Origin of the sequence: Vibrio sp. (assembly GCF_050299255.1) — a bacterium.
Lineage (GTDB): Bacteria > Pseudomonadota > Gammaproteobacteria > Enterobacterales > Vibrionaceae > Vibrio.
On the sequence record NZ_JBNKVP010000003.1, the window covers coordinates 98164 to 141572 of the forward strand.

Consider the following 43409-nt stretch of genomic DNA (forward strand, 5'->3'; position numbering starts at 1 on the left):
AATAGCGCAGTTTGGTAGCGCATCTGGTTTGGGACCAGAGGGTCGGGGGTTCGAATCCCTCTTCACCGACCACCATTGAAAGCCTCGTCGCAAGACGGGGCTTTTTGTCTCTGACAGTAAATTCATTGGAACTGAGTGAAGGAACGCTGTGGGCCGGGACGCCGGACCGCGGACCATCAAAGTCCTCTTCACCAACCACTTTCGAAAGCCTTGTCGTAAGACGAGGCTTTCATCCCTCAGCCCGCCACATTGGCAGGCGATAGCAAGTTGCGCAGACTGATGTGGGTAAAACCGTTGAAATACGCCATTTCAACGCTGTTTGACGGAGCGGTTTTTGTGTCGCCTATCACGTTTAAACACATACTGAGGCGATCGACTGACTGCTGATGGCATTGACAGTGTGATCTGGCGTCGAGATTTAGCCGGGCCTGGCTGCAACGGTGTGATTCTGCACTCAGAAATTTCGTCAAAATAACGATGTCGAAATTAACGTTAAATTTAACCTATTGTTTAAATTGAATTTTATTTGATAAGAAAATCTAAAATTTGAACTTAATCACTTTCATTATCGATTAATTTTACGATGCGAAATAACTCAGGTTATGGTGTTTCATCTTAGATTTATGGCCAGTGTTGGCATGTTCCATATTTTACGGGGAAGTAAGATGATTAAACATAGTCTGATTGCAGGGGCGGTGTTAGCCACATTAGCCGGTTGCGCATCCTTTCAATCTTCTGATCAAGCAGTCGTTGACTCGTTGGCGGATAATCTTGATATTCAATATCAAGTGGTTACCAATCACGGTGCGAACAACGGTATTGGGTGTCAGCAGTTGAGCGCTGAGTGGGCGTCTTGTAACCAAGTCAACATGACCCTGGTCAACCAAGGCGAAGCGGTTGATGCTAAAGACTGGGCTATCTATTTCCACAGTATTCGTCTGATTCTGGCTGTCGATAACGAGCAGTTTAAAATCTCTCACGTAACAGGTGACCTACATAAACTGGAGCCAACCGAGCTGTTTGATGGGTTTGCCGCCGGTGAAGAAGTAGTACTGCCTCTGGTTGGTGAGTACTGGCAGCTATTTGAAACTGACTTTATGCCAGGTGCATTCGTCGCCGCGCCAAATGCCGAGCCTAAGATGATTGCATCGCTCAACACGGAAGAGGTCGCCTCTTTTGTCAGCGGGCTTGAAGGCGACAAGCTAAAACGCACACCCGATGACAACAACGTGTTTGCCAGTGCGGTTTCCCGTTTCGAGAACAACCAGGACCTGACAAAACAGGATGTATCCACCACACTGCTACCGACACCCATGTACCTTGAAGCTGGTAAAGGCAGAGTTAATATCGCCGCGGGTATTGCGCTGCCTGAAAACGTATTTGCTGCGGAGCAGTTTGCAGCGATTCAACAGCGTGGCAAAGTGGTCGGGGTGGATGTAGCTGGTGAGCTTCCTGTGAGCATCACTGTTGTTCCGGCGAGTTTTAGCGGTGAATTAGCAAAACCGGGTGCTTATCAGATGAGCATCAAAGACGACGGGATTGGCATCAAAGCGTTCGACCTGGCGGGTGCGTTCTACGCTGTCCAATCACTGTTTGGCCTGGTCGACAGTCAAAAGGCAGATTCGCTACCACAATTGTCGATCAAAGACGCGCCCCGTTTTGACTACCGCGGGGTGATGGTGGATGTGGCGCGTAACTTCCACTCCAAACAGGCCATCTTGGCAACGTTGGATCAAATGGCCGCCTACAAGATGAACAAACTGCATCTGCACTTAACCGATGACGAAGGCTGGCGTATCGAAATCCCGGGCCTGCCTGAACTGACAGATGTGGGGGCCAGCCGTTGTTTCGATATTGAAGAGAAAAGTTGTCTGTTGCCCCAGCTCGGCTCGGGACCCAGCTCGGACAACTTTGGTTCCGGCTATTTCAGTACAACGGATTACGTCGAAATCCTCAAATACGCCAAAGCACGTAACATCGAAGTGATTCCGGAAATCGACATGCCAGCACACGCTCGAGCCGCGGTCGTATCAATGGAAGCGCGCTTTGAACGTCTGATGGCGCAAGGTAAGGAAGCCGAAGCAAACGAGTACCGCTTGATGGATCCACAAGACCGCTCGAATGTCACCACGGTTCAGTTCTACGACAAGCAAAGTTTTATCAACCCATGTCTGGCTTCTTCAACGCGCTTTGTGGATAAAGTGATTGCTGAAGTCGCTGCGATGCATGCAGAGGCGGGCGCGCCACTGACCACCTGGCACTTCGGTGGTGACGAAGCGAAAAACATCAAACTGGGTGCCGGTTTCCAGGACGTTAACGCCGCGGACAAAGTCAGCTGGAAAGGCACGATTGAGCTGGCCAAGCAAGACAAGCCGTTCGCTCAGTCGCCACAATGTCAGACCCTGATTGCCGAGGGCACGGTCAGCGACTTCGCTCACCTACCGAGTCATTTTGCCGAGCAAGTGTCTAAGCTGGTCGCGAACAAAGGTATAGTGGGCTTCCAGGCGTGGCAAGACGGTTTGAAATACAGTGAAGGCGTCGAGGCGTTCGCCACTGAGCACAAACGCGTAAACTTCTGGGATACGCTGTATTGGGGCGGAACCGCCTCGGTCTACGAGTGGGCTAACCAAGGTTACGACGTGATCGTGTCAAACCCAGATTATGTCTACATGGACATGCCATACGAAGTTGACCCCAAAGAGCGCGGCTACTACTGGGCGACCCGTGCCACTGACACTCGCAAGATGTTTGGCTTTGCACCTGAGAACATGCCGCAAAACGCAGAAACATCGGTAGACCGTGACGGTAATGGCTTCAGTGGTAAAGGTGAAACCGAAGCAAAGCCCTTCTACGGCCTGTCAGCACAGCTTTGGTCTGAGACGGTGCGTAACGACGAGCAGTTCCAATACATGGTATTCCCCCGCGTACTGGCCGCGGCCGAGCGGGCATGGCACCGCGGCGCCTGGGAAAACGACTACCAAGCCGGTGTAGAGTACTCGCAAGACACCAACCGGGTTGATAAAGCGGCACTAAACCAAGACTACAACCGTTTTGCCAACGTAGTCGGTCAGCGTGAGTTGGCGAAGCTGGAAAAATCTGGCATCGACTACCGCCTGCCAGTACCTGGTGCGATGGTGGAAAACGGCACGCTGGCAATGAACGTTCAGTTCCCGGGAGTGGCACTGCAATACTCATTGGATGGTGAAAACTGGCTGACTTATACAGACCATGCTCGCCCGCAAGTCAAAGGTGAAGTATTTATCCGCTCGGTTTCGGCGACCGGTGAGAGAGCCAGCCGGGTGACCAGCATCAAATAACCAAGGCTAAACGACTACGCCCGACCCAACTGGTCGGGCTTTTTTGTTTTCATCTCTCTGCAATCTTTGTCGTCAATGCTGTGACTGATGGTGAACTTCATTCGACAGGGAAAGCTATGATGGTAAAAGTTGCGGTAGTGGGCACCGGATATGTGGGCCTGGCCAATGCGATTTTGCTGGCTCAGCACTGTGAAGTGGTGGCGCTGGATATCTCAGCGGAGCGGATAGCGCTGCTGCAACAGGGCAAGTCGCCGATTGCCGATACGGATATCGAACATTACCTGGCTCATAAGCCGCTCAATTTCAGCGCCACTCTGGATAAGCAGCGCGCCTACCAGTCGGCGGAGTATGTGGTGATTGCTACGCCAACCAACTATGACCCGGTCAGTAACCAGTTTGATACTCGCTCGGTAGAAGCGGTGGCCAGAGAGGTGCTGGCGATCAACCCAGCCGCCAATATGGTGATTAAATCAACGGTGCCGGTCGGTTTTACCGAGCAACTCAGAGCCGCACTGGCTTGCGACAATATCTTTTTCTCGCCGGAGTTTTTACGCGAAGGCCTGGCGCTGCACGATAATCTCTACCCATCCCGGATTATTGTTGGTGACGGCAGCCCGGCAGCGGAGCGGTTTGCGACGCTGTTGCAGCAGGGCGCGTTAACGTCACAGGTGGCGGTATTGCTGACCCAATCCAGTGAAGCTGAGGCGATAAAACTGTTTGCCAATACCTACCTGGCAATGCGAATTGCCTTTTTTAATGAGCTGGACAGCTATGCCGAAACACACCAGTTAAACAGCCGTCAAATCATTGATGGTGTCTGTCTCGACCCGCGCATTGGCAACCACTATAACAACCCGTCATTTGGTTATGGCGGCTATTGCCTGCCCAAGGATACTAAACAGCTGTTGGCCAACTATCAGGATGTGCCGAACAATCTGATTCAGGCGGTAGTGGAAGCCAATCGTACCCGGAAAGATTTTATCGCCGCCAGCATCCTGCGCCGAAATCCTCGCGTGGTGGGGATCTATCGCCTGGTGATGAAGTCCGGCTCCGATAACTTTCGTGCCTCAAGTATTCAGGGGATTATGAAGCGATTAAAAGCCCATGGTGTTGAAGTTATCGTTTATGAACCGGTACTGAAACAAGCGGAATTTTACCAGTCGGAAGTGATTACCGACCTGCAGCAGTTTAAATCACGGGCGGACATGATCGTCTGCAACCGAATGGCAAAAGAAATAGCCGATGTCGCGGAGAAAATTTATAGCCGCGATCTGTTTAATAATGATAAATAACCTTTTGATGCCGATTAGGGAAAACTATTTCAGTCGCTAAATTTTTAAATTAATTGGGCTTTAAAAGTTAATTAATCTGCCTGAACAATTAATTACCGTGATAATTGTTTGATTACTAAAGGTGCCATTATTCACCTGGTTACACAATAAATTGCGTAGCTGGTTTGATAATAGCGCTGAAGTAGCGGGGGATGTCGCCAATTAGCAGATTGGTGATATCTGTGATTACCAGATGATATTCTGTCTAGCTATAAATTCTAGTTGTTTTGTTTTAGGTGAATTTTTATCTGGCTTATTTGTGGTTTTTCTGGATTTTGGTTCTGTTTTTGTGCGTTTAGCTGGTGAATGTTTTTAAACTGTTAATGGCTGTTTTGTTAATAAAACTTGCCAATTTATGCGTTGATTAACATTGGTCAAATAGCCCCTTTAGTCGAATAAAATGCTGCAGAGCTAGGTATATTGCGGGATATTTAGGTGCCACAACATTTACACCAACAATAGGTCATGCAGGTGCAATGCATAAATATTTTGTTAAGCTGCTTTATTTCTGCGCGAATTCGATTTTTTATCCTCTATTTGTTGCTTTTCTGTGAAATATTTGCCAAATTGAGTGCCCTGTAAATTGCCAGTAGAAAATACTGGTTCGAATGGATTCAACTTTCAGACAGGGCAGAAAGCTGCCGAAGCTGTAGAGGTCTGGTAAATGTCACTTTTAGAAGTCAAAAATCTTCGTATCGAGTACCCCTCGCGCCATGGTGTGCACGCTGCGGTGAAATCACTGTCGTTCAATATTGAACGCGGTGAAATCGTCGGTGTGGTTGGTGAGTCGGGTGCAGGTAAATCTACCGTGGGTAACGCGGTTATTGATCTGCTCAGTCCCCCCGGGCGTATTGCCAGTGGCGACGTATACCTGGACGGAGAAAAAATATCAGGCCTGTCTCCGGAAAATATGCGCAAAGTCCGCGGCTCAAAAATCGGCTTTATTTTTCAGGATCCGATGACGTCGCTGAACCCGCTGTTTACCGTCGAGCAACAGCTGAAAGAAACCATCCACGCCAACATGAAAGTTTCCGATCAGGAAGCGTATCAGCGCGCATTAAACCTGATGAAACAAGTAGGCATTCCACAGCCGGAAAACCGCTTGAAACAGTATCCGCACCAGTTCTCTGGCGGGATGCGCCAACGGGTGGTTATCGCTATTGCCCTGGCCGGTGAACCGGATTTGATCATCGCCGATGAACCAACCACCGCACTGGACGTGTCGATCCAGGACCAGATCCTGAACCTGATCCGTGAACTGTGCGTGAAGCACAATGTCGGCTGTATGCTGGTGACTCACGATATGGGCGTAGTGTCTAACGTCACTGACCGTGTGGCGGTAATGTACCGTGGTGACCTGGTGGAGTTCGGCCCAACAGCGAAAGTGCTGGGCACGCCGGAACACCCTTATACCCACAGCCTGATTTCCGCGGTACCGCGCTCCGACGTCAAGCTGGACCGTTTCCCGCTGGTGAGCTACATCGAAGAAGCGACCGAGATGGAACCGCTCGATGTGAAAAACCACTGGCTGGGTCAGAGCCAGGATCAGCGCTCCTATACCGGGCCACTACTGAACGTCGAAAACGTCGATCTGCGTTTTGTCACCAAAGATTCCCTGTTTGAAAGCCGCCGCGAATATGTGCAGGCGTCAAACAATGTCAGCTTTGAAGTATTTGAAGGCGAGACGTTCGGTCTGGTGGGCGAGTCCGGCTCGGGTAAATCGACCATCGCCCGCGTGATTGCCGGCCTGTATCAACCGGATGGCGGTAAGGTGACGTTTGAAGGTATCGATCTGACCGCTCTGAAATCGGAAAACGAGCGCCGTCCAATGCGTCGTCAGATGCAGATGGTGTTCCAGAACCCGTATACCTCAATGAACCCGCGGATGAAAATCTTTGACATCATCGCCGAGCCAATCCGTTTTCACAAACTGACTCGCAATGAAGCCGAGACTCGTCAAATCGTCCATGACCTGCTCGACCACGTCGGTCTGGGCCGGATGGCGGCAGTGAAATACCCGCACGAGTTTTCTGGCGGTCAGCGCCAGCGGATTTCCATCGCCCGGGCGCTGGCGACCCGTCCTCGACTGCTGATCTGTGATGAACCGACTTCAGCACTGGATGTATCAGTCCAGGCGCAAATTCTTAACCTGCTGAAAGATCTGCAGGATGAGCTAAACCTGACTATGCTGTTCATCAGCCACGACTTACCGGTAATCCGCCAGATGTGTGACCGGGTTGGTGTGATGCAGATGGGCACCCTGCTGGAAGTGGCGCCAACCGAGCAACTGTTCAGCAACCCACAACACGAATACAGTAAACAATTGATTTCCTTAATGCCTGAATTTACAGGTTTAAGAGAAGATGTAAAAACGGCGTAAGTCGCAATTTTTCCAAGTTCACTTGGCATTTTTTTAACAGACGCAAATACAACAACTAGGGATTGGATTCCCGCATAAGGAGTTATGCAATGAAAACCATGAAAAGCAAACTAACAGTAGCTTTAATGGCAGCTGGCTTGAGCTTTAGTGCCGCTGCTGCAGACATCAAAGTCGCGTATGATGCCGATCCGGTATCGCTTGACCCGCACGAGCAACTGTCTGGCGGTACGCTGCAGATGTCTCACATGGTATTTGATCCGCTAGTTCGTTACACCCAGAAGCTGGATTTTGAACCACGCCTGGCAGAGAAGTGGGAACGTGTTGACGACAACACTTTCCGTTTCCAGCTGCGCAAAGGTGTTAAGTTCCACTCAGGTAACGAACTGACTGCCGACGATGTGGTTTGGACGTTTGAACGTCTGAAAGACTCGCCTGATTTCAAAGCCATCTTCGAACCATATGAAAAAATGGTCAAAGTGGATGACTACACGGTTGAACTGATCTCGAAAGGCGCTTACCCGCTGGTACTGCAAACCGCGACTTACATCTTCCCAATGGACAGCAAGTTCTACTCAGGTAAGACCGAAGACGGCAAAGACAAATCTGAAGTGGTTAAGCACGGTAACTCGTTCGCTTCAACGCACGTATCCGGTACTGGTCCATTCATCGTCACTGCTCGTGAGCAGGGTGTAAAAGTAGAATTTGAACGCTTCAAAGACTACTGGGACAAAGAGTCTAAAGGTAACGTTGACCACCTGACTCTGGTGCCAATCAAAGAAGACGCGACTCGCGTCGCGGCGCTGCTGTCTGGCGACGTGGATATGATTGCGCCGGTAGCTCCGAACGATTTGAACCGTGTTGACAATGCCAAAGGCGTTGATCTGGTGACTCTGCCAGGTACTCGTATCATCACTTTCCAAATGAACCAGAACAGCAATGAAGCACTGAAAGACGTCCGCGTTCGTCAGGCGATTGTGCATGCGATCAACAACGAAGGTATCGTGAAGAAGATCATGAAGGGCTTCGCTACCGCAGCTGGTCAGCAAGGTCCTGAAGGTTACGCCGGTTACTCTGCTGATCTGCAGCCACGTTTCGACCTGAAGAAAGCGAAACAGCTGATGAAAGAAGCGGGTTACGACAAAGGCTTCACCCTGTCTATGATTGCACCGAACAACCGTTACGTAAACGACGCCAAAGTGGCGCAAGCCGTGGCGGCTATGCTGTCTAAGATCGGCATCAAAGTTGACCTGAAGACCATGCCTAAAGCGCAGTACTGGCCAGAGTTCGACAAGTGTGCTGCAGACATGCTGATGATCGGTTGGCACTCAGATACTGAAGATTCAGCGAACTTCTCTGAATTCCTGACCATGACTCGTAACGAAGAGACAGGTAAAGGTCAGTACAACTGTGGCCACTACTCTAACCCAGAAGTGGACAAACTGGTTGAAGCGTCTAACGTTGAAACTGATCCAGCCAAACGTGCTCAGATGCTGCAGCAAGTAGAAGCAACTCTGTACAATGATGCTGCATTTGTTCCTCTGCACTGGCAGAACCTGGCTTGGGGCGCGAAATCTAACGTAGAAATCAAGCCTATCGTTAACGCGATGAACTTCCCTTACTTCGGCGACCTGGTAGTTAAATAAGCTACTGATTAGCCAGTAATAAGAAGTGGCAAACAGGCATCCGGTCAACACCGGGTGCCTGTCTTAAGATTTTTGGTGCTTAACTTTGTTTCAGTCGGGTTGGGTGCCATTTTTAAGACTGAATACTGATATATGCCAATCTGGCAGACTGAAAATTACCGAATTTTAAGGGGCAAGGAATGTTTTCGTTTCTGGTCAAGCGCCTGTTTCAGGCACTGATAGTGATGTTTGTGATCAGTTTAGTGGCGTTTTCCATCCAGGATAACCTGGGTGACCCGTTGCGTGAGCTTGTCGGGCAGTCGGTTTCTGAAGCGGAACGTCAGGCACTGCGCGATGAACTGGGCCTGAATGATCCATTCATTACCAAATACACTCGATTTATCACCAATGCGGTTCAGGGTGACCTGGGCACATCTTATTTCTTCAAACGCCCAGCGGTGGAAGTGATCCTGGATAAACTGGTCGCCACACTGGAACTGGTGTTCGGCGCGACATTGATCATCATCGTGTTGTCGATACCGCTCGGGGTCTACTCGGCTATCCATCCGAAGAGCTTCTTTACCAAAGTGGTGATGGCGTTTAGTAGTATCGGCATCTCGATTCCGGTCTTTTTGACCGCCATTATGCTGATGTACGTGTTCTCGATTGAACTGGGCTGGCTGCCGTCCTACGGGCGGGGAGAAACCGCCAACGTGCTGGGCTGGGAGTCGGGCTACTTTACCCTCGATGGTCTGGCGCATCTGATCCTGCCTTGTGTGGCACTGGCGTCGATCATGTTACCGCTGTTTATCCGTCTGGTCCGTTCTGAAATGCTGGAAGTGCTGAGCTCGGAATACATCAAATTTGCCAAAGCAAAAGGCCTGGCGCTGAATAAAATTTATTACCAACACGCGCTGAAAAACACCATGCTACCGGTATTGACCGTCGGTGGGGTGCAAATAGGTACTATGGTGGCTTACACCATCCTGACCGAAACCGTATTCCAGTGGCCGGGTACCGGCTTCCTTTTCCTTGAAGCGATCAACCGGGTCGATACTCCATTGATCACCGCTTACGTCATTTTTGTTGGTCTTATCTTTGTGGTAACCAACACTGTGGTTGACTTGCTGTACGGCCTGATTAACCCGACTGTAAACCTGACCGGAAAAGGAGCATAACCATGAGTCAAACTGCTGCAGCTCCATCGCGTTGGGAGCGTTTTAAACAATCGGATATTCTGTACTATTTCCTGCGTGACAAAGTGGCCATGGCCAGCTTTGCCGTGTTCATGTTGTTCCTGCTGACGTCGATCGCGGCACCGCTGATCGCACCGAGCAACCCGTATGATCTGGCCAGCATCGATATTATGGATGCGGAACTGCCACCATCCTGGATGGAAGACGGCGAAGAGCGCTTTGTACTGGGTACCGACGAGCAAGGGCGGGATATCCTGTCGACCATTTTATACGGTTCGCGTCTGTCGCTGACCATCGGCTTCCTGGCGGTGGGCCTGCAACTGTTGCTCGGTATCGTAATTGGCTTGTCGGCCGGTTATTTCGGTGGCCGAATCGACAGTTTCCTGATGCGTTTTGCCGACGTACAGTTGTCATTCTCCACCATGATGGTGGCGATCATTGTTTCGGCGATATTCAAAGCTAGTTTCGGTAGCGATTTTTACAGCCAATACGCGGTAGTGATGCTGGTGGTGATCATCGGGGTGGCGGAATGGCCGCAATACGCCCGTACCATCCGGGCCTCAGTACTGGCAGAGAAGAAGAAAGAGTATGTTGAAGCCGCGCGGGTGATGGGCTTTAAGTCGCCGCGGATCATGTTCCGCCACATTCTGCCTAACTGCTTGTCGCCAATTCTGGTTATCTCAACGGTTCAGGTGGCAAATGCGATTATGTCTGAGGCGGCACTTTCGTTCCTCGGCCTAGGTTTGCCGGTAGACCAACCATCGCTGGGCGCCCTGATCAGTATCGGATTTAACTACATCTTCTCCGGTGCCTGGTGGATTACCGCCTTCCCGGGCTTTGTACTGGTAACACTGGTGTTGGTGATCAACCTGTTGGGTGACTGGCTGCGCGACGTGTTCAACCCGAAAATATATAAAGGGTGATCCGAGTCGATTGATTTTTAATCGAATATCTACCTACACTAGAGCCGTAATCCTTTACGGCTCTTTTTTTGCATTTCATTTGGGTATCCGCATTTGATGCAATCAACAGTCGTACGGTTCACCTGCAAGGGTGGCCTTGGGCTAAAAGGTTAGAGTGACGATTATGGACTTCAACACTACGCTAAGTGTGACTTTTCGATGGATGATAAGGCTAGCCCTGACGAGCTTGGTCTGGCCGCTATCGACGGCGGTGGCGCAACCGTCGCAGTTTCTGTGCGATGCCACTCAGGCTTCCGGAACAGAGCTGCCGGTGCTGGATAAAAGCTGTCTGATCGGCAACGGCTTATGGGGACGCAAACCGAAAAATCGCCAGTCGTTATTTTGGATCCAGTGTGGCCTGCTGCCGAAGCCGATGACTCTGGCACAAGCCAAAGTTATTTATCCGCATATTTCCGCTGATGTCTGGGTTAAGCCCGAACCTAAAGGTTATCGTTGTCTGATTGGCCCCTATCATTCGTTTACCCAAGCCAGTCAGGAACTGACCGAGGTCGCTAAACTAAAAGGCTATCAGCAAGCCTTTATCCGCGAAGTGGTAGGGAAAGGACAGTCGAAACCGGTCGCTAAGCAGGTGACACCAGACAAGCCCAAAGCTGCCACGGCCAAATCCCGCCCACAGAGCGCGGTATTTCGTCCCGCCTCACCTGCGGCTCACACAGAAATCACCCGTGGTGAAGGGGTAATCGGTGCTGGCCTCTCGTCGTCCCCCGCAACCTCTGTGGATTCCACCGACATTCAGGTGCGCCTCAGTACCGTCATTGACCAGGTGGAATACAAGCTGCCCTATATGCTGTTTAGCGACAGTCAGTTCTACATGGAATATGACCAGCCGTGGAACCGGCTCAATTACGACCAGGCATTAGCGACCTGCCAGCAATTAAACATGCGCCTGGTGAGTCAGGCTGAGTGGCAAAAATTGTTGCAGTCCAAAGTGATGCTGACTGACAAATGGCCTATCCATCTGCCGTACTGGGGCGAAGATAAGCAGGGGCTGTTTTCCAATGGCAAAGTCAATCAGCTTAACGGTCGTTCACTGCTGAACGTGCTGTGTGCCCGAACCCGCTCCTAATCGCTGTTACCCAGACAGTTAACAGATCAACTCAGCCTCGCCCGGACTGGCCGGCTCGGTTCATTGGTGGTCTGTCCCCGCTTCGCTGCTTGCTGGTCATTAGCTTTCCCCCCCTCTCCTGGCAATCACCTAAATCAATGACTCAGGATTCACAGAATAAATTTCAAAAACACCACTCAGGTTATTAAATTGTTAAAAGTGAACGGCTGTCGGTGACACAACCGCCACTGACTCACGACCACAAGGAAGTTATATCGATAAAGAAGTCCCGCCAGACGAGAGACTTCATCACGCTCAACAACAGAGGAATCAAGTCGTGAAAGCTATTCTATGTGAATCCTTCGCGCCTGTGGAGCAGCTGCGTTTAGCGGATGTTGCTGAACCGCAAGTAAAGCCCGGCCAGGCGCTGCTGCAGGTTTGCGCGGCCAGTGTCAATTATCCCGATGGACTCATTGTACAAGGGCTGTACCAGGCCAAACCTGAGCTGCCGTTTATTCCCGGCAGCGAAGTCGCCGGTGAAGTGCTGGCAGTAGGTGAGGGCGTCAATTCCGTTCGGGTGGGGGACCGGGTGGCCGGATTCTGCACCTTGGGCGGATTTGCCGAACGGGTCGCCGTTGACGAGTCGGCACTGCTGAAACTGGACGACAGCATTTCAGATCAGGAAGCGTCTGGCCTGTTTACCGCGTACGCCACTGCGCACCATGGTCTGAAACAGCGCGGTAATCTCCAGCCGGGTGAAACTCTGGTGGTGACCGGCGCGGCCGGCGGGACCGGATTGGCGGCGGTGCAAATTGGCAAAGCGATGGGCGCCAAAGTGATCGCGGTCTGTTCCAGCGAAGACAAGCTGGCAACCGCGCGTGACCATGGCGCCGACGTGCTGATCAACTCCAGTACTGATGACCTGAAAACCGCCCTTAAACAGGCCACTGGCGGACGAGGCGTGGATGTGGCGTATGACGCCGTCGGCGGTGCCGCATTTGCTGCGCTGGCCCGTTGCATGGCCTGGAATGGCCGGCTGCTGGTGGTGGGATTCGCATCCGGGCAAATCCCGAGTCTACCGGTCAACCTGGCGCTGGTGAAAGGTTACTCAGTGATCGGTGTGTTCTGGGGCAGTTTCACCCGCCATGAACCTGAAACCTTTCAGGACAACATGCGTGAAATGCTCGACTGGTATCGAGCCGGCAAAGTTAAAGTGCTGGTTGACGATGTCGTGCCACTAGACAGCACCGCCGAGGCAATACAGAAAGTAATGAGCCGACAAGTGAAAGGAAAGCTCGTCATTAAACCCTGACAGGAGAGTCAAAAATGACTACGAAATTATTCGATTTAACCGGCAAAATCGCTTTGGTGACCGGTGCCAGCCGGGGGATTGGCGAAGCGATTGCCCGTTTGTTGGCAGAGCAAGGTGCCCATGTGATTATTGCCAGCCGCCGGATTGAAGATTGCCAGAAGGTGGCCGACAGCATTTGTACTGACGGCGGTAAGGCGGAAGCGCTGGCTTGTCATGTCGGCGATATGGAGCAAATACAGCAGTGTTTTAACGCTATCCGCGATCGCCATGGCCGGCTGGATATCCTGGTCAACAATGCTGCCACTAATCCCTACTTCGGCCATATTCTGGACACTACCCCGGAAGCGTACCAGAAAACCGTTGATGTCAATTTGCGTGGTTATTTCTTTATGTCGGTGGAAGCGGGCAAGCTGATGAAACAGCAGGGCAGCGGCGCCATCGTCAATACCGCATCGGTGAATGCGCTGCAGCCTGCGGACCAGCAGGGAATTTACTCGATCACTAAAGCGGCAGTGGTCAACATGACCAAGGCCTTCGCCAAAGAGTGTGGCCCATTGGGAATCCGGGTCAATGCCCTGTTACCTGGCTTAACCCGGACTAAATTCGCTGACGCGCTGTTTAACCACGACGAGTTCTACCAGCAAGCGCTGAAAAGCATTCCAATGAGACGCCACGCTGAGCCACAAGAGATGGCTGGCGCGGTGCTGTACCTGGTTTCCGATGCAGGAAGCTATACCAACGGTGAATGTATGGTCGTTGACGGCGGATTAACTCTGTAAGGAGAACAGGTATGAGTTATGAACAATTTCGTGATCAGGTGGTATTTATCAGTGGCGCCGCGGGCGGTTTCGGCACCCTGCTGAGTGACAAGCTGGCCGCTGCCGGTGCCAGACTGATCCTGACCGATCGCAACGCGGAGACCCTGGAGTTGCTGGCCGGCCGGTTGAAGGCCGCCGGTGCGGATCTGATAGCCCAGCCGGCCGACATCACTCAGGAATCCGAGGTTGAATCGGTACTAAAGAATGGTATTGAACGGTTTGGCCGACTGGACATTGCCATCAACAATGCTGGCTTAGCCACGCCGATGAAATCTTTCGTCGATACGGAAGAAGCGGAGATGGACCTGCACTTTGCGGTCAATACCAAAGGAGTCTTTTTCGGCATGAAACATCAGCTGCGTCAGATGCTCACTCAGGATCGCGGCTGTATTCTCAATATTGCCTCCATGGCGGGGATCGGCGCCGGGCCTAAACTGGCGTCCTATACCGCCGCCAAGCATGCCGTGGTAGGGCTGACCCGCACGGCGGCGGTGGAATACGCGGCAAAAAATATTCGCGTTAATGCCATTTGCCCGTTCTACAGTCCGACGGCTATGGTTACCGATTCGATGGGGGATGATCTACAGGCGTTTCTGGCTAATGGTTCGCCGATGAAACGGCTCGGTAAACCAGAGGAGATGGTGGCGGCGATGCTGTCGGTCTGCTCTCCAGACAACGGTTACCTGACCGGTCAGGCGATTCCGGTCGATGGCGGCCTGTCGGCGTTTTAAGCCTATCATTAACCGGCAGGGAGACGCTTCCCTGCCTAATTTTCCCCTCTGCTATTGCAGCACCCTGCCGTCGCCGAGCCGGTTGGATCGGAATTTGATAATTGTGACCGATTAAATCTATAAAAACCCATCAATACTAGTGTTATGATAATGGACCTTTCGCTGACGTCAGCGGTGAGCAGGTCTGGCTGGCACGGAGACGAGGCCGATTCCATGCCTGGGCATGAAACAAATGGTATTTGGTACTTAGATGAGTTTACGAGAGCGCAAAAAACAGCAAACCCGGCAACGACTGCTTGAGATTGCAGCGGAGCTTTTTTCCAACAAATCTTTTGATGAAGTGATGGTCGATGAGATTGTCGCCAAAGCGGACATCAGTCAGAAAACGTTTTTCAACTATTTTCCCAGCAAGGCCAGTCTGCTGGAAGAGCTGCTGCTGAACTGGTTGCAGGAAGTGAACGTCAGCGCTTTTGATGATGACACACCGCTGACCGTTCGCTCGGCGATCGTGCCTACCAATATGGGGCCGATTGAAGACTGGATAATTGAACATCGTGATGTGTTGAAAATGATCATGCGCGATACCGATCTGTTCAGTTCGGTCTATTACTCTCACGTTCCAGATGACGGCCGGAACCAGTTGTTCCCGCCAGATTATCGTAAACCGAGGGTCGAAAGAGTGCAGCGGGCGCAGGATGAAGGCGTGATTCGCCAGGATATGCCGGCCAGCATGGTGTGCGATCTGTACAACTACCTGAGACTCGACATGGTACAGCGCTGGCTGGTGATGCCCGATGAGCAGGCTACAGCTGAGGCTTACAAGCTCGGTTACAATCAGATGCTGACAGTGTTTTTGCAGGGTGTGCAGCCCCCAGAATAAAGTGGGGCCATCCCTCGCCAATACCAGATTGCAGAAATAAAAAACCAGCCCGGTGACAAACCGGGCTGGTTTTAGACTGGACTGATTTTGTCAGCCTTACCTCATGGTAACGAACTCTTCAGAGCCGGTTGGGTGAATGGCGACCACAGAATCGAAGTCTGCTTTGGTTGCGCCCATCTTCATTGCAACGGCAAAACCCTGAATCATCTCATCGACGGTAAAACCGATGCCGTGCAGGCCGACCACTTTTTCATCTTCACCGGCGCACACCAGCTTCATTTTGCATGGTTGGCGGTGGCGGGTGACGGCGGTGTACATGGCGGTAAAACCTGAGGTGTACACTTTCACATTCTCTTCACCGTACTTGGCGATAGCTTCTGGCTCGGTCAGGCCGATGGTACCGATTGGCGGGTGGCTGAAGACCACGGTAGGGACCAGGTCATAATCCATCTTGGCATCGGGCTTGTTATTAAACAGGCGTTCAGACAACTGGCGACCCGCTTTAACCGCAACCGGGGTCAGCTCAATACCACCTTCCATAATATCGCCGACGCAGTAGATGCCGTCCACGTTAGTCTGCTGGTAGGCATCGACTTTGATGTAACCTTTCTCTGTAGTTGCCACTCCGGTCGCCTGCAGGTTAATGGCGTCCGTGGTCGGATGGCGGCCAATCGCCCAGATCAGCGTATCGACATTCTGGCTTTCACCATTTTCCAGCTCCAGTGTCAGGCTGCCGTCGGCTTGTTTGATCACTTGCTTAGGTACTGAGTGGGTGTGCAGCGTCGGACCTTCGGCATCCATCACTTCCACCAGGGTATCGATGATCATCGGGTCAAAGCTGCGCAGTGGCGACTGTTTGCGGCAGAACAGGTGGGTTTCGCTGCCCAGCGCATGCAATACGCCGGCGATTTCCACCGCGATATAGCCCGCGCCGATGACCGCAACCCGTTTTGGCTGTTCGGTCAGCTCAAAAAAACCATCTGAAGTGATGCCGTATTCGGCGCCGGGGATATTAGGGATGGTCGGGCGACCGCCGACGGCGATCAGGATGTGGTCAGCGGTGTAGTGCTGGCCGTTAACCTCAACGGTTTTCGCGTCGACAAATTTGGCAAAGCCGCGGATCACTTCCACTTTATTGTTGCCCAATACCCGGTCGTAAGACTGGTGGATACGGCCGATATAGGCCTGGCGGCTGTCGACCAGCGTCTGCCAGTTAAAGCCGTTCACCGCTACGTCAAAGCCGTAGTCGGCCGCGTAAAGGTTCATCGCTTCCGCGACCTGGGCGCCGTGCCACATCACTTTCTTGGGTACACAACCAACGTTAACACAGGTGCCGCCCAGATCTTTGGCTTCGATCAGCGCCACTTTGGCGCCGTACATGGCCGCACGGTTAGCCGAGGCGATGCCGCCGCTGCCGCCGCCGATACAGATATAATCAAAATGAGTCGCCATTACTTTCTCCAAATTTAGCGTATGGGCTGAACCAAACGGTTCAGCATCCCTATCTATCTTTATTATTCGCTATTCCCACTATAGTGAGGGCAAATTGCCATAACTCAAGCTATTTCGCCGCGCGATCTCAGCCCGGTTCGGTTCGGCCCGGCTTTATTCCGGCACCAGCCATTCCACTTTATAGTGGCCGGTGGCCGGCGCGATGGACTGCTGCAAAAACGGCAGCACGGTCTGCATCTGACTTTCCAGCTTCCAGGGTGGGTTGATCACTATCATGCCGGAAGCGGTCATACCGCGCTCGTTATTGTCTGCCGCAACGCCAAGCTCGATCTGCAAAATTTTGCGAATACCCAGCCCTTGCAGCCCCTCGATCATGTCGTCGATGTCGCAGCGGTTGACCACCGGGTACCAGATGGCGTAAATGCCGGTTGCCCAGCGCTTGTAACTCTGGGCAATCGCAGTCACCACGTCGCGGTATTCCCGCGCCAGTTCATAGGGTGGGTCGATCAACACCAACCCGCGGCGCTCTTTCGGTGGCAGGCTGGCTTTTAATTGGGCAAAGCCATCCTTTTTGTAAATGCTGACCTGATGGTCACGGTGAAACTCCTGCTCCAGTAGCGGGTAGTCGCTGGGGTGCAGCTCGGTCAGTACCATGCGATCCTGGGGGCGGATTTGTGCCCGCGCCACTCGCGGTGAACCCGGGTAGTAGCGCAGCGTCTCGCCATTGTTCAGCTGTCGCACTGAGGCAAGGTATCCCTCAAGTTCGGCCGGTGTCTCGGTCTGTTGCCAGATTCGGCCGATACCCTGTTTGTACTCACCGGTTTTTTCTGACCACTCGTGGGTTAGGTCGTAACGGCCGACACCGGAATGGGTATCGTGATAGACGAAAGGTTTGTCTTTCTGTTTCAGGGCTTCAAGGATCAGGCTCTGAACGATATGTTTGATCACGTCCGCGTGGTTGCCGGCGTGAAAACTGTGGCGATAACTTAACAAATTGGCCTCTCTCCCGGTGTGAAGCTGGCTAAACAGGTAAATAACTGGCTACGATTATACGTCACTATTGAAAATTGCAGAACCTACCTATATTTAGTTAATACACACCTAACCGCTCGCAAGAGCGAAGCCCGGCTTCGTTCTTGATTCAAAAGGAATGCTCTATGTCGAACCCGTTGCTGACGTTTACCGATTTACCGCCGTTTTCTCAGATTCAACCTGAACATGTAAAACCCGCCGTCGAACAGGCCATTGCCGACTGCAAAACCAAAATTGAGCAGGTACTGAGCAGTGGTGAAAAGCCCAGCTGGCAGGCAGTGATCGCACCAATAGAAGAAGTGGATGACCGTCTCAGTCGCATCTGGTCACCGGTCAGCCATATGAACTCGGTGGTAAACAGTGAAGAGCTGCGTGAAGCCTATGAAAGCTGTCTGCCGATCCTGTCTGAATACGGTACTTGGGTAGGGCAACACAAAGGGCTGTTTGAAGCCTATAAAGCGATCAAAGCCAGTGAAGAGTTTGCCTCGCTGAGCACGGCAGAGCAGAAAACCATCACCAATGCGTTGCGCGATTTTGAACTGTCCGGTATCGGCTTGCCTGCCGATGAACAGCACCGCTACGGTGAAATCAGCAAACGGATGTCAGAACTGAGCTCGCAGTTTTCCAACAATGTGCTGGATGCCACCATGGGCTGGACCAAGCAGATCACCGACGAGGGTGAACTGGCGGGCATGCCAGAGTCTGCATTAGCGGCGGCGAAAGCGGCGGCAGAAGCCAAACAGCTGGACGGTTACCTGCTAACGCTGGATATCCCGTCATATCTGCCGGTGATGACTTACTGTGACAATCAGGAACTGCGCCGTGAACTGTACGAAGCGTACGTGACCCGCGCTTCTGACCGCGGACCGAACGCCGGTAAATGGGATAACAGCGACATCATCAATGAGCAGCTGAAACTGCGCCATGAAATTGCCCGCATGCTCGGTTTTAACAACTACAGCGAAAAATCGCTGGCGACTAAGATGGCGGAAGAGCCAGCCCAGGTGCTGAGCTTCCTCAATGATCTTGCCAGCCGGGCTAAACCCCAGGGCGAGCGCGAAGTGGAACAGCTGCGTCAGTTTGCCAAGCAAGAGTTTGGCGTCGAACAACTGAACTTGTGGGATATCCCGTACTACAGCGAAAAGCAGAAACAGCACCTGTTCCAGATTTCTGATGAAGAGCTGCGACCCTACTTCCCTGAAGCCAAAGTGGTCAGCGGACTGTTCGAAGTGCTGAAGCGGGTATTTGGCATGACAGTGCAGGAGCGTCAAGGCGTGGACAGCTGGCATGAGTCCGTACGCTTTTTTGATATTCTCGACCCAAGCGGTGAACTGCGCGGCAGCTTCTACCTGGACCTGTACGCCCGTGAACACAAACGCGGCGGCGCTTGGATGGACGAGTGCCGGGTGCGCCGCATCAACAGCCTGGGCGAACTGCAGACTCCGGTGGCTTACCTGACCTGCAACTTCAACAAGCCGATCGGTGACAAACCGGCGCTGTTTACCCACGATGAAGTGGTCACTCTGTTCCATGAATTCGGCCACGGTATCCACCACATGCTGACTAAGGTCGAAACCGGCGCTGTCTCGGGAATCAATGGTGTGCCTTGGGATGCCGTCGAGCTGCCAAGCCAGTTCCTGGAAAACTGGTGTTGGGAAGAGCAGGCGCTGGCGTTTATCTCCGGTCACTATGAAACTGGCGAACCGCTACCTAGCGAGATGCTGGAGAAAATGCTGGCGGCGAAAAACTTCCAGTCGGCAATGTTCATTCTGCGCCAACTGGAGTTCGGCCTGTTTGATTTTACCCTGCACACCGAGTATGACCCGGAAGTGGGGCCACGGGTGCTGGAAACCCTGGCTGAAGTTAAGGCCAAGGTCGCGGTATTGCCGAGCCTGGAGTGGAACCGTTTCTCCCACAGCTTCAGCCACATTTTTGCCGGTGGCTACAGCGCCGGATACTACAGTTACCTGTGGGCGGAAGTGCTGTCTTCTGATGCCTTCTCGCGCTTTGAAGAGGATGGCATCTTTAACACCAAGACGGGCCAGAGCTTCCTGAACAATATTCTGGAGATGGGCGGCAGTGAGGAGCCAATGGAGCTGTTCAAGCGATTCCGAGGTCGCGAACCACAAATCGACGCCCTGCTACGCCATAGCGGCATTGCTGCCTGACAGGCCATCCAGTCAGGGCCAGAGCGGGAAATGTGAACCATTGCCCGAGTTAAGCGAAAACCCACCAGGACTGGTGGGTTTTTAGTATGTCCGATGGTATATTTTCGCCTAATCAAGGAGATACCATGCGAAAAATTATTCAAACCTGTTTGCTGCTTTCAGCACTACTGATCGGCTTATCCGGCTGCGCGGAAGTGAAAGAGGCCGGTACGGCGATAGGCCATGCCACTCGCGACACCACTAAGGCGATTGGACACGCCTCTCGCGATGCGGTGAAGTCGGTCAAAGAAGAACTGAGCGACGACAACTAAGCCCTGGTGATGGTCCGCCTGAGCCAGTGATCCAGTGAGTAGCGTCCCGGCCCCCAGATAAGCAGAATCAGCATCATCAGCCCCCATAGCTGATGGTCGTAGAATCCCCGCGACCAGAGTAGCGGATAGGAAATCACCGCTATGGCATTGAAGCCAAACAGTAGCAGTGCCATCGGCCGGGTCAGCAGACCGGGGACGATAAACAGCGGCAGAATCAGTTCGGCGGCCGTGCCGAGATAAGCGGCCCAAAGCCAGGGCAGCAGCGGCACCTGGTATTCATATTCAAACAGATACAGCGTACTGTCCCAGCTGTTGAATTTCAGCAGTCCAGAGCGGAAAAACACCCAGCCCAGCCAGAGCCGAAACAACAATAGTAAGGCCGGCAGCAACAGCTGCTGCGCGGTATTGATCAGTTGGTCGTATCGGCTCAGATAGCGTTTCAAAGTCACCGCATTCATGATTGGTTCTCCTCATTGAGCAAGCGATATCCCGTCAGCAATTGAAGGCGCAGCAGTGCCGGCAATTCGCCCAGCAATGCAGCTTCTATCTGACCCAGGGGGTGTCCTTCGCCGATGGCTGTCAACAGTTGGTATTGAACCGTGGTTAATGCCAGGCTCCAGGGCTGGCCATTGTCATCGCAGCCGATCACTCCGCATTGTGGCTGATACAGGTTAAGTTTCTGAAAATTCTGATTAATAAAAGCCTGATGCAGCGCGAACAGGGCGTAATCTGACCGGAATGCGAACAGAGACAGATCCAGCAGCAGTTGAATCTCGCTCTGCCGCGCGGCCGGCACCTGGGCCAGTTCGGCGATAGGTGAGCCACTGCTGTTTGCGCTAAGCTGACTTTGCCGCTGCCGGGCCAGATCCAGACACCACTCAAACCGGGCGACATCGGCGGCATAAGGGACCGCCGAGATCACGGATTCGCATTGCGCTACGCTATCACTGAAATGCTCACCATACTGGCTGACATCGGCGCATTTCAGCGGGTAGCTCAGTACATGTCGCCTGGCTAACTGATTAAAACACTCCTCTCCGACCAGCTGCAGCAACATCGGGTAGCCCGCCTGTAATACTTCACTGAGGCTGATAATAAAGTTGTTGCGATACACCTGTAGCCGTTGCTCGGCGCTGAAGTGATCGGAGCGGATATGGCTGCTAACGGCGGACTGCTGGTGGCAGAGCGCCTGGCTGAACTGATGCTGCAACTGGGCCAGAGATAACATGGTTACGCCCTCTTCCGTTGCCATTCGCTGTCAGCCAACCGGTCACTGGCCTTAGCGGCTTCTGCCAGCAGTACCTGTGGCTCAGGAATGTCCAAGTCCCACTCGATCAGGGTGCGGCGCGCACCGTGCTCTGCCAGCCACTGCTGATACAGTTGCCAGACCGGCTCGGCTACCGGCCGGCTGTGGGTATCAATCCAGAGTTCACCCTGCGGATAGGATTTGACACTAAAGCCCGCCAGATGTATTTCATCCACTGCCGCGGCGGGGATCGCCGCCAGATACTCATCGCAATCAAAACCGTGATTGAATGCCGACACGTAGACATTGTTCAGGTCGAGCAGCAGACGGCAGTCGGTGCGGCGTTGTACTTCAGCCAGAAACTGCCACTCGGGAATGGTGGAGTGGCTAAATGCCAGGTAGCTGGACGGATTTTCGATCAGCAGCGGTCGTTTGAGGGCATCCTGTACTTGCAGCAGATTGCGACAGAACACCTGCAGCGCTTCTTCGGTATAGGGTAGCGGCAGTAAGTCATTGAAGTAATGCCCGCCGTGCTCACTCCAGCTGAGGTGGTCGGAGACCAGAATCGGCTCGATATCATTCACCAGGGTTACCAGTTGCTGTAGCTGATCGGTGTTGACGCGTTCAACGCTGCCCAGTGACAAGCCGATGCCGTGGCAACTGATGGCATAGTGACTGGCCAGTTTATTGAGACAGCGCCGCCCGGCCGAATTCGGCTGGAAGTAATTTTCACTGTGGATCTCCAGCCAGCTGAGCGCCGGGCGCTGCTCGGTGAAAAAGGTCCAGTGGGGTGAACGCAGTCCGACACCAACCTGAGGGTGAAATTCCAACGGGGTCATGAGCAAATCCTTATTCGGTCCGGGTCAGGCTCTGATGCGACGGTTGAGCGCGCGCATCAGAGCGCTGGGCTTACGACTCTTCGGTCATGCCGCCAGCCAGTTTGTCGCATAAGCCTTTTGGCACTACGACAAAGGCATCTTTCTGGTTGTCTTCTTTCGCGGTACCGGCGCAGGAACCGGTTTTGGTTGCACAGTCATTTTTGCCCGCTTTCGCCACGCCATAGCATTTTTCTTTTTCCGCGGCGACGGCCGGGGTGGATGTCAGCAGGGTTCCGCCTAAGGCAAGCAGACCGGTGACCGCAGCAGCAACTGCAAGATTTGAATTTTTCATGGTTCATTCCTCTGATAGTTTCCTTTACTCATCTGCAAGCAGAGGGAAGACCACTTGCTTGCTAATCAAAAGAGATAGCGGTGGAACGAAAAAACTTTCACATTTTTGTTACTTCTCGCCGTTTTTTATGGCTATTTATTTGTAATGCATTGTTTATTAGTAATTTTTAAAGGAGCGATTTTTTATACAAATGGACTGATGTTCCGCAGGTCTTTCGGTTATAATTCTCTGCTATGTATAAATAACCAGTAGCGCTTGCCATGATGGATCCCTCTCTTTTACTCGACGGTTTGAACGACAAACAACGCGAAGCGGTGGCGGCACCGCTGGAAAACCTGTTGGTGCTGGCCGGGGCCGGTAGTGGCAAAACCCGGGTGCTGGTGCACCGGATCGCCTGGCTGATGTCGGTGGAAGAGGCGTCGCCGTTTGCCATCATGTCGGTGACCTTCACCAACAAGGCGGCTGCCGAAATGCGCGGTCGAATTGAAGAGCTGATGATGGGCAGCGCGGCGGGAATGTGGAACGGCACGTTTCATGGTATCTGCCACCGTATCTTGCGCGCCCACTACCTGGATGCCAAGCTGCCGGAAGACTTTCAGATCATCGACAGCGACGACCAGCAGCGGCTGCTGCGCCGGCTGATCAAAGCGCAGAATCTGGATGAAAAACAGTGGCCGCCGCGCCAGGTCGCCTGGTGGATCAACGGTAAAAAAGATGAAGGGCTGCGGCCGGCGCACATCGACGCTTACCACGACCCGGTCACTAAGACCTATCTGCAGCTGTATCAGGCCTATCAGGAAGCCTGCGACCGGGCGGGGCTGGTCGATTTTGCGGAAATCCTGTTGCGGGCGCATGAATTGCTGCGCGACAAAACCGCCATCCGCGAGCACTATCAGGCCCGCTTTAAACACATCCTGGTGGACGAATTTCAGGATACCAACAACATTCAGTATGCCTGGCTGCGAATGATGGCCGGGCCACAGTGCCACGTGATGATCGTCGGTGACGACGACCAGTCGATCTATGGCTGGCGCGGGGCCAAAGTGGAAAATATCGAGAAGTTTACCCGCGAGTTCCCCAGCGTGAATACCGTTCGTCTGGAGCAGAACTACCGTTCGACCAAAACCATTCTGGATGCGGCCAATACCCTGATCGCCAACAACACCGAGCGGATGGGCAAAGAGCTGTGGACCGACGGTCAGCAAGGCGAGCCGATTTCGGTCTATTCGGCCTACAACGAGCTGGATGAAGCGCGCTTTGCGGTCAGCAAAATCCAGACCTGGCAAGAGCAGGGCGGCACCCTGAAAGACAGTGCCATGTTGTATCGCAATAACGCCCAGTCGCGGGTGCTGGAAGAAGCCCTGATCCAGGCGGGCCTGCCGTACCGCATTTACGGTGGCATGCGCTTCTTCGAACGCCAGGAAGTGAAAGATGCGCTGGGCTACCTGCGCCTGATCGCTAACCGTAATGACGACGCCGCCTTTGAGCGGGTGGTCAATACGCCAACCCGTGGTCTGGGCGATAAGACGTTGGAAACGATACGGTTTGCCGCCCGGGATCGTGGCTGTACCCTGTGGCAGGCGTGTGTGGCCCTGTTGGAAGAAAAGGTGCTGGCAGGCCGCGCGGCGGGCGCGCTGAGCCGCTTTGTCGAACTGGTCAATGCGCTGGAAGACGACAGTAGCGAGATGTCGCTGCATCAGCAGACCGACCACGTGATCAAGCACTCCGGTTTATACGAGATGTATCAGCAGGAAAAAGGTGAAAAATCCAAAGCGCGGATTGAAAACTTGGAAGAGCTGGTAACGGCAACCCGTCAGTTTGAGCCGCCGGAAGAGGCGGAAGATATGCCGCTGCTGACTGCGTTCCTTACCCATGCGGCGCTGGAAGCCGGTGAAGGTCAGGCAGACGAATTTGAAGATGCTGTCCAACTGATGACACTGCACAGTGCCAAAGGCCTGGAATTCCCGCTGGTGTTTATGGTCGGGGTGGAAGAGGGCATGTTCCCCAGCCAGATGTCGGCCGAGGAAGCGGGCCGGTTGGAGGAGGAGCGCCGGCTCTGTTACGTCGGTATGACCCGGGCGATGCAAAAACTCTATATCACCTATGCCGAAATGCGCCGCTTGTACGGCCAGGACAAATACCATAAGCCGTCCCGTTTCATTCGTGAACTGCCGGAACAGTGCCTGGATGAAGTCCGGATGAAAGCCCAGGTCAGCCGCCCGGCCAGCAGCGGTCGCTTCAGTCAGAAAGTGGTCAAAGAGAGCTTTAATGAAACTGGCTTTAGCCTGGGGGCCCGGGTGATGCATCCGAAATTTGGTGAAGGCACCATCATTAATTTTGAAGGCAGCGGTCCGCAGAGCCGGGTACAGGTGGCGTTTAACGGCGAAGGGATCAAATGGCTGGTGACCGCTTACGCCAAACTGGAAAGATTGTGAGCCAGCTTCGGTGAATGGCTGACGCTGGTCTGCAATGAATCAGTTCACGCACAGGGCAGCGACAAGCTGCCCTGTGGCATTCTGGCCGGTGTGCAAGACGGTAGAGCGCCGGTGGCTGAGGGAAGCAAAGCCGCTGAAGACAGATTACAGGCAAAGAAAAACCCCGAGGGCTTGCGCCCGTCGGGGTTATAGTCTTACTCGCAGCAATCCGGCTACTAAGTGTGCTCCCTGCATCTATTCCTTGATAGTATGCTGAATCCGTCAGCTTAGTCCTTTCGTCGCCATCCTAGCGGTGTCCATGACCTGATCCTGGTCTGCTAACTTTCCCGGTTAGCGCACATCACTTGTTCCCTGAGCGGTGTCCCTTACATCATCCTGATGTTCAGTCCTTGCCTCGTCCAGAGGTGTCCATTTCCCATCCTTAGTAGCAACCATCCTAGTTACTATTGCGTCCGTTCAATGTCCAGTTTTGCTTTCCTTGCCGATTATTCATCCTGAACAACCGATTCTTCATCCTGAAGACCACCAAATCCGTGGTAATTTCCTGTTCCGTGTCAGAATCCTTCCGACACATTCATCTTACGACTTCTGGCCGAATCGGCAACGCTGAGCAGAGCACTTTTTCTCTCTGATTGCATAACAATCTATTTAAAGTTATTAAATATCATTATGTTAGATATTTTTACCGTCTTTTTTCTGTGCGACAAACAGAGATTTCCCTATTAGTTTGTAAGAGATCTCGCACAAACGGTCGGGACGATCTGCCCTGCTATTTATTATCCGAAACCGCCAAGCCTTCGCGACGTGGGTCTGCTGCCCCTTGCAATTGCTTGCCATCAATGCGGATAGCATGCAGACCGGAGTTTAATTCGCTCTCTTTGACCTGATAGCCGATGCGTTGTAATTCGGCGGCAAATCTGACCGCTTCGGTACCCTGTTCCAGCTCCAGTTCCCCAAAGCGGCTGAGCAGATGTGGCTGGTTGATCGCCTGTTGGATATCCAGTCCCCACTGGGTATGGGCGATGATCGCCTGAGCCACATAGCCGATAATCCGGCTGCCGCCGGGTGAGCCGATAGCCAGGTATGGTATACCCTGGCGCAAAACGATGGTGGGCGCCATGGAGGAACGAGGCCGTTTACCCGGTGCGATCTGATTGGCGATCGGCCGGTCGTTATCGTGCGTGCGAAATGAAAAATCGGTCAGTTCATTGTTAAGCAGAAAGCCGCGCACCATCAGCCGTGAGCCAAAAGCATTTTCTATGGTGGTGGTCATGGAGACCAGATTGCCGTCGCGGTCACGTATATTGAAGTGGCTGGTGGAGGCCAGCTCCAGCGACTCATCATCAGCGTAGCGACGGGCATGGTACCAGGGTGGCTGGCCCGGCGCGACCGACTTGAGCGCTTTGCCCGGGGTGATCAGTTTGGCTCTTTGACGCAGATAATCGCTATCCAGCAGCCCCTGCACCGGCATGGCGACGTAATCCGCATCCGCCATATATCTTGAGCGGTCGGCGAATGCCAGTCGTGACGCATCCGCCAGCACTTGCCAGCTGGTGGCACTAGTCGGGCCCCAGCCGCGCAGGTCAAACTGTTCGGTGATGGCTAAGATCTGGCCAACGGTCAGCGCCCCGGAGCTGGGTGGTCCCATGCCACACACCTGGTACTCATGATAAGGACTGCAGACAGGGGGACGTTGCTTGGCCTGATAGCGGCGCAAATCTTGTTTCGCCAGCAAACCAGGGTTGCCCTTCGCCTGACGAACGGTATTGACGATATCGTCACCGATCTCACCCTGATAGAAAATCTCAGCGCCGTGCTGCGCCAGCAAGCGCAGCGTGTCGGCATATTCTGGATTGACCATCAGACTGCCAGCCTGTCTCGGCTGGCCCTGTGCATCAAAAAAATAGCTGCGGGTGGTGGAGTAGCGACCAAGCCGCTCGGCATCTTTTTCGATCATCGCGGCCAGCCGAGGCGAGATGACAAAGCCCTGCTCTGCCAGTTCAATCGCGTTATCAAACAGATGGTTCCAGGGCAGTTTTCCGTAGCGCTGATGCACCTGCCACAATAGCTGTACCGTACCCGGTGTACCGACCGAGCGACCACCGACCACCGCATCGTAAAATTTCAGCGGTTGTCCCTGCTCATCCTGGAAGAGTCTCGGTGTCACCGCCTGGGGGGCGGTTTCCCGGCCATCGAAACTGGTCAGTTGTTTCTGTTTCCCGTCCCAGTAAAGCAGAAAAGCCCCGCCACCCAGCCCGGAAGATTGCGGCTCAACCAGCCCCAGCACCAGTTGAACGGCGACCATGGCATCGATGGCATTGCCGCCGTTGGCTAAGATAGTGGCGCCCGCTTTACTGGCCAGCGGATGGGCGGTGGTAACCATCCACTGCTTGCCGGTGACCAGCGCATGCTCTCGCTGACCGGTTGCCGGCTCTGGTGCCACGGCGTCAGTGGCCTGGCTGGCATAAATTGTCACGGGAAACAGGCTCAGCGCTAGGCTGAGTAACAGGAAGGGATATCGCGGCATAACCAGCTCCTTATCGGTTGTCTGATAAGGCTAGACGAGCAGAGCTGGCTTCTCCACTTTCGCTCAGTGCGTGGCGAATTTGTGTGGGCTTTAGCCCAGCAGTGTCATCACTACCCGCAGCAGTATTCCGCTGCCGACCAGAGTAAAAACCACCCCGCACAGGGTATCGATCAACAGTGACAGTCGCTGCAGGCGTTGTTGTAGTGCCTGGGTGGACAGAAACCAGGCCAGCAGCGAAAACCACAGCAGAGACAGACCGAACAATAGCGCCAGAGCCAGGGTTTTACCGCCGGCAGACATGCTGGCCGGTACCAGGCTGGACATCAGGCTGATAAAAAACACCAGCGCCTTGGGGTTGAGTATATTGGTGGTAAAACCGCGTGAAAATGCCTGGCGTTTATTGTGCAATACCAGACCGCTTGAAGTGACCGGGCCAGTGCTACTGCCACTGCGCCAGCGTCGCCAACTGCTGGTCAGCGCACCGCTGCCCAGATAAAGCAAATAGCCGCCGCCAACCAGTTGCAACAGTGCGAACAGTGCCGGTTGGGTCTGCACCAGATAGCTGACGCCGGTCAGGCTCAGCAGTGCGTGTAGCAAGATGCCACAGGATAATCCCAGCGCAATAAACAGCCCGGTCTGGCGGCCGTAACGACTGGCATTTTGCACCACCAGAGCAAAATCCGGTCCCGGGCTCATCAGCGCGACAAAGTGGACCGTGGCCAGGGTGGCGAGGATAGTCATTTCATTCATAACAGTTCTTATGTCTGGCAAGTTTGCCGGTTAAGCCGCCGGCTGAGACTGACGGCGCACTTTGCGGTTCTGCCTCAGTCCGTCGACACTGAAAATCACCAGAGATGACCAGATAAAGCCAAAGGTTAACGCTTTGTCGACACTGAACTGCTCTCCATATACCAGTACCGCCAGCAAAAACATCAGGCTCGGGCCGATGTACTGGAAAAAGCCCAGGGTAGACAGTTTGAGCCGGGTGGCCGCACCGGTAAAACAGAGCAGTGGCAGGGTAGTGACGATACCGGCGCAGATCAGCAGCAGGTTAAGCTGGCTGGAATTGGCCAACAGATCACTGGTGGCCGAGTTGGCGAAGCCGAACAGGTAGATCAGTGCAGCAGGCAGCATCACCAGGGTTTCGACAAACAGTCCGGTCTGGGCATCCACCGATACTTTCTTACGCAGCAGGCCATAAAAGCCGAAACTGAGCGCCAGCGCGATAGCGATCACCGGCACCGAGCCAAATGCGATCAACTGAACCATCACGCCGCTGGTCGCCAGGGCGACCGCAAACCACTGAAATTTACGCAGCCGCTCGCCGAGGAATACCATCCCTAACACGACATTGAGCAGCGGGTTGATATAGTAACCCAGGCTGGCATCCAACATATGATTGCTATTGATGGCCCAGATGAAGATCAGCCAGTTGACTCCGACCAGCAGGGCGGTGGACACCAGGTAGAGCATAGTGCGCTTGTCGCGCAGCATCACCGAAACCCGGCCCCAGGCGTGGCCAAGATGCAGCAACACCGCCAGCAGCACGAAAGACCAGATCACCCGGTGAGCGAGGATCTCAATCGGCGCAACCTGACCGACGGCTTTGAAATAGATCGGGGCAATCCCCCACATGGTGTAGGCACCTATGGCAAACAATACCCCTTGGCGCGCCTGCTGTTGTTCTGTGGTCATTGGTTATTATATTGTTAAATTTGCTGAGCTAGGCATGCAGTATACGAGCGCTGTTGGGATTGTGCTAACATTTTGCGGTTTTATTCGCCGGGATTCCCCACTACAATTAGCGCTTTGTCAATTGACTGTCCACCCGCTATTAACGCCATAGAGAACTGAATGACCGCCACGCTGCTCGCCCAACCCAGTCAGACCCCCGCTACCGCGCACTCTGTTTTGCAGACTGTTTTTGGCTACCAGGATTTTCGCGACGGCCAGCAAGCCGTGATCGCGGCGGCCGTGGAAGGCCGTGACGGTCTGGTGATCATGCCCACCGGCGGCGGCAAATCACTCTGCTACCAAATTCCGGCTTTACTGCACCAGGGGTTGACGTTGGTGATCTCGCCGCTGATTTCGCTGATGAAAGACCAGGTCGACCAATTGGTGGCCAATGGTGTGGCGGCGGCGTATGTCAACTCGACCATGAGCCGCGAAGAGCTGATATCGGTCTACAACCGGATGCACGCCGGTGAGTTGAAACTGCTGTACGTCTCGCCGGAGCGGGTGTTGACGCGCGAGTTTATTGAACGGCTGCAGGCATTGCCCCTAGCGATGCTGGCGGTAGATGAAGCGCACTGTATCTCCCAGTGGGGGCACGATTTTAGGCCAGAGTATGCCGCGCTGGGTCAGATCAAGCAGCAGTTCCCCCATGTGCCGGTGATGGCTCTGACCGCCACCGCCGATGAAGCGACCCGCAGCGACATTACCCAGCGACTGCAACTGAGCGATCCGTATGTCTATCTGGGCAGTTTCGACCGGCCCAATATCCGCTATACCCTAGTGGAGAAGCACAAACCGGTCAGCCAGGTGATACGGTTTCTGGCCGAGCAGAAAAACCAGTGCGGCATCATCTATTGCGGCAGCCGGAAAAAGGTCGAAATGCTGACCGAGAAGCTGTGCAACAACCATATTCGTGCCGCCGGTTACCACGCTGGCATGGACAGCGATGAACGAGGCTACGTTCAGGAAGCGTTTCAGCGCGATGACATTCAGGTAGTGGTGGCCACGGTGGCGTTTGGTATGGGCATCAACAAGCCCAACGTACGCTTTGTGGTCCATTTCGATATTCCGCGCAATATTGAATCCTACTATCAGGAAACCGGTCGTGCCGGCCGGGATGGCCTGCCAGCCGAAGCCATGATGCTGTATGACCCGGCGGACATCAGCTGGCTGCGCCGTATGCTGGATGAAAAGCAAGACGGGCCGCAGAAACAGGTCGAAAGCCATAAGCTAAATGCGATGAGTGCTTTTGCCGAAGCACAGACCTGCCGTCGTCAGGTATTGTTGAACTACTTCGGTGAGTACCGTGAACAGCCATGTGGCAACTGCGATATCTGCCTCGACCCGCCGAAGCGTTTTGATGCCACCGAGCAGGCACAAAAAGCGCTCTCCTGCGTCTATCGGGTCAACCAGTCGTTTGGTATGGGCTATGTGGTGGAAGTGCTGCGCGGCATGCAAAACGTGCGCATCCGCGAGCAGGGCCACGACAAACTGTCCACTTACGGCCTGGGCCGTGACCACAGCCATGACTACTGGGTGAGTATTTTTCGTCAGCTGATCCATAAAGGGCTGCTGCAACAAAACATTACCCGTAATTCCACCCTACAACTGACCGCCGAAGCGCGGCCACTGCTGCGTGGCGAAGTGGGGCTTGAACTGGCGGTGCCGCGTCTGGATACCGCCGCCCGCTCGGCCCGCTCAGACAAGTTATCCAACAAGCACTACGACAAAAAGCTGTTTGCCAAGTTACGCAAACTGCGTAAGTCGATCGCCGATGAAGACGGTTTGCCACCTTATGTGGTATTCAGCGATGCAACCCTGATCGATATGGCGGAGATCCTGCCCACCAGTTATGGCGAAATGTTGGCGGTCAACGGCGTCGGTCAGCGTAAACTGGAAAAATACGCCGATCCGTTTTTGGACTTAATACAGGAGCACCTGACGCACTATGGTTGATGGCATTTCCCCACACTCACCGCAGGCTCAGTTTGGCTTGCGTGAATTCGAGCCTGAGCAGGGGCGCATCATAATTGCAGCGCCGAGCTTTGATTTTGACTCTTTTCCGCCCCTTGGCGAGCAGTTAGTCCGGTTGCTGTCGGCCACGGTGATCGAAAAGCAGTGGGATGCCGACCTGCATTCCTGGCTGATCGATTTTGAAGGCTGTCAGATGCTGCTCAAAGCCGAACACTACAGTGAAAACCTGTGGCTGGAAGCGCTGGTAATTGACCAGTCCCAGGATGAAATGGCATTTCTGGCCCAGCTGTTCCAGCGCGGATTCTGAGCGAAACCGTTTGCCTGTCGCCGGTGGGTTGCGGCGGTGATTATTTGCGCTATAATCGCCGGCTGCTCTGATAGTTAGCTATCAGGTTTCATACATCGTTGGTCAGAATCTTATTGATTCGATTTGGGTTCCCTCACCCCCAAACCAAACTAAAAAGGTATCGTAATGAGTCAATTCACTCGCGCGCAGCAGCGCCACGCCCTTAAATATCTGGTCCTGTTTCACTTAGTCGTCATTGCCTCCAGCAACTATCTGGTGCAGTTACCCTTTACCCTTTTTGGCTTCCACACCACCTGGGGTGCCTTTACTTTCCCGTTTATTTTTCTGGCCACCGATCTGACGGTGCGGATATTCGGTGCCGAGATGGCGCGCGGGATTATTTTTCGGGTGATGATGCCGGCACTGCTGGTTTCTTACCTGTTGTCGGTACTGTTTTTTGAAGGTCAGTTCCAGGGGCTGGCGAATCTGAGTGAGTTCAACCTGTTTGTCGCCCGGATAGCCATCGCCAGTTTTATGGCTTATCTGCTCGGCCAGATCCTGGATGTGCAGGTGTTTAACCGCCTGCGCCAGTTAAAACAGTGGTGGATTGCCCCTACCTGTTCGACCCTGTTTGGTAATGCGCTGGATACGTTGGCTTTTTTCGCCATCGCGTTTTACCAGAGTCCGGATGCCTTTATGGCCGAGAACTGGACGGAAATCGCTGCGGTAGACTATGGCGTCAAGCTGGTGATCAGCCTGGGGCTGTTTATTCCTATCTATGGCGTACTGCTCAACTACCTGGTGAAAAAACTCACCAGTGTCAATCCAGAGTTCCGTATCCAGAGCACTGCTCAGTAACTGCATTTAGGTGGCGCGAAGTTAGCGCGCCACCGATTTCACTGCTCTCTGTTGGCAAAGGCTACTCATCAAGCAGTTTTTCCAGCCACAGCGCCTTGGTTTTATCAAAGGCGCCCTGATCCAATCCCCACTGCCAGTCCACATTACCGTTTAGCATACTGACCATCAGGCACATCAGCCGGCGGTTGGCATCGTGCCAGCAATCGGAGTCACTGTACTCACCTTCGGTTACCGTTTCTCCGTTGATGCGAATCGGCTCAAAACGCCAGTTGTAGCCGGGAGTAAATCCGCCGCCGCACTCGAGTTTTTGCCCGCCGGTTTCAATCTGCCACTGGTGATGAATACCGGGCTGATCGCCGAGCTGAAAATGGATCTCAAGCTGATGCTTTTGGCAGTGAAACTGCAGTGACAGGGTCTGGCCTTGCTGTTGACGTTTGATCTGCTCTGGTTCGCCGAACAGGTGCAGCAGCCAGGAGACGGGATGACTGGCGGTTTCCAGAAACCACTCGGCCAGGCTGAAATCACCCGGTAGATTGACTGAGCTATGCAGGGTGATATGACAGCGGCCAGGTTGCTGCTGCAGCCAACGGCTGATCCAGGCTGCAGTGTTAAGCTGGCTGAAAGCGTAGTTGACCAGCAGCGGCGCACGGTGCGCATCCAGTCGCGGTCTGTCACCCCTCACACCAAGTAAGGGTTTCTCACAGATGATGGCGTTATCGGCCAGCTCAGCAAGGATGCCGGCGTGACTGTCCGCCGGGGTGGCGAGCACAATAATTTCGTGCTGGGTAAGATCCGCTATCGAGTTGCAAGCCTGCGCCACCTGATAGCGCTGCGCGGTTTGCTGAGCTTTGGTCAGGTTGTTGGCACAGAGCGTTTTGACCTCGGCGCCGGCCCGGCGCAGATTGGTGATGTGGGTGACTCCCCAATTGCAGCCGATGATCGCCGCGCCCGGGCAGGGCAGCCAGCTGGTTAAGTCCGGCAGGGCAATTCGCTCATCCAGCAGGCGCTGGTCATGCGGGTAGTCGTCTGAGGCAGTTACGCGCCACTGGCGGCCAAAATGGCGTTTGAGCTTCAGCACCAGCTGGTAGAAACTCCATTGGGTTCGGGCGTTGCTGTCGAGATGATACAGGCCCGCCTCGTTGCGTTCGATCAACTGCAAAAAAGCGATTGCGGTATCCTGCATCCGTGATGTCGCCGGGATCCACTCTCGGCTGGCGACAATTTCACCCTGCTGTTGAAACTGCTGGTCGAGCTGACACAGCATGTTGTTTCCTTCCGCCTGCGGATCGATTTGCCAGCCTATCCGCGCCACCATGGCATCCGGATTGGCTCGCCAGATGGCATCCTCACAGCGGATTTTGTACTGGCCATAATCGTCCCGAGCGTTGCGGGTACGCCAGATGTCATAGGGGCCGTTGTCTGTGCCATCGAATACCATGGCACTGCTGACAAATAAAAACGGGATATTTGCTTCACGACATTTGGTTGCCAGCCAGGCCGCCCACTGTTCGCTGCCCATCGCCAGGTGGCAAACCGCATCGGGCTGATGCTGTTGCCAGAACTGCTGGCACTGCCCGGCCTGATTGGGATCGATGCTGTGGTGGTTCCAGTCAATGATTTGCCAGCCACGTTGGCTGAACTGGTGGGCAACAACCGGGGCTAAAGTCCCAGTCAGGCCAGTTAATAAAACCGATTTCATCCAATGCGCTCATTCAGTCACTCCAGCCGTTATGATAGGAGGCAGGCGATAGTTCGTCGCGCGGTGTGGCGAATAGATAGAGGGTGGTCACGCTTGGCAGGGGAAAATCGCTGCCTGCCAGTCAGGGCCAGGCAGCGGAATAATGGCTAGTGGCTGGCGATGGTCAAAGGCCAGCCAATATCGCTCTGGCGGTTAGCTTCAATTTCCAGTTCTGCCGCCGTCAGTGGATTGCTGTCGAGCCACTGCTGGCTGATTTGCAGCGTCAGTTTATCGCCATCGGCAGACAGCGTTAGCGCGGGCACCAGATCAGGGTTGCGCCGGTGGGTTAATAGCACCGCCAGGCGCAGCAGGCGCAGGATGCGTTTACCACTGCTGTCGGATACCGCGTGCTGCTCGGGTAGCGACGAGAGCTGTTCCCGGTAGCGGCGGGTAATTTCTGCCAGCAGGTGCTTCTGAGCCCGGGTATAGCCGGGCAGATCCAGGTTTTGCAACAGGTAGGCATTGTGTTCACCACCGCGCTTGAAATCTATGCTCAGGCCGATTTCGTGCAGCTTGGCGGCGGTGTCCAGCAGCATTTCTGCCTGTGGCTCAGCCAGCCATTCGGCGCCGCCACACTGGGTCAACAGCTTGGCCGACAAGTCAGCCACCAGTTGTCCATACGGCTGATCAAGCTGGTAGCGGTTCTGCACGCTGTTGATGGTGCGGGCGCGAATATCGTCCTGACGCAGACCGGCGACCATTTCATACACCATGCCTTCACGCAGCGCGCCGCCGGCCAGCGTCATCGAATCGATATTCAGCAGTTCAAACACCGCGATCAGGATCGACAGGCCGCTTGGAAACACCAGCGCACGCTCTAAGGTCAGGCCTTCAATCTCCAGCTCTTCCAGATGATCCGCCAACATTGCCTGCTTCTGTAGTCGTTTCAGCTTCGCCAGCGTGATCACTTCGTCCATGCCTTGTGCCAGCATGATTTCCTGCAGAGCCTGGACGGTACCGCTGGCGCCGACGCAGACATCCCAGCCCAGTTCACTGTACTGAGTTAAGATCGGCTGCAGTGCCTGTTTGGCTGCCGTGATGGCCTGCTGAAAGTTTTTCTGGTTTAGCTGGCGGTCTTTAAAGTGCTGCTCGAGCCAGGTGACACAGCCCATTTTCAAGCTGGTCAGCGCCCGGGCATCAAAGCCTTCGCCGATGATAAGCTCAGTACTGGCGCCACCAATATCGACCACCAGTCTCCGCCCTGAGCCGCCCGAGGTGTGTGCCACGCCCTGATAAATCGTCGCGGCCTCTTCTTCACCGGAAATAACCTGGATCGGATAGCCCAGGATACGGTTGGCCTGACTGAGAAACTGCTCAGCATTGCGTGCGGTTCTCAGGGTGGCCGTGCCGACGATACGAATATTGCCGGCCGGGATGTCCTGCAGTCGTTCGGCAAACAGGCTTAAGCAGTCCCATCCTCTTTGCATCGCTTCCAGGCTCAGCTCATGGTGCTGATCCAGCCCGGCGGCCAAACGCACTTTACGCTTGATTTTCGCCATGGTCTGCACGCTGCCATCAATATGACGGACAACGAGCATGTGAAAACTGTTCGACCCGAGGTCGATAGCAGCGTAAAGCGGAGAGGGGACGACTTGGCTCATAAACGACTTAAGAATCCTTCTGCTGGCGTGGACGCGGCCGGCGTTGTGGTTTGCGATTGCCGGAACGGGCTCCGCCCGTGTTGGTACGACGTTGCTGTGGTTTATTGCTACGCATGCGGAATGGTGCCGGGAAATCGCGTATCAGCGCGTTGGCATCATAGTCCGATACCGGAATAGAGTGCTCGATGTACTCTTCGATCGCCGGCAGGTTAATCGCGTACTCTTCACAGGCGAAGCTGATCGAGTGTCCGCTGGCACCGGCACGGCCGGTCCGGCCGATGCGGTGCACGTAGTCTTCGCAGTCGTCGGGCAGATCGTAGTTAAACACGTGGGTCACTTGTGGGATATGCAATCCGCGCGCAGCAACATCGGTGGCGACCAGCAGGTCTACTTCACCTTGAGTGAATTGCTCAAGAATGCGCTCACGTTTTTTCTGTGGTACGTCGCCGGTCAGCAGACCGACACGGTGACCGTCTGCCGCCAGGTGGCCCCAGATAGATTCACATTTGTGCTTGGTGTTGGCGAAAATAATCGCCCGATCTGGCCACTCTTCTTCGACCAGGGTCTGCAGCAGCGACATCTTGTCTTCATTCGACGGGTAGAACAGCTCTTCCTGGATGCGGTGACCGGTTTTTTGCGTCGGTTCCACCACCACGTGCTCAGGATTGTGCATGTGTTCAAACGCCAGTTCCTGTACCCGGTATGACAGGGTGGCAGAAAACAGCATGTTGAGACGGTCTTTAGGCTCAGGCATGCGGCGGAACAGGAAGCGGATGTCTTTGATAAAGCCAAGATCGAACATACGGTCTGCTTCATCCAGCACTACAGCCTGAATATGGTTCAGGTTAAACACTTTCTGTTTGTAGAAGTCGATGATGCGCCCGGTGGTGCCGATCAAAATATCCACACCCTGCTCAAGTTTCGCCAGTTGCTTATCGTAGCTTTCGCCACCGTAAGCCAGCCCCGCCTTGATGCCAGTGGTGGCAATCAGAGACTCGGCGTCGTTGTAGATCTGGATCGCCAGCTCTCGGGTTGGGGCCATAATAATGGCGCGCGGTTGGCTCGGTTTACGACTTTCCGGATCCGCGGTATTCAACAAGTGATTAAAAGTAGCAGCGAGAAACGCGAGCGTTTTACCAGTACCCGTTTGGGCCTGGCCTGCAATGTCTCGGCCGGTGAGCAGGACCGGCAACGCCAAGGCATGGATAGGGGTACAAAACTCGAACCCTTTTTTATCCAATCCTTCAATGACTTGAGGGTGTAATCCCAAATCGGCGAACTTTTGCTCTGTGATATGCGTCTTTTTCATGGCTATAGAATATCAGCTTCCACTTGCAATACGAAAGTAAATACATTCCAATAAGGCATCAATTTACTGGTTAACATCCAACCAGTGCAGAAATACACATTGGAGCAAGAGATGAGTGACAAGATTTTGCAGCTGACAGATGCAGGTTTCGAAAACGATGTAATCCAAGCTGCAGGCCCGGTCCTGGTTGACTTTTGGGCAGAGTGGTGTGGACCATGTAAGATGATCGCGCCTATCCTGGACGAAGTCGCCGAAGAGTACGAAGGCAAACTCACTATCGGTAAACTGAATATTGATCAGAACGCAGGTACTCCGCCTAAATTTGGTATTCGCGGTATTCCAACCTTGTTGCTATTTAAAGATGGCAATGTTGCGGCAACGAAAGTGGGCGCTTTGTCAAAGACTCAACTGAAAGAGTTTCTGGACGCCAACCTGTAAATTTGCAAATGAAAACCGCACGTCAGAAAAATGTGCGGTTTTGTTTTTGATGGGCAACTAAATCTAGACTAGGCTAGTATTTAGTGCTAGTTTATCGCACGTTAATTAAACAACGAATTCTCTTCTTGGTCGATCCTGTGACCAAATTCATCTAACTAGATAACAGATCCTATTTTGACTAAACAAGTATCCACCACCATGAATTTAACAGAATTAAAGAACAGACCTGTGTCTGAGCTTGTGAAACTTGGCGAAAGCTTGGGCCTAGAAAATCTGGCTCGTTTGAGAAAACAAGACATTATCTTCGCCATCCTGAAAGCACACGCGAAAAGTGGTGAGGATATATTTGGCGATGGGGTTCTGGAAATATTGCAAGATGGCTTTGGTTTCCTGCGCAGTGCGGACAGTTCATACTTGGCAGGCCCGGACGATATCTATGTCTCTCCTAGCCAGATTCGCCGCTTTAACCTGCGCACCGGTGACTCTATTGCCGGTAAAATCCGACCACCAAAAGACGGCGAACGTTACTTCGCCCTGCTGAAAGTTAACACTGTTAACGATGACAAACCGGATAATGCCCGTAACAAGATCCTGTTTGAAAACCTGACACCACTGCACGCCAACGAACGTATGGTGATGGAACGTGGTAACGGTTCAACCGAAGATATTACGGCTCGCGTACTGGATTTGGCCTCGCCAATCGGTAAAGGTCAGCGTGGTTTGATCGTGGCACCGCCGAAAGCGGGTAAAACCATGTTGCTGCAAAACATCGCCCAGAGCATCGCTTACAATCACCCTGAGTGTGAATTGATGGTGCTGCTGATCGACGAACGTCCGGAAGAAGTAACCGAAATGCAGCGCCTGGTAAAAGGTGAAGTGATTGCGTCTACTTTCGATGAGCCAGCCTCCCGTCACGTTCAAGTGGCTGAAATGGTGATTGAGAAAGCCAAACGCCTGGTTGAGCACAAAAAAGATGTAGTGATCCTGCTGGACTCTATTACCCGTCTGGCTCGTGCTTACAACACAGTGGTTCCGTCATCCGGTAAAGTATTGACCGGTGGTGTGGATGCCAACGCACTGCACCGTCCTAAACGTTTCTTTGGTGCGGCACGTAACGTCGAAGAAGGCGGCAGCCTGACCATTATCGCTACCGCGTTGGTGGATACCGGTTCTAAGATGGATGAAGTTATCTACGAAGAATTTAAAGGTACCGGTAATATGGAACTGCACCTGAACCGGAAAATTGCCGAAAAACGTGTCTTCCCTGCCATCGACTTCAATCGCTCCGGTACTCGTCGCGAAGAACTGCTGACCAAAAACGATGAACTGCAGAAGATGTGGATTCTGCGTAAGATCGTCCACCCAATGGGTGAAATCGATGCAATGGAGTTCTTGATCGATAAGTTGGCGATGACTAAAACCAACGACGAATTTTTTGATGCCATGCGTCGTCAGTAAGTCAAAACGATAGCCATACCACGCCACCGGATTCCCGGTGGCGTTTTTGTTTGCATTCCCACCAGTTCAGTCGCACAATCGATCGCATCTAATAAGGAGAACCACATGCGACATGGAATGTTGTCGGCGCTGCTCCTTAGTCTGTCTTTAGTTGTGTTCAGCCCACTCGCAGCCAGCCTGGAAATGTCTTCGGCAAGCGCCCGGCAGTGGTTAAGCGAACCGCAAATCCAGGACAAGGTGTCCGGGTTATACCGGCTGGCACAACAAGACAAACTTGATGCTCTGCAATTTGCCCTACAGAGGCTGGCGATGCCACAACAGGAAGTGGCGCGGTTTCTGTTATTGCAGAAAATGGAACAGCAGCGCCTGATATTAACGCCCGCAATGGCGAAATTTGTTGAGACACAGCGCGCCATCAGGCCCACCTATCAGGTGTTTGAGCGAGGCGACAGCTACGAATTTACCGTCCCTGCGTTTAACTTTCCGGCCATTGCCAGTCGGCTGCTAAAACAGTGGCAGCAGGATGAAGCCACCTTAGCGTTTGTGCTGCAGGCCGAACAGCATGAGCTGGTGTTAGAGCACTGGCTGACCGGCAGCGAGCAGCAGATTCTGATCAAAGAACAGTTGTTATTAAGCCAGCTACCGAGATTATCGTCGTCCGCTGTAGCGGCGCTGACCCAACAGTTGACCGAGACCGGTGTCACTCGATGGTTACCGTCGAACCGGATTATGGTGGCGCTGGCCAGCGTTAGCCGTGATCCGGAAATGTACAAACTGCTCTGGTTGATGCGCGCCGACCATAACAGCGAGCAAGAGGTACGTCGCCTGGCTGAGGTCGGGGATGACTTCGCTCTGGAGCAACTGATGAAAGCGGTGGCGAATCCAAGTTTGAAAGCGCAGGCGCTGTCCGAACTGGTGGCGATCAAGCCGATGAGCCAGCCAGTTAAGGATTTTTTGCTGACCAGAATGGCCTCATATGAAGACGCTTCGCTGGTGGCGAATGAGTTGGCCAGCCAGGGTTACCGAAGCTGGCTGAAAGAGCTGTTACAGCACGATGGCGAGATAAAAACTCATGCGATTGTGAATGCTTTGTCACAATAACCGTGCACGGATATTATTGGTCTGGATAAAAGAGGGTCAGTTATGGCCCTCTTTTTGTTATACTGCGCACAGTTCAATCAGCCATTAGAAGGCCTATGAGTTTTAAGGATTTACGCGATTTTATCGACCATCTGGAACAGAAAGGGTTGTTAAAGCGCATTACTCACCCCGTTGACCCGCATTACGAAATGACCGAAATCAGTGATCGCACCCTGCGCGCTGGTGGCCCGGCTTTACTGTTTGAAAACCCGGTTGGTTACGATATGCCGGTTCTGACCAACCTGTTTGGCACCACTGAGCGTGTGGCCTTAGGGATGGGGCGGGAGGACGTACTGGAGTTACGCGAAGTCGGCAAGTTACTGGCTTATCTCAAGGAACCAGAGCCGCCGAAAGGGTTTAAAGACGCCATCGATAAATTACCGGTTTTTAAGCAGGTGTTAAACATGCCGGCCAAACGGCTGCGGTCGGCACCGTGTCAGCAAGTGGTCTGGCAGGATGACCAGGTCGATCTGGATAAAATACCGGTGATGAGTTGTTGGCCGGACGATGTGGCCCCCTTGCTGACCTGGGGATTAACGGTAACCAGAGGACCGAACAAAAAGCGTCAGAACCTGGGGATCTATCGTCAGCAGAAGCTGGGCAAAAATAAAGTCATCATGCGCTGGCTGGCACACCGTGGCGGAGCGCTGGATTTGAGAGACTGGATGGAAACCAATCCGGGTGAACCATTTCCGGTGTCGGTGGCCTTCGGTGCCGACCCCGCGACCATTCTGGGCGCGGTTACTCCTGTGCCGGATACTTTGTCGGAATATGCTTTTGCTGGTCTGCTCCGGGGCAGTAAGACGGAAGTGGTGAAATCGGTCAGCAACGATCTGGAAGTTCCGGCCAGTGCGGAAATCGTGCTGGAAGGTTACATAGATCCGAACGAGTTTGCGGAAGAAGGCCCGTATGGTGACCATACCGGTTACTATAACGAGACTGAAGAGCACCACGTATTTACCATCACCCATATTACGATGCGTAAAGACCCGATTTATCACAGCACATACACCGGCAGGCCGCCGGATGAACCGGCTGTGCTTGGGGTGGCGCTCAATGAAGTGTTTGTGCCGATATTGCAAAAGCAATTCCCGGAAATCGTCGATTTCTATCTGCCACCGGAAGGCTGCTCCTACCGGATGGCGGTTGTGACGATGAAGAAACAGTATCCCGGTCATGCCAAGCGCGTGATGATGGGGGTTTGGTCTTTCTTGCGTCAGTTCATGTACACCAAGTTTGTGATCGTCTGTGATGATGACGTGAATGCCCGCGACTGGAATGATGTTATCTGGGCGATTACCACTCGGATGGATCCGGCGCGGGATACTGTGATGATAGAAAATACCCCCATCGACTCGTTGGATTTTGCTTCTCCAGTAGTAGGACTGGGGTCCAAAATGGGCCTGGATGCCACCAATAAGTGGCAGGGTGAATCCCAACGTGAGTGGGGCCGGCCGATAAAGAAAGATCCTGACTTGGTTGCTCGAGTCGACCAAATGTGGGACAAATTAGGAATATTATGACGCATACCGTCACAGTACAGCCAAGCCAGCTCCAATTTGATGTCCGTGAAGGGCAAACCGTGTTGCAAGCCGCGCTCAACAATAATATTGGCTTTCCACACCGTTGTCAGATTGGAGCCTGTGCCTCATGCCTGTGCCGGTTATTGTCAGGTGAAGTGGAGTACCAGCTGGAACCTATGCTTACCGAGAATGAGCGAGAACAAGGTTGGATATTTGCCTGTCAGGCGTACGCCAAAAGTGACTTAATCATTACTTTTGACGAGTAAGTCAGAGGAAAGAAATGACCATTCAATGTAAAGTGAAGTCCATTCAGCCAGTAGCGGACTATACCTACCAAATACTGCTCCACCCGGAGATTCCGGTTAGCTTTAAAGCTGGCCAATATCTGATGGTAATCATGGGAGAGAACGACAAGCGTCCTTTCTCCATCGCCAGTAGCCCTTGCCGCCATGAGGGTGAGCTAGAACTGCATATCGGTGCCGCGGATCATAATGCTTACGCCCAACAAGTGGTGGATAAGATGCGTCATGCACTGGAGTGCAATGAACATATCAGTATTGATGCGCCGCACGGAGACGCCTGGATCCAGGATGACAACTCACGGCCGATACTACTGATCGCGGGTGGGACTGGGTTCAGCTATGTCCGTTCGATTCTTGATCACTGCATTGCCCAGCAAAGACAGAACCCGATCTACTTATACTGGGGGGCCCGAAATAGCGAGCAACTGTATGCTCAGGATGAGCTAAATGGCATTGCCAGCCACCACAGTAATGTGCATTTCGTACCGGTTATTGAACAACCTGGACAAAAATGGCAAGGAAAAGTCGGTAATGTACTGCAGGCCATTTGCGAAGACTTCGAGACTTTAGCGGAATTTGATATCTATATAGCGGGACGTTTCGAAATGGCCGGGGCGGCAAGAGAGCTGTTTACCCAAAATAAACAGGCTAGAGGCGATCGCATGTTTGCTGACGCATACGCATTTATCTAGTTTACTGTGCAGCATTCAGCAATAAAAAGAGGGGATTTCCCCTCTTTTTTGCCATTATTGATGCTTTATTCATCGAACAGCGCAATATTTCATTTTTTTTTTAATTTTAGGTTGCGCTACAGTTAGATCTCCCTATAATGCGCTCCCACTGGCAACGCTGATGGCGTAAGGCACTAGCAAGTAGCCAGTAAGAGGATTGCATACTTTCCGTCGATTAAATTGTTGAGATTGAAACTCGCAAAATAAATTACAGAAAGTGTTTGACAGGAGATTATATCCCGTTAGAATGCACCTCCGCTTTGAGAGAAAACCTCGCAAAGCAACGCTCTTTAACAATATAAACCTATCAATCTGTGTGGGCACTCGTTGATGATAATCAAAATTCGAAACTTCGGTTTCA

Annotated in this window: 34 protein-coding genes and 1 pseudogene; 23 read left to right on the forward strand and 12 right to left on the reverse strand. The window is 53.3% G+C overall.

All coding sequences use genetic code 11. The annotated features are described in order from the left end of the window. Window positions 1–665 precede the first annotated feature (665 nt). From ACQY6F_RS02255 to ACQY6F_RS02305, 11 genes are all read left to right on the forward strand, one after another. Entirely contained in the window at window positions 666–3317 is a 2652-nt protein-coding gene (locus tag ACQY6F_RS02255) for a beta-N-acetylhexosaminidase (protein ID WP_428771948.1), read from the forward strand. 119 nt (window positions 3318–3436) lie between these two features. Continuing rightward, complete coding sequence (locus tag ACQY6F_RS02260; protein ID WP_428771986.1) at window positions 3437–4609, forward strand: nucleotide sugar dehydrogenase; 1173 nt, start codon at window positions 3437–3439, stop codon at window positions 4607–4609. A gap of 703 nt (window positions 4610–5312) precedes the next feature. After that, the gene (locus tag ACQY6F_RS02265) at window positions 5313–7028 is read left to right on the forward strand and encodes a dipeptide ABC transporter ATP-binding protein (RefSeq protein WP_428771949.1); all 1716 of its coding nucleotides are present in this window, start codon (window positions 5313–5315) and stop codon (window positions 7026–7028) included. A gap of 89 nt (window positions 7029–7117) precedes the next feature. Further along, the gene (locus ACQY6F_RS02270) at window positions 7118–8671 is read left to right on the forward strand and encodes an ABC transporter substrate-binding protein (RefSeq protein ID WP_428771950.1); all 1554 of its coding nucleotides are present in this window, start codon (window positions 7118–7120) and stop codon (window positions 8669–8671) included. 179 nt (window positions 8672–8850) lie between these two features. Continuing rightward, entirely contained in the window at window positions 8851–9828 is a 978-nt protein-coding gene (locus ACQY6F_RS02275; protein ID WP_428771951.1) for an ABC transporter permease, read from the forward strand. A gap of 2 nt (window positions 9829–9830) precedes the next feature. Then, on the forward strand, window positions 9831–10769 hold the full coding sequence (locus ACQY6F_RS02280) for an ABC transporter permease (protein ID WP_428771952.1): 939 nt from the start codon (window positions 9831–9833) through the stop codon (window positions 10767–10769). A 163-nt stretch (window positions 10770–10932) separates the two neighbouring features. Then, window positions 10933–11895 carry an SPOR domain-containing protein gene (locus tag ACQY6F_RS02285; RefSeq protein ID WP_428771953.1) on the forward strand — a complete coding sequence of 321 codons (963 nt, stop codon included), beginning with the start codon at window positions 10933–10935 and terminating at the stop codon, window positions 11893–11895. A gap of 316 nt (window positions 11896–12211) precedes the next feature. Continuing rightward, the gene (locus tag ACQY6F_RS02290) at window positions 12212–13186 is read left to right on the forward strand and encodes an NADPH:quinone oxidoreductase family protein (protein WP_428771954.1); all 975 of its coding nucleotides are present in this window, start codon (window positions 12212–12214) and stop codon (window positions 13184–13186) included. 14 nt (window positions 13187–13200) lie between these two features. Continuing rightward, window positions 13201–13965, forward strand: coding sequence for an SDR family oxidoreductase (locus ACQY6F_RS02295; RefSeq protein WP_428771955.1), 765 nt, complete (start codon window positions 13201–13203; stop codon window positions 13963–13965). Between the two features lie 11 nt (window positions 13966–13976). Continuing rightward, the gene (locus tag ACQY6F_RS02300) at window positions 13977–14735 is read left to right on the forward strand and encodes an SDR family NAD(P)-dependent oxidoreductase (protein ID WP_428771956.1); all 759 of its coding nucleotides are present in this window, start codon (window positions 13977–13979) and stop codon (window positions 14733–14735) included. 250 nt (window positions 14736–14985) lie between these two features. Further along, complete coding sequence (locus tag ACQY6F_RS02305) at window positions 14986–15615, forward strand: TetR family transcriptional regulator (protein WP_428771957.1); 630 nt, start codon at window positions 14986–14988, stop codon at window positions 15613–15615. Window positions 15616–15711: 96 nt separating this feature from the next. On the opposite strand, the gene gorA is transcribed toward ACQY6F_RS02305, so the two are convergent. Both gorA and ACQY6F_RS02315 read right to left on the reverse strand, forming a co-directional pair. Then, window positions 15712–17067, reverse strand: a complete 1356-nt coding sequence (gorA, locus tag ACQY6F_RS02310) for a glutathione-disulfide reductase (protein ID WP_428771958.1) — start codon at window positions 17065–17067, stop codon at window positions 15712–15714. Between the two features lie 153 nt (window positions 17068–17220). Next, window positions 17221–18060, reverse strand: coding sequence for a 23S rRNA (adenine(2030)-N(6))-methyltransferase RlmJ (locus ACQY6F_RS02315; RefSeq protein WP_428771959.1), 840 nt, complete (start codon window positions 18058–18060; stop codon window positions 17221–17223). A gap of 164 nt (window positions 18061–18224) precedes the next feature. Between ACQY6F_RS02315 and prlC the strand changes: the two genes are divergently transcribed. Further along, complete coding sequence (prlC, locus tag ACQY6F_RS02320) at window positions 18225–20267, forward strand: oligopeptidase A (protein WP_428771960.1); 2043 nt, start codon at window positions 18225–18227, stop codon at window positions 20265–20267. 125 nt (window positions 20268–20392) lie between these two features. Next, window positions 20393–20578, forward strand: coding sequence for a hypothetical protein (locus ACQY6F_RS02325; RefSeq protein ID WP_428771961.1), 186 nt, complete (start codon window positions 20393–20395; stop codon window positions 20576–20578). Here the strand turns inward: ACQY6F_RS02325 and ACQY6F_RS02330 are convergent. The 4 genes from ACQY6F_RS02330 to ACQY6F_RS02345 all read right to left on the reverse strand — a co-directional run bounded on the left by ACQY6F_RS02330 (window position 20575) and on the right by ACQY6F_RS02345 (window position 22994). Further along, on the reverse strand, window positions 20575–21036 hold the full coding sequence (locus ACQY6F_RS02330; RefSeq protein ID WP_428771962.1) for a DoxX family protein: 462 nt from the start codon (window positions 21034–21036) through the stop codon (window positions 20575–20577). The genes ACQY6F_RS02325 and ACQY6F_RS02330 overlap by 4 nt on opposite strands. After that, a complete protein-coding gene (locus ACQY6F_RS02335; RefSeq protein ID WP_428771963.1) occupies window positions 21033–21830 on the reverse strand; it encodes a putative DNA-binding domain-containing protein in 798 nt (265 codons plus the stop codon). The genes ACQY6F_RS02330 and ACQY6F_RS02335 overlap by 4 nt, the downstream gene beginning before the upstream one ends. After that, window positions 21809–22663 carry a DUF692 domain-containing protein gene (locus ACQY6F_RS02340; protein WP_428771964.1) on the reverse strand — a complete coding sequence of 285 codons (855 nt, stop codon included), beginning with the start codon at window positions 22661–22663 and terminating at the stop codon, window positions 21809–21811. The genes ACQY6F_RS02335 and ACQY6F_RS02340 overlap by 22 nt, the downstream gene beginning before the upstream one ends. Before the next feature lie 70 nt (window positions 22664–22733). Continuing rightward, on the reverse strand, window positions 22734–22994 hold the full coding sequence (locus ACQY6F_RS02345; protein ID WP_428771965.1) for a DUF2282 domain-containing protein: 261 nt from the start codon (window positions 22992–22994) through the stop codon (window positions 22734–22736). 260 nt (window positions 22995–23254) lie between these two features. Here ACQY6F_RS02345 and uvrD point away from each other — a divergent pair, with 260 nt between their 5' ends. Further along, window positions 23255–25429 carry a DNA helicase II gene (uvrD, locus tag ACQY6F_RS02350; protein WP_428771966.1) on the forward strand — a complete coding sequence of 725 codons (2175 nt, stop codon included), beginning with the start codon at window positions 23255–23257 and terminating at the stop codon, window positions 25427–25429. Between the two features lie 769 nt (window positions 25430–26198). Here the strand turns inward: uvrD and ggt are convergent. The 3 genes from ggt to rarD all read right to left on the reverse strand — a co-directional run bounded on the left by ggt (window position 26199) and on the right by rarD (window position 29651). Further along, window positions 26199–27956: a gamma-glutamyltransferase gene (gene ggt / locus ACQY6F_RS02355; RefSeq protein ID WP_428771967.1), complete on the reverse strand. Its 1758-nt coding sequence runs from the start codon at window positions 27954–27956 to the stop codon at window positions 26199–26201. 90 nt (window positions 27957–28046) lie between these two features. Beyond that, window positions 28047–28706, reverse strand: coding sequence for a LysE family translocator (locus ACQY6F_RS02360; protein WP_428771968.1), 660 nt, complete (start codon window positions 28704–28706; stop codon window positions 28047–28049). Between the two features lie 30 nt (window positions 28707–28736). After that, window positions 28737–29651: an EamA family transporter RarD gene (gene rarD, locus ACQY6F_RS02365; RefSeq protein ID WP_428771969.1), complete on the reverse strand. Its 915-nt coding sequence runs from the start codon at window positions 29649–29651 to the stop codon at window positions 28737–28739. A 159-nt stretch (window positions 29652–29810) separates the two neighbouring features. Here rarD and recQ point away from each other — a divergent pair, with 159 nt between their 5' ends. From recQ to ACQY6F_RS02380, 3 genes are all read left to right on the forward strand, one after another. Further along, entirely contained in the window at window positions 29811–31646 is a 1836-nt protein-coding gene (gene recQ, locus ACQY6F_RS02370) for an ATP-dependent DNA helicase RecQ (RefSeq protein ID WP_428771970.1), read from the forward strand. After that, window positions 31639–31971 carry a DUF3630 family protein gene (locus ACQY6F_RS02375; protein WP_428771971.1) on the forward strand — a complete coding sequence of 111 codons (333 nt, stop codon included), beginning with the start codon at window positions 31639–31641 and terminating at the stop codon, window positions 31969–31971. The genes recQ and ACQY6F_RS02375 overlap by 8 nt, the downstream gene beginning before the upstream one ends. A gap of 165 nt (window positions 31972–32136) precedes the next feature. Beyond that, window positions 32137–32808 carry a 7-cyano-7-deazaguanine/7-aminomethyl-7-deazaguanine transporter gene (locus ACQY6F_RS02380; RefSeq protein ID WP_428771972.1) on the forward strand — a complete coding sequence of 224 codons (672 nt, stop codon included), beginning with the start codon at window positions 32137–32139 and terminating at the stop codon, window positions 32806–32808. Window positions 32809–32869: 61 nt separating this feature from the next. On the opposite strand, the gene ACQY6F_RS02385 is transcribed toward ACQY6F_RS02380, so the two are convergent. The 3 genes from ACQY6F_RS02385 to rhlB form a co-directional block, all read right to left on the reverse strand. Further along, window positions 32870–34507 carry a sugar nucleotide-binding protein gene (locus tag ACQY6F_RS02385; RefSeq protein WP_428771973.1) on the reverse strand — a complete coding sequence of 546 codons (1638 nt, stop codon included), beginning with the start codon at window positions 34505–34507 and terminating at the stop codon, window positions 32870–32872. Between the two features lie 146 nt (window positions 34508–34653). Continuing rightward, window positions 34654–36147 (reverse strand): guanosine-5'-triphosphate,3'-diphosphate diphosphatase, encoded by a 1494-nt coding sequence (gppA, locus tag ACQY6F_RS02390; protein WP_428771974.1) that lies wholly within the window; start codon window positions 36145–36147, stop codon window positions 34654–34656. 7 nt (window positions 36148–36154) lie between these two features. After that, window positions 36155–37456 carry an ATP-dependent RNA helicase RhlB gene (gene rhlB / locus ACQY6F_RS02395; RefSeq protein WP_428771975.1) on the reverse strand — a complete coding sequence of 434 codons (1302 nt, stop codon included), beginning with the start codon at window positions 37454–37456 and terminating at the stop codon, window positions 36155–36157. A 111-nt stretch (window positions 37457–37567) separates the two neighbouring features. On the opposite strand from rhlB, the gene trxA reads away from it, so the two are divergent. The 6 genes and pseudogenes from trxA to fre all read left to right on the forward strand — a co-directional run bounded on the left by trxA (window position 37568) and on the right by fre (window position 43009). After that, window positions 37568–37894 (forward strand): thioredoxin TrxA, encoded by a 327-nt coding sequence (gene trxA, locus ACQY6F_RS02400; protein WP_428771976.1) that lies wholly within the window; start codon window positions 37568–37570, stop codon window positions 37892–37894. Between the two features lie 198 nt (window positions 37895–38092). Further along, window positions 38093–39352, forward strand: a complete 1260-nt coding sequence (gene rho / locus ACQY6F_RS02405; protein WP_428771977.1) for a transcription termination factor Rho — start codon at window positions 38093–38095, stop codon at window positions 39350–39352. 105 nt (window positions 39353–39457) lie between these two features. Beyond that, window positions 39458–40453, forward strand: a complete 996-nt coding sequence (locus tag ACQY6F_RS02410) for a hypothetical protein (protein ID WP_428771978.1) — start codon at window positions 39458–39460, stop codon at window positions 40451–40453. A gap of 95 nt (window positions 40454–40548) precedes the next feature. Continuing rightward, a pseudogene (ubiD, locus tag ACQY6F_RS02415) lies at window positions 40549–41970 on the forward strand (4-hydroxy-3-polyprenylbenzoate decarboxylase); the annotation flags it as partial. 41 nt (window positions 41971–42011) lie between these two features. After that, window positions 42012–42281 (forward strand): 2Fe-2S iron-sulfur cluster-binding protein, encoded by a 270-nt coding sequence (locus tag ACQY6F_RS02420; protein ID WP_428771979.1) that lies wholly within the window; start codon window positions 42012–42014, stop codon window positions 42279–42281. 14 nt (window positions 42282–42295) lie between these two features. Next, window positions 42296–43009: an NAD(P)H-flavin reductase gene (gene fre, locus ACQY6F_RS02425; RefSeq protein ID WP_428771980.1), complete on the forward strand. Its 714-nt coding sequence runs from the start codon at window positions 42296–42298 to the stop codon at window positions 43007–43009. Window positions 43010–43409 lie beyond the last annotated feature (400 nt).

What these genes read in the sequence shown, in the direction of transcription:
- ACQY6F_RS02255 (WP_428771948.1), top strand. Translation starts at nt 666, where the DNA reads ATGATTAAACATAGTCTGATTGCAGGGGCGGTGTTAGCCACATTAGCC.
- ACQY6F_RS02260 (WP_428771986.1), top strand. Translation starts at nt 3,437, where the DNA reads ATGGTAAAAGTTGCGGTAGTGGGCACCGGATATGTGGGCCTGGCCAAT.
- ACQY6F_RS02265 (WP_428771949.1), top strand. Translation starts at nt 5,313, where the DNA reads ATGTCACTTTTAGAAGTCAAAAATCTTCGTATCGAGTACCCCTCGCGC.
- ACQY6F_RS02270 (WP_428771950.1), top strand. Translation starts at nt 7,118, where the DNA reads ATGAAAACCATGAAAAGCAAACTAACAGTAGCTTTAATGGCAGCTGGC.
- ACQY6F_RS02275 (WP_428771951.1), top strand. Translation starts at nt 8,851, where the DNA reads ATGTTTTCGTTTCTGGTCAAGCGCCTGTTTCAGGCACTGATAGTGATG.
- ACQY6F_RS02280 (WP_428771952.1), top strand. Translation starts at nt 9,831, where the DNA reads ATGAGTCAAACTGCTGCAGCTCCATCGCGTTGGGAGCGTTTTAAACAA.
- ACQY6F_RS02285 (WP_428771953.1), top strand. Translation starts at nt 10,933, where the DNA reads ATGGACTTCAACACTACGCTAAGTGTGACTTTTCGATGGATGATAAGG.
- ACQY6F_RS02295 (WP_428771955.1), top strand. Translation starts at nt 13,201, where the DNA reads ATGACTACGAAATTATTCGATTTAACCGGCAAAATCGCTTTGGTGACC.
- ACQY6F_RS02300 (WP_428771956.1), top strand. Translation starts at nt 13,977, where the DNA reads ATGAGTTATGAACAATTTCGTGATCAGGTGGTATTTATCAGTGGCGCC.
- ACQY6F_RS02305 (WP_428771957.1), top strand. Translation starts at nt 14,986, where the DNA reads ATGAGTTTACGAGAGCGCAAAAAACAGCAAACCCGGCAACGACTGCTT.
- gorA (WP_428771958.1), bottom strand. Translation starts at nt 17,067, where the DNA reads ATGGCGACTCATTTTGATTATATCTGTATCGGCGGCGGCAGCGGCGGC.
- prlC (WP_428771960.1), top strand. Translation starts at nt 18,225, where the DNA reads ATGTCGAACCCGTTGCTGACGTTTACCGATTTACCGCCGTTTTCTCAG.
- ACQY6F_RS02325 (WP_428771961.1), top strand. Translation starts at nt 20,393, where the DNA reads ATGCGAAAAATTATTCAAACCTGTTTGCTGCTTTCAGCACTACTGATC.
- ACQY6F_RS02330 (WP_428771962.1), bottom strand. Translation starts at nt 21,036, where the DNA reads ATGAATGCGGTGACTTTGAAACGCTATCTGAGCCGATACGACCAACTG.
- ACQY6F_RS02335 (WP_428771963.1), bottom strand. Translation starts at nt 21,830, where the DNA reads ATGGCAACGGAAGAGGGCGTAACCATGTTATCTCTGGCCCAGTTGCAG.
- ACQY6F_RS02340 (WP_428771964.1), bottom strand. Translation starts at nt 22,663, where the DNA reads ATGACCCCGTTGGAATTTCACCCTCAGGTTGGTGTCGGACTGCGTTCA.
- ACQY6F_RS02345 (WP_428771965.1), bottom strand. Translation starts at nt 22,994, where the DNA reads ATGAAAAATTCAAATCTTGCAGTTGCTGCTGCGGTCACCGGTCTGCTT.
- uvrD (WP_428771966.1), top strand. Translation starts at nt 23,255, where the DNA reads ATGATGGATCCCTCTCTTTTACTCGACGGTTTGAACGACAAACAACGC.
- ggt (WP_428771967.1), bottom strand. Translation starts at nt 27,956, where the DNA reads ATGCCGCGATATCCCTTCCTGTTACTCAGCCTAGCGCTGAGCCTGTTT.
- ACQY6F_RS02360 (WP_428771968.1), bottom strand. Translation starts at nt 28,706, where the DNA reads ATGAATGAAATGACTATCCTCGCCACCCTGGCCACGGTCCACTTTGTC.
- rarD (WP_428771969.1), bottom strand. Translation starts at nt 29,651, where the DNA reads ATGACCACAGAACAACAGCAGGCGCGCCAAGGGGTATTGTTTGCCATA.
- recQ (WP_428771970.1), top strand. Translation starts at nt 29,811, where the DNA reads ATGACCGCCACGCTGCTCGCCCAACCCAGTCAGACCCCCGCTACCGCG.
- ACQY6F_RS02375 (WP_428771971.1), top strand. Translation starts at nt 31,639, where the DNA reads ATGGTTGATGGCATTTCCCCACACTCACCGCAGGCTCAGTTTGGCTTG.
- ACQY6F_RS02380 (WP_428771972.1), top strand. Translation starts at nt 32,137, where the DNA reads ATGAGTCAATTCACTCGCGCGCAGCAGCGCCACGCCCTTAAATATCTG.
- ACQY6F_RS02385 (WP_428771973.1), bottom strand. Translation starts at nt 34,507, where the DNA reads ATGAAATCGGTTTTATTAACTGGCCTGACTGGGACTTTAGCCCCGGTT.
- gppA (WP_428771974.1), bottom strand. Translation starts at nt 36,147, where the DNA reads ATGAGCCAAGTCGTCCCCTCTCCGCTTTACGCTGCTATCGACCTCGGG.
- rhlB (WP_428771975.1), bottom strand. Translation starts at nt 37,456, where the DNA reads ATGAAAAAGACGCATATCACAGAGCAAAAGTTCGCCGATTTGGGATTA.
- trxA (WP_428771976.1), top strand. Translation starts at nt 37,568, where the DNA reads ATGAGTGACAAGATTTTGCAGCTGACAGATGCAGGTTTCGAAAACGAT.
- rho (WP_428771977.1), top strand. Translation starts at nt 38,093, where the DNA reads ATGAATTTAACAGAATTAAAGAACAGACCTGTGTCTGAGCTTGTGAAA.
- ACQY6F_RS02410 (WP_428771978.1), top strand. Translation starts at nt 39,458, where the DNA reads ATGCGACATGGAATGTTGTCGGCGCTGCTCCTTAGTCTGTCTTTAGTT.
- ACQY6F_RS02420 (WP_428771979.1), top strand. Translation starts at nt 42,012, where the DNA reads ATGACGCATACCGTCACAGTACAGCCAAGCCAGCTCCAATTTGATGTC.
- fre (WP_428771980.1), top strand. Translation starts at nt 42,296, where the DNA reads ATGACCATTCAATGTAAAGTGAAGTCCATTCAGCCAGTAGCGGACTAT.